Below are 56,746 nucleotides of genomic sequence, written 5' to 3'. Positions count from 1 at the left end.
TCGCGGGCCTGTTCTACCTGCCGCGCATCTTTGTCAACCTGGCCATGGTGGCCCCCGGCTCCGGCGCCGAGCGCGCACGCCTGTTGCTGATGGCGCGCAAGTTGTATCGTTTCATGACCGTGCTGGCGGTGCCCGCGCTGGCCTTTGGCCTGGTGCTGTGGCTGGGCTACGGCATCGGCCGCGGGCCGGGCAACGGCTGGCTGCACGCCAAGCTGGCGGTGGTGCTGGCGCTGCTGGCCTACCACGCGGCCTGCGGGTGCCTGCTGGCGCGCTTTGAACGCGGCGAGCCGGCGCGCGGCCACGTGTGGTTTCGCTGGTTCAACGAGCTGCCGGTGCTGGGCTTGCTGGCGGCGGTGATCCTGGTGACCGTCAAGCCTTTTTGAAAGCCGACGCTTTCCGAGCAGCGCCCATGGAGCGCCCCACCCATTCCGCGGCCGGTCCGCTGGCCCTGCTGTACGTCGCGCTGATCGTCTACGCCAGCCTGTTTCCGTTCACCGGCTGGCGCGACCAGGGCATCGTGCCCTGGGCCTATCTGCGCGCGCCCTGGCCCAGGTACTGGACGGGGTTCGACCTGGCCGTCAACGTGGTCGGCTATGCGCCCATGGGTTTGCTGCTGACCCTGGCGCTGCTGCGCACGCGGCGCGCCGGCGTGGCCGTCCTGCTGGCCGGTGCGGCCGCCACGGCGCTGTCGTTTTCCATGGAGTGCCTGCAGTCGTACCTGCCCATGCGCGTGGCCTCCAACGTGGACTTCGCGCTCAATTCCGCCGGCGGCTGGCTGGGCGCGCTGCTGGCCTGGGCGCTGGCGCGGCTGGGCGCCGTCGGGCGCTGGGAGCAGCTGCGTGCCGACTGGTTCGGCGGCGAATCGCGCGGCGCGCTGGTTCTGCTGGCGCTGTGGCCGGTGGGCCTGCTGTTTCCCATGCCGCTGGCCTATGGCATGGGCCAGGTCTATGAGCGCGCCGAGGAGGCCCTGGCCGAATGGCTGATGGACACGCCCTTTCTGGACTGGCTGCCGGTGCGCGACATCGAGCTGCAACCCATGCTGCCCTGGGCGGCGGCGGCCAGCGTGGCGCTGGGCGCGCTGGCGCCGTGCGTGCTGGGCTACACCGTGGTGGCGCCGCGCGCGCGCCGCGCGGTGTTTGCGCTGGCGGCACTGGCCGTGGGGCTGGCCGTGTCGGCGCTGTCGGCGGCGCTGTCCTACGGGCCGGCCAACGCCTGGGCCTGGGTCACGCCGGCGGTGCGGCAAGGCCTGCCGCTGGCGGCCCTGGGCGCGGCCGTCCTGCTGCCGCTGCCGCCGCGCGCCTGCGCCGTCGCGCTGGTGCTGCTGCTGGGGGCGCAACTGACGCTGCTCAACAGTGCCACGCCGAACGTGTACTTTGCCAGCACGCTGCAAAAATGGGAGCAAGGACAGTTCATTCACTTTTATGGCCTGTCGCAGTGGGTGGGCTGGCTGTGGCCCTTTGCGGTGCTGGCCTGGTTGCTGGTGCAACTGCTCAAGCCCGCCCCGAAGCCTAAAATCGCGCCATGAGCACCGCACCCGCCGCGCCCTATTACGCGCGCCACATCTTTTTCTGCCTCAACCAGCGCACCAACGGCGAGGACTGCTGCGCCAACCACGGCGCGCAGGCCGCGTTCGACCACTGCAAGGCCCGCGTCAAGGCCGAGGGCCTGGCCGGCGTGGGCCAGGTGCGCGTGAACAAGGCCGGCTGCCTGGACCGCTGCGCCGGCGCGCCGGTGGCGGTGGTGTACCCCGAAGGCACCTGGTATTCGTACGTGGACACGAGCGACATCGACGAGATCATCGACTCGCACCTCAAACAAGGCCGCGTGGTCGAGCGCCTGCTGCTGGCGCCGGACGTGGGCCGCTGAGCGCCTCGCATTTACAAGCCATTTCAACTTGCAGCGCTGATCTCGCCGGCGCAGCCAGCTACAATTTGAATAGCTGATGAACGCGCTCTCCAAACCCTTGAGCCTGCACGGCCCGGCCGGCGCCCTGCAGGCGCTGCTCGACACGCCGCTGCTCGATCCCGGTGTTGCGCCGCGCGGCACGGCCGTCATCGCCCACCCCCACCCGCTGTTCGGCGGCACCATGACCAACAAGGTGGTGCAGACCCTGGCGCGCGCCTGCGTGCTGTGCGGCTGGCGCGCGCTGCGCTTCAACTTCCGTGGCGTGGGCGAGAGCCAGGGCGCGTACGACGAAGGCCGCGGCGAGCTGCAGGACATGCTGGCCGCCATCGAGCAGCAGGCGCCGGCCGATGCGCCCTTGCTGATCGCCGGCTTTTCGTTTGGCGCCTTCGTCGCCAGCCAAGCCATCGCCGCGCTGCACGGCGCACGCGCCATCGAGCGCGCGGTGCTGGTGGGCACGGCCTGCTCGCGCTTTGAGGTGGCCCCCATACCCACGGAACTTCAGGACGCCACCCTGGTCATTCACGGCGAGTTGGACGACACCGTGCCGCTGGCCGCGGTGCTCGACTGGGCCCGCCCGCAGTCGCTGCCGGTCACCGTGGTGCCCGGCGGCGAACATTTTTTTCACGGCCAGCTGCCGCTGCTGCGCTCCCTGGTGGTGCGTCACGTGCGCGCCTGACCGATCTTCTGACCCCTTGTTTTTGCCCACTGCCCCCATGACCCGCCTGCCCCACGCCCTTGCCGCCATCGCCCTGTGCGCCGCCGCCCTCACCGCCCACGCGCAAAGCCCGCAACCGCCCGAGGTGGCGGCCAAGGCCTATCTGGTGATGGACGTGAGCTCGGGCCAGATCCTGGCGGGCAAGGACATGGACGCGCCGGTCGAGCCCGCGTCACTGACCAAGCTGATGACCGCCTACGTGGTGTTCGACGCCCTGCGCGCCAAGAAGATCACGCTGACGCAGACCCTGCCCGTGAGCGAGCGCGCCTGGAAGACGCCCGGCTCGCGCATGTACATCGACCCCAAGATGCAGGTGCCCGTGGAGGACCTGATCAAGGGCATGATCGTGCAGTCGGGCAACGACGCCACGGTGGCCCTGGCCGAGGGCGTGGCCGGCACGGTGGAGCGCTTCGTCGAGCTGATGAACGACCAGGCCAAGGCGCTGGGGCTGAAGAACACCCATTACACCAACGTCGATGGCCTGCCCGATCCGGCCCACGTCACCACCGCGCGCGAGCTGGCCCTGCTCTCGGCACGGCTGATGCAGGAATTTCCCGAAGACGCCAAGTACTACGCCATCAAGAAATACCGCTACCCCGGCACCCCGGCCAGCAACGACACCAACCGCAACACGCTGCTGTTTCGCGACCCCACGGTGGACGGCCTGAAGACCGGCCACACCAAGGCCGCGGGCTACTGCCTGGTGGCCACCGCGGCGCGCGACTTCCCCAACCTGAAGGGCCGTCGCGTAGTGTCGGTGCTGCTGGGCGCCACCAGCGACAGCGCGCGCATCAACGAATCGCAAAAGCTGCTGAACTGGGGCTACACCGCCTGGGACGACGTCAAGCTGTTCGACGCCGGCCAGCCCGTGGCCACGCCGCGCGTGTGGAAGGGCAAGGCCAGCGAGCTCAAGCTGGGCAGCGCCACGCCCATCGTGGTGTCGGTGCCGGCCGGAACGGCCGCCCAGGTCAAGACCGAGATCGCGCGCCCCGACCCGCTGATCGCCCCCTTCAAGAAGGGCCAGACGGTGGCCACGCTCAAGATCAAGCAAGGCGATCAAACCCTGGGCGAAGTGCCCCTGGTGGCGCTGGACGGCGTGGAGGAATCGGGCTTCTTCGGCCGCGCCTGGGACGCCATGCGGCTGTGGATTCAGTGACGGCGCGCCGGCGCCGACGCACCCCCCTTGCCACGGCAAGGGGCGACACGCGCTGCATCGATTGTGCGCGTCTGGATGAATCGAAACTCACTGATTCATAGCTGCTTGCGCTTTCTTGGCAAGCGCTTGCGCCATTTTTTGTTTTCATCTTTGTCGCTGGGCGCACCTTGAGTCGAGCGCTGGGCGCGCACGCACCGAAGCGGTCAGCTGTCGGCGCCCTTGCCTGCGGCAGGTGTTTCAACCTGCGGGTTCAAGCGGCCAGCGCGGGTGCCCACACTGCTGGTCGCCAGCAAACCCAGCGAAATCAGTACAACGCCCACCATCTCGGCCGCATCGGGCCGCTCGTGCAGCCACGCCCAGGCCAGCAAGATCGCGCCGATCGGCACGCCCAGGCTCGACAGGCTGGCCACCCCCGCGCTCAAGTGCATGATCACGAACGACCACAGGAGAAACGCCAGGCTGGAGGCAAGCACCGCAACGTACAGCACGTCCAGCACCAGCGCAGGCGTCCAGTCAACGGGGCGGCTGGGCACCAGCAGCGCCAGCGCCACCAGCACCAGCGAGCCCAAGAACATCGACCAGAAGGTGAGCGCCAGCGGGTCGGGGTGGTGCAACTGGAACAACTGCTTGGTCAGCACGGTCCCCAGCGCCCAGAAGGCGCCACCGGCAATGGCCAGGCTGGTGCTTTGCCAGCCGCCCAGGTCGTGCCAGGGCTCGATGACCAAAACCAGCCCGACCACGGCCACCGCAATGCCCAACCATTGGCGCGGGCTCGGGCGCTCACGCAGCAGCCCCCATGCGAACAGCACCGCCCAGAACGGCATCGTGTAGACCAGCATCGAGACGCGCCCCGCGCCACCGCTGACCAGCGCCCATTGCGCCAGCGCCTGGAATGCCGCCGTCTGCGTCATGCCGATGGCGAAGGTAAGCTTGAACGGAGTGGGCTTGAGGGGCGCGCGCCGTATCAGCAGCACCACGAACAGCGTGAGCGTTCCCAGTCCGAAGCGCCACGCGGCGAAATCGAACGGCCCCATGTATTGCATGGCGTGCTTGGACACCACCCAGGTGATGGTCCACACCAGCGTGGTCACGATGATGGCGATGATGGGCGCGTTGGACGTCAGCTTGTTGGACATGTTTTGCTAGGCGAAGATCGGGTGGCCCAAGGCGCTGCAACTATAGAACACGACCGCTGCGCAACGACCACGAGCGAGGCCTGCAAGGAACAGCGCGCCGATACAAGTCTGCGCCGAGATCGCGCACGAGGTCAATCAAACAAAAGCGATGCCTGATTGGCTGAAGCACAAGCCCATGCCAGTCCGGCGGAGCCAGCCGTCCGTTCGATGCCCATTCAACCTGGAAACGGATGTTTGTTGCGCCCTGCCCGTCCGGCCGTTTCAACGCCGCGCGTGCGCGACGCCTTCGCGTCACGCTCGCACAAAAAACACCGCGCTCATCACCAGCCCCACCGCGATCACGATCGCGCGCATCCATGCCGCCGGCAGCCACCGGGCCAGGCGCGCGCCGGCAAAGCCGCCCAGGGTGGCAAAAACGGCCATCAGCAGCGCCGGCGCCCAGGCGATCAGGCCACCCAGGGCAAAGGCGGCCACCGACAGCACCGACAGCACGGCCGAGTTGAGGTTCTTCAGCGCGTTGGCGGTGTTCAGGCGCGACTCGCCCGCCACCAGGTACAGCGCCAGCAGCAGGATGCCGACGCCGCCGTTGAAGTAGCCGCCGTAGGTGGTCACCAGCAGCAGGCCCGGCAGGCGCCAGCGCGCCAGGCTGCCGCCCGCACCGGCGCTGCGGCGCGCCAGCCGCGGGCCCAGCGCGAACAGCACCGTGGCCAGCAGCAACAGCCAGGGCACGATGCCGGCAAACACGCGCGCAGGCGTCACCAGCAGCAGCAGCGCGCCGATCACGCCGCCGGCAGCGCTCACCAGCATCTCCCGCTGCAAGACCGCGCCCGGCGTGGCCGCCAGTTCCCGGCGAAATCCGGCCACGCTGCCGAAGTAGCCGGGGCACACCGCCAGCGCGCTGGTGGCGTTGGCGGCAATGGGCGGCACGCCCGCCCACACCAGCGCCGGAAAGGTCAGGAAGGTGCCGCCGCCGGCCATGGCGTTGAGCACGCCGGCGCCAAAGCCCGCCACGGCCAGCACGGCCCAGGTCAGCAAGTCATCCATGAATACTATTGTTTTTGTAGCTGCCAACGCTTTCCTGGAAAGCGCTCAAGCCGGATTTTGCTTGAAACCAAGCGCCGACGCATGCGCCTGCACCGCGTCCAGCCCGAAGCGCTGGCCACGCTGGTGGTCTTGCACGCAGCGCCAGACCAGCGGGCTGCGGTGGCGCTCCTGGCTGGCGCAAATCTCCTCGGGGGTCAGCCACAGCGTGCGCACGATGCCCGCGTCCAGCGCGCGGCCGGGTTGGGGCGCGCCCGCCGTGCCGCTGTAGGCAATGCGCAGCCAGGTGGTGGCCTCGCCCTCGGCGTCGTGCGAGGCGGCCAGGTACACGCCCAGCAGAGCGGCCGGCACGAAGACGCACGCGGTTTCCTCCAGCGCCTCGCGCACGGCGGCGTCCTGCGGCGACTCGCCGGGCTCCAGGTGGCCGGCGGGGGTGTTCAGGCGCAGGCCCTCGGCGGTGTGCTCTTCCACCAGCAGGTAGCGACCGTCCTGCTCGATCACCGCGGCCACGGTCACGCGCGGCGCCCATCGTGCTTTGCTCATCGCGGCGATTATGCAGATCATGCTTTCGGTAACATGCCGGTGACCGAGTGAGGGCGCGGAAATCTAGGACAATGCCCTTCGAACATGGCGGCCCGCCCCGGCGCGCCGGGGCGTCAAGCCCTCGCCTTGCGGTCCGAAACGAGGAGAATTTTTCATGCTGATTGGCGTCCCCGCCGAAACCGCGGCCGGTGAAAGCCGCGTTGCCGCCACGCCCGAAACGGTGAAGAAACTGGTGGCGCAAGGCCACGCGGTGCGCGTGCAGTCGGGTGCCGGCCTGCGCGCCAGCGTGACCGACGAAGCGCTGGCCGCCGCGGGCGCCGAGATCGTCGACGCCGCGGGCGCCTTCGGCACCGAGATGGTGCTGAAGGTGCGCAACCCATCGGCCGCCGAAATCGCGCTGATGAAGCCCGGCACGGTGCTGGTGGGCATGCTCGAACCCTTCAACGCCGAGGGGTTGCAACGGCTGGCGGCCGCGCGCATCACGGGCTTTGCGCTGGAGGCCGCGCCGCGCACCACGCGCGCGCAGAGCATGGACGTGCTCTCATCGCAGGCCAACATCGCCGGCTACAAGGCCGTGATCATGGCCGCCGACCGCTATCAAAAATTCTTTCCCATGCTGATGACGGCGGCCGGCACCGTGAAGGCCGCGCGCGCGGTCATCCTGGGCGTGGGCGTGGCCGGCCTGCAGGCCATCGCCACCGCCAAGCGCCTGGGCGCCGTCATCGAGGCCAGCGACGTGCGCCCCAGCGTGAAGGAGCAGATCGAGTCGCTGGGCGGCAAATTCATCGACGTGCCGTATGAGACGGCCGAGGAGAAGGAAGCCGCCGAGGGTGTGGGCGGCTACGCCCGGCCCATGCCCCAAAGCTGGCTCGACCGGCAAAAGGTGGAGGTGGCCAAACGCGTGGCATTGGCCGACGTGGTGATCTCCACCGCGCTGATCCCCGGCCGCGCCGCGCCGGTGCTGATCACCGAGGACATGGTCAAAAGCATGAAGCCCGGCTCGGTCATCATCGACATGGCCGCCGGCAAGGGCGCGCCCAATGCGGACGGCAGCGTGGGCGGCAACTGCCCGCTGACCGAGGCCGACAAGACCGTGACCAAGCACGGCGTGGTGATCGTCGGCGAGACCAACCTGGCCGCGCTGGTGGCCGCCGACGCCAGCAGCCTGTACGCGCGCAACGTGCTGGACTTTCTCAAGCTGGTGCTGCCGCCGGCGCCCAAGGGCGAGCCGGCCAGCGCCTTTCGCATCGACCCGGAGGACGACATCGTCGTCGCCTGCCTGATGGCGCACGAAGGTGCGGTCACTAGAAAGTCCTGAAGTCTTCCAAGGACGAAGCCCATGTTTTCAAATTCAATTTCCCCGCGCGGCCCGCGCTTGGCGCTGGCCGCCGCCACCCTGGCGCTGCTGGCCGCCTGCGCCGCGCCCGCGCCCACGACGGCCCCCGCAGCCGCGAGTCCTGTCGCCACAGCACCCGATGCGGCCAGCGCACCCGTGATCGAGGTGCCGCCCAGCAGCATCGGCACCTGGATCGACCTGGGCGCGCACCTGGCGCCCTGGCTGGCTGGCGAAGGCGCGCCGCCCGCCAGCGGCGCCAGCGTGCCCACGCGCGTGGCCGGCCTGCAGCGCGAGGACGGCCGCTGGCTGGCCCTGGTGGTGGTGCAGCGCGTGCCGGGTGCCGGCAGCGCCTGCCCGCCCATGGGCCGCCACAGCGTGGCCGGCGCCGATGGCTGCCTGCGCATGCGCCGCGATGCCGACTTCGACCGCTGGCTGCAACAGCAAAACCCGGTGCTGCAGCGCTGGGTCGAGCAGCACGACTGGAGCTCGCGCCCACGCACCTGGATCAGCGACCGCGCCAGCGGCAGCGCCGACGCGCTGGAGGCCGTGGCCCTGGTCGAGCCGGCGCTGCTGGAGCCGACCACGCGCAACAACAACGACTTTTTGACCGCCGGCCAGAACGGCCTGCGCTGGGCCCGGCAGTTCGCCAGCGCCACCCAGGCCACGGCAGGCGGGCAGCCGCTGCGCGTGCCGCCCTTCCCGTATTCGGCCCCGCTGGCCGCCCCGCCCGCCGCCGCGCCCGCCACCATCCCGACCGGCGTGGTCACGGCGCCGCCTGCGGCCACCGCCGAGCAGGTGATGCCCCCGCCCGCCGCGCGCCGCGTGCCGCGCGCCGACCGCCAATAGCCCCGCCGCAAGCCCTGAACCATCGAGGAGCCCCCATGGACGTCGTATCCCACACGATCACCAACCTGACCATCTTCGTGCTGGCCATCTACGTGGGCTACCACGTGGTGTGGACGGTGACGCCGGCGCTGCACACGCCGCTGATGGCCGTCACCAACGCCATCTCGGCCATCGTCGTCGTGGGCGCCATGCTGGCGGCCGCGCTGACTGGCGACTGGTTTCCCAAGCTGCTGGGCGTGGCGGCGGTGGCGCTGGCCTCGGTCAACATCTTCGGCGGATTTCTGGTGACGCGGCGCATGCTGGAGATGTTCAAAAAGAAAGAACGCCCAGCCAAGACGGAGCAAGCGCAAGGCGCTGCAAAATAAGGAGCAGATGGCATGAGCATGAACCTTGTCACCCTGCTGTACCTGATCGCCAGCGTCTGCTTCATCCAGGCCTTGAAGGGCCTCTCGCATCCCACCAGCTCGATCCGGGGCAACCTGTTCGGCATGGTCGGCATGGCCATCGCCGTGCTGACCACGGCCGCGCTGATCGTGCAGATTGCCGGCTCGGCCCTGGGCCTGGCCTGGGTGCTGCTGGGCCTGGTGATCGGCGGCGCCTACGGCGCCTGGCGCGCCAAGACGGTCGAGATGACCCAGATGCCCGAGTTGATCGCGTTCTTCCACAGCATGATCGGCCTGGCGGCGGTGTGCATCGCCGCGGCCACCGTGCTGGAGCCGCACGCGCTGGGCATCGTGGCGCAGGCGGGCGAGGCCATTCCGGGCGGCAACCGCATCGAGCTGGCGCTGGGCGCCTTCATCGGCGCCGTCACCTTCAGCGGCTCGGTCATCGCCTGGGGCAAGCTGTCGGGCAAGAGCAAGTTCCGGCTGTTCCAGGGCGCGCCGGTGCAGTTTGCCGGCCAGCACTGGCTGAACCTGCTGCTGGGCCTGGCGGCGATCTTCTTCATCTTCGGCTTCTGGCACTCGCAAAGCAACTGGGATTTCGCGCTGGTGTGCCTGCTGGGCTTCGTCATCGGCGTGACGCTGATCATCCCGATCGGCGGCGCCGACATGCCCGTGGTCATCTCCATGCTCAACAGCTACTCGGGCTGGGCGGCGGCGGGCATCGGCTTTTCGCTCAACAACAGCATGCTGATCATTGCCGGCTCGCTGGTGGGCAGCTCGGGCGCCATCCTGTCCTTCATCATGTGCAAGGCGATGAACCGGGCGTTTTTGAGCGTGATCCTGGGCGGCTTCGGCGGCGAGGCGGCCACCGCCGGCGGCAAGCAGGAGCAACGCCCGGTCAAGAGCGGCAGCCCCGACGACGTGGCCTTCATGCTGAGCAACGCCGACAGCATCATCATCGTGCCCGGCTACGGCCTGGCGGTGGCGCGCGCGCAGCACGCGGTCAAGGAGATGGTCGCCAAGCTGACGGCCAAGGGCATCGACGTCAAGTACGCCATCCACCCCGTGGCCGGCCGCATGCCCGGCCACATGAACGTGCTGCTGGCCGAGGCCGAGGTGCCCTACGACCAGGTGTTCGAGATGGACGACGTCAACGGCGAGTTCGGCCAAGCCGACGTGGCGATGATCCTGGGCGCCAACGACGTGGTCAACCCCGCCGCGCTGCAAAAGGGCAGCCCCATCTACGGCATGCCGATCCTGGAGGCCTACAAGGCCAAGACGGTGATCGTCAACAAGCGCTCCATGGCGGCGGGTTACGCGGGCCTGGACAACGAGCTGTTCTACATGGACAAAACCATGATGGTGTTCGGCGACGCCAAGAAGGTGGTCGAGGAAATCACCAAGGCCATCGAGTAGGCGGAGCGGGCACCCGCATCGGGCGAGGCGCGCTGGGCCTCGCTTTTTTTTGTGCGCCGGCCGGCCGGCAGCGCCGAGACCGCCACCGGTCACAATACGTTGCAGACCCATTCTTTCAATCGCATCGACGGAGGATTTCAGGCATGACGGATCGCATCTGGCTGAGCGGCTACCCGCAGGGCGTCCCGGCGGACATCGACGCCACGCAATACCCATCGCTGGTGGCGCTGATCGAGGAGAGCTTCAAGAAATACGCCGACCGCACGGCCTATCGCTTCATGGGGCACAGTGTCAGCTACGCCGAGACCGACCAGCAAAGCCGCGCGCTGGCCGCCTACCTGCAGGGCCTGGGCCTGGCCAAGGGCGACCGCGTGGCGCTGATGATGCCCAACGTGCCGCAATACCCCGCCGCCGTGGCCGCGGTGCTGCGCGCCGGCTTCGTGGTGGTCAACGTCAATCCGCTGTACACCGCGCGCGAGCTGGAGCACCAGCTCAAGGACTCGGGCGCCAAGGCCATCGTCATCATCGAGAACTTCGCCGCCACGCTGGCGCAGTGCATCGCCAGCACGCCGGTCAAGCACGTGGTGCTGGCCTCGATGGGCGACCGACTGGGCTGGCTCAAGGGCACGCTGGTCAACTACGTGGTGCGCAAGGTCAAGAAGCTGGTGCCCGCCTTCGACATGCCCGGCGCCGTGCGTTTCAACGACGCGGTGGCCAAGGGCCGCGCCAGCGCGTTCCAGCCTGTGCCCGTGGGCCCCGACGACGTGGCCGTGCTGCAATACACCGGCGGCACCACCGGCGTCAGCAAGGGCGCCACGCTGCTGCACCGCAACCTGATCGCCAACGTGCTGCAGTCCGAGGCCTGGAACGACCCGGTGATGAAGAGCATCCCGACCGGCCAGCAGCCCGCCAGCGTGTGCGCGCTGCCGCTCTATCACATCTTCGCGTTCACCGTGGGCATGATGCTGTCGCTGCGCACCGGCGGCCTGCTGATCCTGATTCCCAACCCGCGCGATCTGCCCTCGGTGTTCAAGGACCTGGCCAAGGAGACGTTTCACAGCTTTCCGGCCGTCAACACGCTGTTCAACGGCCTGGCCAACCACCCTGACTTCGGCACCGTCAACTGGAAGAACCTGAAGGTGTCGGTGGGCGGCGGCATGGCGGTGCAGGGCGCCGTGGCCAAGCTGTGGCTGGACAAGACCGGCTGTCCGATCTGCGAGGGCTACGGCCTGTCGGAGACCAGCCCCTCGGCCACCTGCAACCCGGTCACGTCCAAAGCCTTTACTGGCACCATCGGCCTGCCGCTGCCCAGCACCTTCATCAAGATCCTGGACGACAACGGCGCCGAAGTGCCGCTGGGCCAGCCCGGCGAGATCGCCATCAAGGGCCCGCAGGTGATGGCCGGCTACTGGCAGCGCCCCGACGAGACGGCCAAGGTCATGACCGAGGACGGCTTCTTCAAGAGCGGCGACATCGGCGTGATGGACGAGCACGGCTACACCAAGATCGTGGACCGCAAGAAGGACATGATTCTGGTGAGCGGCTTCAACGTCTACCCCAACGAGCTGGAAGACGTGGTGGCCGCCATGCCCGGCGTGCTGGAGGTGGCCGCGGTGGGCGTGCCCGACGCGAAGACCGGCGAGGCCATCAAGCTGGTGCTGGTCAAGAAGGACCCCAGCCTGACCGAGGACGCCGTGCGCGCCTATTGCCGCGAAAACCTGACGGGTTACAAGCAGCCGCGCATCGTCGAGTTCCGCACCGACCTGCCCAAGACGCCCGTGGGCAAGGTGCTGCGGCGCGAGTTGCGCGACAAATGATGACCCACCCCCGTTGCTCCACTCGCTGCGCGATGTTGCGCCCGGTGCTCGCCGCCAGAGGCGGCGGCCCTTCGGCCTGTCCAGACCTGCGCAGGCAGGTCTGGAGCCGCAGACCTCAGCCCCCTCCAGGGGGCCGAGCCTGCGCACAAAAGGTCCGGTGGACCTTTTTTTGGCTGGCGAGGGGCCGGGACACTGGCCCGGCGCGGCCTGCAAGGCTCGCCAGTGACCGGGGAGACCCCGGCCACGGCGATCGCTGGCGTGGCCGGCTCCGCGGCCGCCCGGCTCTTTGGGCTTCATGCCACGCCAACGACGTCTGGCACCAAGAGTGACCCAATTGCCCCGCATCGGCATCATCAGCGCACTGCACGAGGAACTGGCGGCCGTGCTGCAGCGCCTGCCCGACGAGCAGCGTGAATCGGTCGCCGGGCGCGACTTCTGGTGCGGTCACTGGCACGGGCACGCGCTGGTGGCCGTGCTGGCGCGGGTGGGCAAGGTGGCGGCCGCGACCACCGCCACGGTGTTGATCGAGCGCTTTGGCGTCGACCGCATCGTGTTCACCGGCGTCGCCGGCGGGCTGGCCGCGGGCGTGCGGGTGGGCGACATCGTGCTGGCGCGCGAGCTGTTGCAGCACGACATGGACGCCTCGCCCCTGTTCCCGCGCCACGAGGTGCCGCTGTATGGCCGGGCCCGCTTTGCCGCCGACGCGGCGCTGTCGGACGCGCTGGCCCACGCCGCACAAACCGTGCTGGCGCAGCCCGAAGCCGCATGGGGCACCGCGGTGGCACGCGAACTTGCGCTGCTGCACACGGCCCGCCTGCACCAGGGCCTGGTCGTCACCGGCGACCGCTTCGTCGCCACCGCCCTTGAGAGCGCCGCCCTGCGCCGCGAGTTGCCCGACGCGCTGGCCGTGGAGATGGAAGGCGCCGCCGTGGCCCAGGTCTGCCACGACTACGGCATCCCGTTTGCCGCCGTGCGCACCATTTCCGACCGCGCCGACGACAGCGCGCACCTCGACTTCAGCCGGTTCGTGCGGCAGGTGGCCAGCCCGGTCAGCGCGGCGGTGCTGGAAGCCTATTTCCAGAAACTATAATTTTTATAGCTGCTCACGCTTGCTGCATCTGCGCAAGCGGTCGATTTGGCCCAATCCCGCCAGCCCTCACCCTCTCCCGGAGGGCGAGGGTGCCAAACTCGAATGGCCGCGGAGCAGGCCAACCCAGTGCACGCCGGGCCGGGGTCCCCCCGGCCAGTGCGTGCGTCCCCCTCAGGGGGATGGCGCGTCAGCGCCGCAGGGGGAGCTACTTCAACCAGCCGCGCCGCCGGAAGTACCACATCGGCACCAGCGCACTGGCCATCATCAGCACGATTGCGAACGGGTAGCCCCAGGGGTGCTCCAGCTCGGGCATGTTGCGAAAGTTCATGCCGTAGATGCTGGCGATCAGGGTGGGCGGCAACAGCGCCACGCTGGCCACCGAGAAGATCTTGATGATCTTGTTCTGGTTGATGTTGATGAAACCCACCGTGGCGTCCATCAGGAAGTTGATCTTGTCGAACAAAAAGGTGGTGTGGCTGTCCAGCGAATCGAGGTCGCGCTGGATCTGGCGCGCCTCCTCGAACTGCTCGGCGTCCAGCATCTTGCTGCGCATCAGAAAGCTGACGGCGCGGCGCGTGTCCATCACGTTGCGGCGGATGCGCCCGTTCATGTCCTCCTGGCGCGCGATGGCGGCCAGCACCTCGCTGGCCAGCTCGTCGCTCACGTTGTCCGACAGCACCTTCTTGCCGGCCGTCTCCAGGTCGTCGTAGATGCCCTCCAGCGTGTCGGCGCAGTACTCGGCGTCGGCGTCCAGCAGCTTGAGCAGCACCTCCTTGGCGTCGGTCAGCAGGCCCGGCATGCGCCGCGCACGCATGCGCAGCAGGCGAAACGCCGGCACCGTCTCGTCGTGGATGGAAAACAGCACGCCCTGGCTGCGCAGCTGCTCGTTGACGGTGTTGAGGATGAAGGCCACGCGCACCTGGTGCGGGTCGTCCGGGTCGGCCACCAGAAAGTCGCTGCGGATGTGCAACTCGCCGTTGTCCTCGGCATAAAAGCGCGCCGACTCCTCGATGTCCTCGGCCATCGCGTCGTCGGGAATCGACAGGCCGAAATACTGCTTGACCCAGCGCTTCTCGTCCGGCGTGGGCTCTTCCAGGTCAACCCAGATCGGGCGAAAGCGCGAGAGCTCCTCCAGCGACTCGATTTCTTCCTGAAACAAGCGGCCGTTGGACAGCGTGAAAACGTTCAACATGAAGCACTCCCTGCGGCATGGGCAAGCGTCTGGCGGATGAAGGGGGGGCGGGCTTTCGGCCCCCCTGCGCCAGCGCGTTCACGGGAGGCGAAAGCTACCGCGGGGCGGAAGGTTCCACGGCGCGCATTCAAAAACAAGTTGGCGATCCGGCGATTATGTCACTGCCCGCCCCCATGGCGACCGATTGCGGCCGGCCCGGAACGAGGGCATCATGTGCCTGCACGATGACGGTTTTTTGACTTGCCCTCGTGCCTGTGACCACGGCGGCCGGCCGGTCGTGCAGACCCCCGGCGCCCCCGCAAGCAAGGAGATTGGATATGAACTTGACGATCAGCGGACATCATCTGGAAGTGACCCCGGCGTTGCGCGGCTACGTGTCGGACAAGCTGGATCGGATCACGCGGCATTTCGAGCAGGTGATGGACGTCCGGGTTTTGCTGTCGGTGGACAACCTCAAGGAAAAGGACCGGCGCCAACGCGCGGAATGCAACATCAAGGTCAAGGGCGGCGAGCTTCACGCCGAGAGCGCGCACGAGGATCTGTATGCCGCCGTCGATGAGCTGGTGGACAAGCTCGATCGTCAGTTGGTGCGCGACAAGGACAAGCGCCAAACCGTCGATCGGGTGGCGGGCAAGCATCTGATGTAATATTCGCAAAAAAACACATCTGCGATCGACTCCACTTTTCAGCCGCCCCGCCGTACGGGCGGCTTTCTTTTCGGTCCTCTGCTTTCATGGAGCCGCCGACGTCGCCCGGGAGGTGCACGTTCGGGCGCCGCCAGTTCAGCCCATAATCGCGCTTTGACCCATGAACCGTCTCGCATCCATACTTCCCGCGTCGCAGGTGCTGGTGGGCGTCGATGTCACCAGCAAGAAACGCGCGTTTGAAGAAGCCGGCCTGCTGTTCGAGAACCTGCACGGCCTGTCGCGCGCGCTGATCGCCGACAGCCTGTTCGCGCGCGAGCGCCTGGGCTCCACCGGCCTGGGCCATGGCGTGGCCATTCCGCACGGGCGCATCAAGGGCCTGAAGGCGCCCATGGCTGCCGTGCTGCAACTGCGCCAGGCGATCGGCTTCGACGCTCCCGACGAGCAGCCCGTGGGCCTGCTGATCTTTTTGCTGGTGCCCGAGGCGGCCACGCAAAAGCATCTGGAGATCCTCTCCGAGATCGCCGAGCTGCTGTCCGACGCCAGCCTGCGCGAGCGCATCAAGAGCGCGCCCACGGCCGAGCAGCTGCACGCCCTGATCGCCGACTGGCAATCCGCCCAGGGCGGCTGATCGCCGCTCCACCCCGGCGACACACCCTCATCCTGGCGGCATGAAACCCACCGTCATCAGCGCGGACGTGCTGTTCGAGGACCACCGCTCGACGCTGCGCTGGCAGTGGGTGGCCGGCCAGGGCGCGTCGGAGCGGCGCTTCGACGAAGTGGCGGTGCGCCAGGCGCGCTCGGGCGCCGACCTGGTGGGCTACCTGAACTACATCCACCCCTACCGCCTGCAAATCCTGGGCGAACGCGAGGTGCGCTACCTCAGCGAATGCTCGTCCGCGGACGCGGCGCGGCGCGTCTCGCGCATCGTCACGCTGGAGCCGCCGGTGCTGGTGCTGTGCGAGGGCCAGCAGGCGCCCGACGCGCTGGTCACCCTGTGCGAGCGCGCGCAGATCCCGCTGTTTGCCACCGCCGAATCCCCCGCCTTCGTCATCGACGTGCTGCGCACCTACCTGTCCAAGCACTTTGCCGACCGCACCACCATGCACGGCGTGTTCATGGACATCCTGGGCCTGGGTGTGCTGATCACCGGCGAGTCGGGCCTGGGCAAGAGCGAGCTGGGGCTGGAGCTGATCTCGCGCGGGGGCGGCCTGGTGGCCGACGACGCGGTGGACCTGTTTCGCATCAACCAGACCACCATCGAGGGGCGCTGCCCCGAGCTGCTGCAAAACCTGCTGGAGGTGCGCGGCATCGGCCTGCTGGACATCCGCGCCATCTTCGGCGAGACCGCCGTGCGCCGGCGCATGCGGCTGCGCCTGATCGTGCACCTGGTGCGGCGCGAGACCATGGAGCGCGACTACGAGCGCCTGCCCTACGAGCCGCTCACGCAGGACGTGATCGGCGTGCCGATCCAGAAGGCCGTCATCCCGGTGGTCGCCGGGCGCAACATCGCCGTGCTGGTGGAGGCGGCGGTGCGCAACCACATCCTGCAGCTGCGCGGCATCGACACCTACCAGGAATTCGTCAACCGCCACCGCCAGGCCATGGAAAAAAACCAGGGCAATTGAGACACCCCCAGTCTCCACTCGCTGCGCGATGTTTCGCCCACCCCCTTGCAGGGGGCCGAGCCTGCGCACAAAAGGTCCGGTGGACCTTTTGTTGGCTGGCGAGGGGCCGGGCCACTGGCCCGGCGCGGCCTGCAAGGCTCGCCAGCCGCCGGGGAGACCCCGGCCGCGGCGATCACGGACATGGCCTGCTGCGCGGCCTTCTGGCTCATTGATTTTGATGCGCCGCTGGTGATGCGCGGCAAACGACGTCACCAGAATGGCGTTGACTCGCCCCTCACCCTGGCATACGGCGCGCCGGCGCGCTGCCCCGGTGCGGGCACACCGCCTTGTCGCAGTGCGCGTACAGGCTCAGCGCGTGGTCGGCCAGGGTAAAGCCCCGGGACTTGGCAATGGCGCTCTGGCGCTTTTCGATCTCGGCGTCGTAGAACTCCTCCACGTGGCCGCAGTCCAGGCACACCAGGTGGTCGTGGTGCTGCTCGTCGTGCAGCTCGTACACGGCCTTGCCGGCCTCGAAATGCTGGCGGCTCAGCAGCCCCGCCTGCTCGAACTGCGTCAGCACCCGATATACCGTGGCCAGGCCGATGTCGGAGTGTTCGGCCACCAGCAGGCGGTAGATGTCCTCGGCGGACAGGTGGCGCTGATCCGACTTCTGGAAGATCTCCAGAATCTTCAGGCGCGGCAGCGTCGCCTTCAGGCCCGTGTTCTTGAGTTCGTTGAGCGTGTCGTCCATGGCGCCAGCATACCCGCGTGCGGCCAGGCGCGCCGCTACAATGCCCGATCGAATTGCGCATGAATCCCGATCGATGCCCCTGACGTCCTCCATCCACGCCCGCGCCGCCGGCCGGGCGGTGCTTGTCGCCGCGCTGCTGGCCGGCCTGGGCGGCTGCGGCGCCTTCAATGACGCCACGCGGGGCATGGCCGATACGCTGACCCTGTACAAGCCCGAGGTGGTGCAAGGCAACTTCGTGTCCAAGGAGCAGGTGGCCGAGCTGCAACCGGGCATGACCCGCGTGCAGGTGCGCGACCTGCTGGGCACGCCGCTGATGACCAGCCTGTTCCACAACGACCGCTGGGACTACGTGTTCACCATCGCGCGCCAGGGCGTCAAGCCGCAGCAGTACCGCCTGACCCTGTTCTTCAACGGCGACGCGCTGGACCACTTCGAGGGCGACGAGATGCCCAGCGAAAACGAGTTCGTGCAGCGCATCGGCCGCGACAAGACCTACAAGGTGCCGCCGCTGGAGGCCACCGAAGAGCAGCTGGCCAAGTTCCCCGCCGCCGGCGCCTCGGCCGCCGCGCCCGCCCAGACCGACACGCCGGCGACGCCCGCGGGCAGTTACCCGCCCCTCGAGCCGGCGCGCTGACTGTTTCCGGCCGCGCCCTTGCGGCCCCGAATCCGCAATCCTCATGACGACCGCTGCCTCCACCCCTCACCGCATTGCCGTGGCCGGCGCCACCGGTCGCATGGGTCACATGCTGATCGAGGCCGTGCGCGCCGCCGACGACTGCCAACTGGCCGGCGCGCTCGACCGGGCGGACAGCCCTACGCTGGGCCAGGACGCCGGTGCCTTTGCCGGCTGGGCCAGCGGCGTGGTCGTCACGGCCGATCTGGCCGCCGGGCTGGCCAGCGCGCAGTGCCTGATCGACTTCACCCGGCCCGAGGCCACGCTGGCGCACCTGGCCGCCTGCCGCACGGCCAAGGTGGGCATGGTGATCGGCACCACCGGCTTTTCCGACGCCCAGAAGGCCCAGATTGCCGCCGCCGCCCAGGACATTCCCATCGTGCTGGCACCCAACATGAGCGTGGGCGTCAACGTCACGATGAAGCTGCTGGAGCTGGCCGCCAAGGCGCTGGCCAGCGGCTATGACATCGAGATCATCGAGGCGCACCACCGCCACAAGGTCGATGCGCCCTCGGGTACGGCGCTGCAGATGGGCGAGGTGATCGCCCAGGCGCAGGGCACGCGCCTGGCCGATCGCGCCGTATACGAGCGCTACGGCCACACCGGCGAGCGCAAGGAGGGCAGCATCGGCTTTGCCACCGTGCGCGGCGGCGACATCGTGGGCGAGCACACCGTGCTGTTCGCCGGCACCGGCGAGCGCATCGAGATCGCCCACAAGTCCACCAGCCGCGCCGGCTACGCGCAGGGCAGCCTGCGCGCGGTGCGCTTTCTGGCAAGCAAAAACAGCGGCCTGTACGACATGTTTGACGTGCTGAATCTGCGCTGATCCCCCATGAACCTGCAACAAATTTTTTCGCAAAGCGACGCCATCGGCAAGGCCGTGGCGCTGCTGCTGCTGCTGATGTCGATCGCCAGCTGGGTCGTCATCCTCTGGAAAGCCTGGGTCCTGCGGCGTGCCGGCGGCGACGTGGCGCGCGGCGTGGCCGCGTTCTGGCAGGCGCCTTCGGTGGACGCCGCCGCCGAACAGATCCGACAGCTCGACCGCGGCGCCCTGGTGCTGCCGCTGGTGCAGGCCACCCGGCAAACGGACGACGGCACGCTGGCCGGCGCGGGCGACCGCGCGCAGCAACTCACCCGCACGCTGCGCGGCGCGTTGCACACCGTCATGGGCCGCCTGCAGTTCGGCCAGGTGCTGCTGGCCACCACCGGCTCCATTGCGCCCTTCATTGGCCTCTTGGGCACCGTGTGGGGCATCTACCACGCGCTGATCGGCATCGCCGGCTCGGGGCAGATCTCGATCGAGCGCGTGGCCGGCCCGGTGGGCGAGTCGCTGATCATGACGGCCGCCGGCCTGGCCGTGGCCATTCCGGCCGTGCTGGCCTACAACGGGTTTGGCCGCGCCATCGGCGCCATCGAGGCGGAGCTGGAAGGCTTTGCGCGCGACTTGCGAGAGCTGTTCTCGCACGCGACCTGAAGGATTCGGAAATGGCATTCGGAAGGCTGGAGCGCACCAAGGGCAGCGAGCCCATGTACGACATCAACGTCACGCCCATGGTGGACGTGATGCTGGTGCTGGTGGTCATCTTCATCCTCACCGCGCCGCTGCTGGCCAGCTCGATCCGGCTGGACTTGCCCAAGACCGAGGGCGCCAAGCCGGGCGATCCGCCCACCTTCGTCACCGTGGCGGTGGACAAGTCCGGCCAGGCCTTCTTCAACGACAAGCCGGTCAGCCAGCCCGAGCTGTCCGTCGCCCTGCAGCAGGCCAAGCTGGACAACCCCGACACCGAGGTGCAGCTGCGCGCCGACCAGGGCGTGCCCTACGGCCGCGTGGTCGAGGTGATGGGCGAGGCGCAAAAGGCAGGCCTGAACCGCATCGGCTTCGTGGCCGAGGCGCCCGCCGCCGCCCAACCGCCCGGCACCGCCCCTGCGCCAGCGGCCGGCACCACGCGCTGAGGGCGCTGCCGATTACAAGAGTTTCAAGGCTAAAGCGCCCACCCATCAAGCGCTGAAAGCTATTATTTTGATAGTTCCTGGGCGGCCGAGAGCCGCCTACAATTTGCCCATGCAAGACTCTTACCAGCATTCGGCGGTCGAAGCCGCCGCGCAGGCCCAGTGGCGCGCGGCCGACGCCTACCGCGTCAGCGAGGACGCGGACAAGCCCAAGTACTACGCCTGCTCCATGCTGCCCTACCCCAGCGGCAAGCTGCACATGGGCCACGTGCGCAACTACACCATCAACGACATGCTGGCGCGCCAGCTGCGCATGAAGGGCTTCAACGTGCTCATGCCCATGGGCTGGGACGCCTTCGGCCTGCCGGCCGAGAACGCGGCGCTGAAAAACAAGGTGCCGCCCGCCAAGTGGACCTACGACAACATCGCCTACATGAAGGCGCAGATGCAGGCCATGGGCCTGGCCATCGACTGGAGCCGCGAGGTGGCCACCTGCGACGCCAGCTACTACAAGTGGAACCAGTGGCTGTTCCTGAAAATGCTGGAAAAGGGCATCGCCTACCGCAAGACCCAGGTCGTCAACTGGGACCCGGTGGACCAGACCGTGCTGGCCAACGAGCAGGTGATCGACGGCAAGGGCTGGCGCACCGGCGCGGTGGTTGAAAAGCGCGAGATCCCGGGCTACTACCTCAAGATCACCGACTACGCGCAGGAGCTGCTGGACCACGTGCAGATCGGCAACCCCAAGGCCACGCTGACCGGCTGGCCCGAGCGCGTGCGCCTGATGCAGGAAAACTGGATCGGCAAGAGCGCGGGCGTGCGCTTTGCCTTCACGCACGACATCCGGGGCGCGGACGGCCAGCCGATCCAGGGGGGCAAGATGTACGTCTTCACCACCCGCGCCGACACCATCATGGGCGTCACGTTTTGCGCCGTGGCGCCCGAGCACCCGCTGGCCGCGCACGCCGCGCAAGGCAACCCCACGTTGGCTGCCTTCATTGAGAAATGCAAGCAGGGCGGCACCACCGAGGCCGAACTGGCGGCCAAGGAGAAGGAAGGCATGCCCACGGGATTGAGCGTGACGCACCCGCTCACCGACGAGCCCGTGCCCCTGTGGGTGGGCAACTACGTGCTGATGAGCTACGGCGACGGCGCCGTCATGGGCGTGCCCGCGCACGACGAGCGCGACTTTGCCTTTGCCCTGAAGTACTACCTGCCGATCCAGCAGGTGGTGCACGTGGACGGACAGGAATACGACGACACGCGCTGGCAGGACTGGTATGCCGACAAGAAGCAGGGCGTGACCATCAACTCCGACGTCTTCAGCGGCCTGGAGTACGCGGACGCGGTCGACGCCGTGGCCGAGGCGCTGGAACAAAGGGGCCTGGGCGAAAAGAAAGTGACCTGGCGCCTGCGCGACTGGGGCATCTCGCGCCAGCGCTACTGGGGCACGCCGATCCCCATCATCCACTGCGCGGACTGCGGCGCGGTGCCGGTGCCCGAAAAGGACCTGCCCGTGGTGCTGCCGCAGGACCTGGTGCCCGACGGCAGCGGCAACCCCCTGAACAAGTGCGAAGCCTTTCTGCAGGTGGCCTGCCCCTGCTGCGGCAAGCCGGCGCGGCGCGAGACCGACACCATGGACACCTTCGTGGATTCGTCCTGGTACTTCATGCGCTATTGCGACCCGAGCAACAGCGAGGCCATGGTGGCCGGTGGCACCCGCCACTGGATGCCGATGGACCAGTACATCGGTGGCATCGAGCACGCCATCCTGCATCTGCTGTACGCGCGCTTCTGGACCAAGGTGATGCGCGACCTGGACCTGGTGACGGTGGACGAGCCCTTCACGCGCCTGTTGACGCAGGGCATGGTGCTCAACCACATCTACAGCCGGCGCACGGCCAAGGGCGGCAAGGACTACTTCTGGCCCGCCGACGTGGAAAACGTCACCGACGAGGCCGGCAAGATCGTCGGCGCCAGGCTGAAGAACCCGGCCGAGAGCGGCGACGGCCGGCTGCCGGTGGGCACGCCGATCGACTACGAAGGCGTGGGCACCATGTCCAAGTCCAAGAACAACGGCGTCGATCCGCAGCACCTGATCGAAAAATACGGCGCCGACACCGCTCGCCTGTACACCATGTTCACCGCGCCGCCCGAGCTGACGCTGGAGTGGAACGACGCCGCCGTCGAGGGCAGCTACCGCTTTCTGCGCCGGGTGTGGAACTTCGGCGCTAAGGTCAATGCTATTGAAGGCATAGCTGCCAGCGCACAAGGGGTGGGCGCCAATGGCCAAAAAGGCTTGGAACTGGGCAAGGCCGCCAAGGCCCTGCGCCACGAGATCCACACCGTGCTGGGCCAGGTCGAGCACGACTACCAGCGCCTGCAGTACAACACCGTGGTCTCGGGCGGCATGAAGATGCTCAATGCGCTGGAGGCCTTCAAGAGCGAGGGCACGCCCGGCGACCAGGCGGCGCTGGCCGAGGGCTTTTCCATCCTGCTGCGCGTGCTCTACCCCGTCACGCCGCACATCGCCCATCAGCTGTGGCAACAGCTCGGCTTTGCCGCGCTGCACGGCGACCTGCTGGACGCACCCTGGCCCCAGGTCGACGCCAGGGCGCTGGAGCAGGACGAGATCGAGCTGGTGCTGCAAGTCAATGGCAAGCTGCGTGGCGCCATCCGCGTGCCCGCCGGCGCCTCGCAAAAATCCATCGAGCAGGCCGCGCTGGCCAGCGAAGCCTTTGCCAAGTTCGGCGAAGGCGCCACGGTGCGCAAGGTGGTGGTGGTGCCCGGGCGCCTGGTCAACATCGTGGTCGGTTGACATGGCTCGCCCCCCGTCTCCACTCGCTGCGCGTTGTTCCGCCCAACCCCTTGAGGGGGCATCGCCTGTGAGCGGGCCCAGCCCTTCCACGGCGATTGCTGGCCTGGCCTGCTCCGCGGCCACACGATTCTGCGGGATTCGTCTGCAGCGGGTGACAAGCGACGTCGTGATTCCATGAACAACCAACGCCGCACCCTGCTGCTGGCCGCCGCGCCGCTGGTCCTGGCCGGCTGCGGCTTTGCGCTGCGCAAGGCTCCCACGTTCGGCTTTCACAGCATCGACCTGGCCTTGCCCATCGGCTCCGGCCTGGGCCTGGAGCTGCGCCGCCAGCTCGAAGGCACCGGCCAGATCGAAGTCATCACCGACGCCGCCCGCAAAAGCAAGGCCGACGTGGTGCTGGAGAGCGCCGGCGAGCAGCGCGAGCGCATCGTGGTCAGCCGCACCTCCGCCGGCCAGGTGACCGAGTACCAGCTGCGCATGCGTTTCACCTTCAAGGTGCGCACGCCCGCCGGGCGCGAGTTGCTGCCGTCCACCGAGATCATGCGGCAGATCGACCAGAGCTACAGCGAGACGGCCGCCCTGTCCAAGGAGCAGGAGGCGCTGATGCTCTATCAGAACATGCAAAGCGACATCGTGCAGCAGGTGATGCGGCGGCTGGCCACCGTCAAGCTCTGATACCGCAACCCTGCACGCCCTGCTCCTTCCGCCGCTGGGGGAAGGCTGGGATGGGGGCCCGCACGACCAAGTCGGATTGGCTGCGTCCGCGCCCTGTGCGCAACTTGCGCTGGCATTGCCCCGCCGCCCGCACGACCGCATCGCACGAGCGAAGGTGTGACCCCTTGTGTCAAATTTGCCGCATGGGTGCAGCAAATTGAGGCGGAATAACCGAAACAACTAAAACAATACGTTACAGTGGCTTTGGGCGTGCACTACGACATCACCTGTCGCGCCGCCTTCTTACAGTCTCTCCGTCGCCACTGCACACCGCTATCCATGACCGCCACCGTCGCCCCCCGCCACACCGGCAGCAAGGGAGAGAAACTGGCCCAGCGCCTGTCTCACATCCTGGCCCTGCTGCACCAGGGCGATGCCATCGACAAGCATCGGCTGGCGGACGATTTTGGCGTGGACGTGCGGACCATCGAGCGTGACCTGGGCGAGCGCCTGCGCGGCATCGCCGAGCGCAGCCCCAAAGGGCAATGGCAACTTGCCCACCGCCACCGCAGCACCATCCCGGCCCAGCGTCTGCACGACTATGCACGGCTGACCGGAACCGAACACCTTTTCCCCAACCCCAGCCTACCCTACCTGCTGGAGCAACTGGAAACCCCAGAGCCCCGCCGCGCCACCCAAGTTCAGCCCACGCCGCACGAAGACCTGCGCGCTCAAAACCTGCTCTTCGCCCAACTACAAGCCGCCGTCGAGCAACACCACGAATGCCGTTTTGTCTACAAAGACAAGCCCCGCCACGCTCAGCCCTACCGGCTGATTCACAAGAACGGCACGTGGTACCTGGCGGCGGAAGAAGCAGGCCGCCTGAAGAACTTCAGCGTCAAGCTGATCGAAGCGCTGCAAGTGGATGAAGCCACCCGCTTCGCCCCCAAGCAAGCGCACCAGGACTACATCAACGGCAAGGACGACGTGTGGTTCACCGAAAGCACCACCGAAGTGCTGCTGCGCGTGGCGCCCGCAGTGGCCCACTACTTCGAACGCCGCCCGCTATTGCCCCGACAGCAGCATCGGGCGGACAGCGACGGCTCGCTGCTCGTCACCGCCCACATCAACCACATCAACCAACTGCTTCCCGTGGTGCGGTACTGGCTGCCGAATGTGCGCATCATCCAGCCGCAAGCGTGGCAAGAGGCGCTGGTGGATGGGCTGAAGCAGGCGCTGGAGCGGTGGGGCAAGCACTGAGCCGCCGTTTCGGCATTCATTGAGTCAAGGATTACGAACCATGCAACTCATTTTCATTCTGCTGGTGCTGTTTGCCATTGGCTGTGTGCTGTATGGGATTTCGGCTGGGGTGCAAGTCTTCGTGCGCGGGTTTGCACACCTGACCAGAAGCGCGCGCGACCACTCGACCGACGAAAGGCCTTTGGCCTCTCCGCTCGCGCCTGCCACGGCAAAAACCGCCGATGAACCAACTTTGAGGCGAGGAGCACCCCAATCAGAAACGGGCGCATCCAAAACCACCGAGGCATCGCCCGTTCAACGCAGCATTGATGAACTGCGGGAAATATTTTCGCTGTACCAGCAAGGCGCGTTGACCCAGACAGAGTTTGAAAACATCAAACAAGCATTGCTAACCACTATCAATTGAGGTCGCACCCAGATTCGCCCAGTAATGTGGCAGCATAGATTCTTATAGATCAATATTCGCCTTCCAAAAACTCCCTGGCTAAAAATCGGCGGACTTATCGCTATCCTTGTTCGCGACTACCGAAAAAAATACACACTATGGCAAAAAAAAGCACTGGCAGCGAAGCAGATCTGCGGCGAAAGCAGTACCTGGCACTGGGCTGCCTGGCAGTGGCAACGCTGATCTTCATCGGTACCTCCATCCTGCCCCCCACATTTTCCGTGCGTTTTTTTAAGGCCGGCGCTGAGGCTGCGATGGTCGGAAGTCTAGCCGATTGGTTCGCAGTAGTCGCTTTGTTCCGACATCCACTGGGGTTACGGATACCGCATACCGCCATCATTCCGAATAGCAAAGATCGAATCTCGGACAATTTAGCGAATTTTGTACGTGAAAAATTCCTCAATCCTCAAATTCTCACCCAGTTAATAAGGCGTAGCGATCCCGCTCAACGCTTTGCCGGCTGGTTAGCTCACCCTGACAACGCTCGACGGATCGGCCGACATACCGCTGATTTGATGAGCGGTTGGCTTGATCTGGTAGATGATCGGCGTATTCAACTGTTCATAAGCGATGTGACGCGAACCCTACTGGGCAAACTGGATTTCTCGAAAGCTCTAGGCGCCGTGCTGGAGATGCTGACTCAAGATGGGCGCCATCAACAATTGCTTGATGCAGCATTGACCTATGTGAAAAATATGCTACGCGAGCCCGCATTTCGCCATAAGGTTGCCGAACGGGTGGTCGCCTGGTTAAAGGATGAGCACAAGTGGAAGCAGATGGTGTTACCCACCGATTGGATTGGAGATCAAGCGGCCGAGGCTGCAAGCAGTGGGCTGAATCGCTTCCTCGAAGAAGTGGCGAATAGTCCGACGCACGATCTGCGTAAGCTCTTCGATGGCGCATTGCGGACACTCGTGGCAAACCTCAAGACGGATGAGAAGTTCCAAAGCAAAGGCGATGAAATTAAAGCTTATATTCAAAATAACCCAGAGCTAACAGACTATGCACGCAGCCTGTGGGCCACCCTGCGCGACTGGATTTCCAACGACTTAGAGACAAGTTCTTCACAACTGCAACAGCAGGTCGAAAAAATGGGCCGCTGGCTTGGGGGGAAGCTAATGCAGGACGATAAGTTACGAGCATCCATCAATGACCACATCGAGTCATTCTCAAGCGCTGCCGCACCTCAATTTGCAAATTTTCTGACACATCATATTAGTGACACCGTGCGGAAGTGGGATGCAGAAGATCTGTCACATCAGATCGAGTTGAGCATCGGCCCGGATCTACAATACATCCGTATCAGTGGTACTGTCGTTGGGGGTTGCATCGGATTGCTGCTATTTCTAATCTCTCATGGCATTGAAGCCATGCAATTTATCGCAGGTGTTAGAACTTATTAACTTTACTTCAGGAGATACTTTTATGGTACTGCCATTAATTCCCGTAGTGCTTGGCGCCGGCGCACTGGCCTCGGCGGCGACGGGACTCAAGAAGGCTTGGGATGCCAAGCAGAATTTTTCAACTGCTGAGCAATGGATAAATAATTCAGGGCGCGAATGGCGTGATGCTGCGCAGGCGCTTGAATCTCGCCGCGAAGAGGTCAGTTGCGAGCTTGAAGCGTTGGGTATGCAGCGCTTGCAGGTCGGTAGCAAAAGTCTCTCAAAGTTCGCGCGCCTAGTAGATCAGATCGCCGCAAGTGAATTTGACGTGATCGAAGTAGATGGTTATGAGGTTCCCATCGAAGTTGTCCCCAGCAAAGATATTGAAGTGGCAACGTACGAGGCTACGGAATTCTTGAAACATGGGATTCAAAGCGCTGTAACCGGAGCCTTGGTGGGAGCCGGCCTCGGGCAGACGGTTGGCACGTTCGGCGTTGCGTCTACGGGTGCTGCCATCTCCGGTCTCTCTGGCGCGGCTGCCACCAACGCGACGCTGGCGTGGCTAGGTGGTGGTTCACTTGCATCAGGCGGGCTGGGCATGGCAGGCGGGACGGCCATTCTTGGTGGTGCAGTGGCGGGCCCCGTCTTGCTGGTGATGGGCTACCTTGCTGCAGGTAAGTCCGAAGAGGCGCTAACCCAAGCTCGCGCCCATTCAGCCCAACTGGATGAGGCGGCGGAACAGCTCAGGAATGCGAGTGTCGCGCTGGACGCCATCGACCAGCGTGCAAGGGAAGTTGCGTGGATTCTACAAACGCTCGATGAGCGTTTTCAGGCTGCGGCCAGCCGTGTCTCGCGAATGTTGGGCCGCGTGCGGCGCGAGCGCGAGGCACGCTATGTAAACGCTGGAAAACCAATTCCTGCCAACCTCGTTGCACGCAAGATCGAATATGCGAAGCTCTCCGACAAAGATCAGAACAGCTTCAATATGATGGTTGCCTTAGGGTCTGCTCTGTATCGTGTGACCAAAATTGAGATTCTCAACAAGCGAGGAGAGCTGACCAAGAAAAGTGGAACACTCATCGACGAAATGCAACAACTAATGGAGGCTGTATGACGAAAAAATACGAAATTGTGGATGTGGTAGCACGCAACGTTGTCAGCAATGGAGTAAAACAGACTATGAAGCAGATCCCAGGCCCATCGCTGGTGGATGGTCTTGGGCGCATGTACCAGGCACGTTCGGACTATCAGAAGTTGCGTGAACAGGAGAAAACTAAACGAGTGGCTATCTTAGCGGATCGTGATGCGACCCTTGAACAAATTCGCGCGCACCGCGATGTCATCCAGCAGGCGCTTTCGGAGGCTTTTGAGCTGCGCAAGACAGGATTGCAGGCACAAATTCGAGCCATGGACAAGGCGCTTGAGAGTGGCAATGTGGAGGCATTGCATATCGTGATGGAAGGAATGGTCAAAACCATACAAAGCTCGCCATTCAAGGATGTAGCCGATATGCGCGAACAACTCTCCAAGAAAGACTTTGTTCTACGATTGAAATGATAGGGAACATCTACGCGAATTTTCATGGCTTGATCTATGTCATAGCAAAACTGGCGGCTGCGTCAGATTGACGGCTCAAGAATGGCACCGTATTCACCCGCTTTTCCTTGAGGTAAATTTTGCCCATCCGTCCCACACCGCGCCGCCACCAATGCCCCGCCTGCAACTGGAGCAAAACAGTCGCCCCATTGAGCGATGCACTGGTGCCGGGCCGCGACCATTTCGATGCGTGCCCCCAATGCGGTCATGCGCCTCTACTCACCACAACGCCGGCAGCCGTTCCGGCAGCTATGGTCCAAGTCGCCAACGCCTTGAAAAAGTGGCTCAAGCGCTGACCGAAAACGCACCATGCTCTCCAACACAACGTCCGTGGCCGCACTCGCCAAACGCTACCAGTCTCAAATCTCCCAGCAACGCAACCCTTTCACCCTGCGCATGCACCGCGCCCTGAGCTGGCTGCAGCGCGCCGAGACGGCGGGCGACGATGACGACGTGGCATTTATCTGCCTGTGGATCGCGTTCAACGCGGCCTACGCGCAGGATTTGGGCGATGGCGCAAGCGGCACGTCGGAGCGGCAGGCGTTTCGCAATTTCATGGCGGAAATCTGCGCGCTGGACAAAACCAAAGCCCTTTCCGCGCTGGTGTGGCAGGTGTTTCCGGGTCCGGTTCGCCTGCTGCTGGACAACCAGTACGTCTTCCAGCCGTTCTGGGACGCGCTGAACAACCCGCGAAGCGACGGCAGCATTCCCGGCCATTGGCGCGAGGCATTCGACGATGCGCGCCAGCGCGTGCACCGCGCACTGGCGCAGCAGGACACGGAGCGCGTGCTGTACGAGGTGTTCGTGCGCCTTTACACGCTGCGCAATCAGTTGATGCACGGCGGCGCGACGTGGAACAGTTCGGTCAACCGGGCCCAGGTGCGTGATGGCCGGGCGCTGCTGGCGCGGGTGCTGCCGGTGATGCTGGGGGTAATGATGGACTGTCCGGCACGGTTCGAGGGGCGGCCGTTCTATCCCGTAGTGAAGAGTTGAATGCCGTGGCGGGGTGCACTGACGGTGGAGTTCGATGGGTCGCTTGGGCTACCGCTGGCCCTCATGCCCGGCGTCTGAGGCTCCTCGCTACTCGGCTCGCCACGCTAATCGGAATAGGGAAACGAGCTGCCCCATGCTCCTGAAGCTGGGGCATCAGTGATAGTCGTCCTCGCGCTGATGGCGGATGGCCGACACGATCACTTCCGTGTCGCTGACGATGTGGAACAGCGCCACATAGCCCGAGGCGCCGAACGGGATCACCAGTTCGCGCTCCAGCCGGTCGTCGAAGGCGATGCGGCAGGTGAAGGGGTTGCGCGCCAGGATGCGAAATTCGCGCTGGATGGCGGCCGTCGCGCGAGCAGGCAGGTCGAAATCTCCATGGGCCAGGGCGGACTCGATGAGAAAGTCTTCCAGCCGTTGCAGGTCGTCCAGCGCCTCGGGCGTCAGACGCACGACATAGCTCACGGTGCGGTCTCGGTGCGGAGGCTCATCGCCGCCGCAGCGCGGCCACGCGGTCACTCATCCGCGCCTGCATGGCGGCCAAGGCATCGTCGGCATCGTGCAGCACACCCGTTTCCTTTGCCCGCGCCAGCGCCGCGCGGCCACGCGCCACAAACGCCTGCTGAGCTTGGCGGCGCTGCGCGGCCTGCACGGCGGCCTGCTCGACGAACTGCGACAGCGTTTCGCCTGCTTGCAGCACGGCTTCGATTTGTGCCCGCACGGCGGGGGCGACGCGCACCGGGGGCAGTTGGGCGGTTTTCATGGCTTCAGTGTAGTGCAATTGCTATGCAACCGATTTTGACCACCCCTCACAATCCAAGTCGCTTCGCGCATCGCCAAGGCCGTGTTCGCCATGCCGACTTCGCAGAGGAAGCCGCCCGCGCAGCGGGACATTGACATGCAACTGAGCCCTACCCAACTGCCCGCCCACCTACAGAAAACCCTGCGCCCGCTGTACGTCCTGCACGGCGACGAGGCGCTGCTGGCGCAGGAGGCGGCGGACGCCATCCGCGCCGCCGCGCGCGCCCAGGGCTACACCGAGCGCAGCAGCTTCACCGTGGCGGGTGCCAACTACGACTGGAGCGCCGTGCTGGCCGCTGGCGGCAGCCTGAGCCTGTTTGCCGACAAGCAGATCGTCGAGATCCGCGTGCCCTCGGGCAAGCCGGGCAAGGACGGCAGCGCGGCGCTGCAGCAGATCGCCCAGCAGGCGGCGGGCAACGACGCGGTGCTGAGCCTGGTGCTGCTGCCGCGGCTGGACAAGGCCACGCGCAGCTCGGCCTGGTTTGCCGCGCTGGAAGGCGCCGGCGTGGCGATTCAGATCGACACCATCGAGCGCGCGCAGCTGCCGGCCTGGATCGCCCAGCGCCTGGCCGCGCAGGGCCAGCGCGTGCAGGCGGGCGAGGCGGGGCAGCTCACGCTGCAGTTTTTTGCCGACCAGGTGGAAGGCAACCTGCTGGCCGCGCACCAGGAAATCAGCAAGCTGGGCCTGCTGCACCCGGCCGGCGAGCTGACGCTGGAGCAGGTGGCGGCCGCCGTCACCAACGTGGCGCGCTACGACGTGTTCAAGCTGTCCGAGGCCGTGCTGGCCGGCCGGCGCGAGCGCGTGCAGCGCATGATCGACGGCCTGCAGGCCGAGGGCGAGGCGCCGGTGCTGGTGCACTACGCGCTGGCCGAGGACATTCGCGCGCTCAAGCGCATCCAGGACGCCATGGCGGCCGGCAAACCGCTGCCGCTGGCGCTGCGCAGCGAGCGCGTGTGGGGCCTGCGCGAACGCCTGTTCGAGCGCGTGCTGCCGCTGCTGCGCGAACGCCAGCTCGACGCCCTGCTGGAGGCCGCCTGGCGCGTGGACGGCATCGTCAAGGGCCTGCAGCACCCCGGCTGGCCGCAAGACCCCTGGCAGGCGCTGCAGCGACTGGCGCAAAGCCTGACCGGCGCCTGCGCGCCGGCGCGCTGAACCGGCGTTCGGCGCCATCTTTTGGGACAATCGGGGCATGAACGCGCCCGATGTCTCCCTCACCATGCAAGCCCTGGGCCGCCAGGCCCGCGACGCCTCGCGCGCCATGGCGCGCGCGCCGGCCGCCGTGCGCAACCAGGCGCTGCGCGAGCTGGCGCGCCTGCTGCGCGCCCACGTCGAGCCGCTGCAGGCCGCCAACGCGCGCGACCTGGCGCGCGCCGGGGAGCTGAGCGCGCCGATGCGCGACCGCCTCAAGCTCACGCCGCCCATCATCGAGACCTGCGCCCAGGGCTGCGAGCAGCTGGCCGCCATGCCCGACCTGATCGGCGACGTCGTGGGCCTGCGGCAGCAGCCCAGCGGCATCCGCGTGGGGCAGATGCGCGTGCCCATCGGCGTGTTCGGCATGATTTACGAAAGCCGCCCCAACGTCACCATCGAAGCCGCCAGCCTGTCGATCAAGAGCGCCAACGCCGCCATCCTGCGCGGCGGCAGCGAGGCCATCGAGTCCAACCGCGCGCTGGCCGCCCTGGTGCAGCAGGCGCTCGAAGCGGCCGGCCTGCCGCCCGCGGCGGTGCAGTTGGTGCCCACCACCGACCGCGCCGCCGTCGGCCTGCTGATCACCATGCCCGAGTTCGTCGACGTCGTCATCCCGCGCGGCGGGCGGGGCCTGATCGAGCGCATCAGCCGCGAGGCCAAGGTGCCCGTCATCAAGCACCTGGACGGCAACTGCCACAGCTACGTCGACGAGCCCTGCGACCTGGACTTGGCCGTCACCGTGGTGGACAACGCCAAGACGCAAAAATACAGCCCCTGCAACGCCACCGAAAGCCTGCTGGTGGCGCGCGGCGTGGCCCAAGCCTTTCTGCCGCGCATCGGCGCCGTGTTCGCCGCCAAGGGGGTGGAGATGCGCTGCGACCCCGAGGCGCTGGCGATTCTCAAACAAAATCGGTTTGCAGCGCCTGTCAATCAAGCGCCAGCAGCTATTGATTTCGAAGCATTGCTGAAGCCCGCGCAAGAGTCGGACTGGTACGAGGAATACCTGGCGCCCATCATCAGCATCAAGGTGGTGGCGGGCCTGGACGAGGCGATCGCCCACATCAACCACTACGGCAGCCACCACACCGACGCCATCCTGACCACCGACCACCGCCACGCCCAGCGCTTCTTGCGCGAGGTCGATTCGGCCAGCGTGATGGTCAACGCCAGCACGCGCTTTGCCGACGGCTTCGAGTTCGGCCTGGGGGCCGAGATCGGCATCAGCACCGACAAGTTTCACGCGCGCGGGCCGGTGGGCATCGAGGGGCTGACCTCGCTGAAGTGGGTGGTGCTGGGCGAGGGCGAGGTGCGGGGCTGACGTCGTCGCGATGGCCCGGCAAAGACAAAAAAAGCCGGCCCCTTGCGGCGCCGGCGAAAACTCCCTTGAAGACGTGGTTGTTGTGGCTGAAGCCCGTCAGCGAGGCACCAGTTGCACGACCTGGCCGTTGCTGCGCTTGAGGTACACGTCGTTGCCCGCCACGCGCAGGTCGTTGCACGCCGAGGGAATGGTCTTGAACTGGTAGCACACGCGCCCGTCCTCGGCGCGCCAGGTGCCGCTGTCGGAGCGGCCGCCGAAGTAGGCCACCAGGGAGCCGCTGGCATCGTCGGCATGATCGACCCGCGTGGTGCTGCCATTGGGGTTGACCAGGGTGAACGACTTGCCGCGCAGCAGCGACGTGATCTCGCCGGTCGCCGGGGCGCGGGCGCCGGGCGGAAAGTCTGTGGCGGGCGGCGGCCCGGAGGCGCAAGCGGCCAAGACGGCCGCGGCGGCCAGCAGGGGCAGGGCAATGGCTTTCATGGGAACGCTCCTTCAGGTTGAAAGGCGGCGCCGCGGGCATGCCCGCGGCGCCTGGGGTTTACAGGCCCAGCTGGGTCTTGAACGCCGACCAGGCCGCACCGTTGAGCCGCAGCGACTGGGCAAAGCGGTACTGGTAATCGGGCTTGGTCGCGTGGGCGCTCCCGGCGCCCACCGGCCATCAGCCTGCCTACTGAAAACGCACGATGGTCGCCACGGCGCCGCGATTGCGGTCGGTGTAGCTCGTGGCGTACTCGCCATACACGGTTGAAGCGGCGCCGGCGAGAACGCCTGGCAAGGCCACGGTGGCGCTGGTGGCGCTGGCGCCGGGGTAGTAGGACACGGTCTGGCGCACGCGCGGGTAGTTGGCTGCGCCCTGCTTGGGGCCCTGATCGTGCGCCCAGACCGAGCCCAACGCCAAGGGCAGACCACCCGCCGGGGGCTTGGCCGCCGTCCAGCTGAGGGTGGTGCTGCCGCCCGCGCCCTTGAAGGCGCTGGCCACGTCGGCCAACGCCAGCGAGCTGGTGACCACGCTGAAGGCTGCCGGCGCCGCCGTCATGTCGGCAAAGCTGTAGGGCAGGCGCGGCAGCGTGACCTGGTAGCTGGCCAGGGGCGTTTTGCCCACGCTGCCGCCCTTGGTGGCCCAGCCGTCGTCGCCATACACCTCGAAGGTGTAGGTGCCACCGGCCTGGAAGCCCCAGGCGGCAAACGATGCATCGGCACCGGCAACCTCAGGGGCGCTTGCACCGGCCGCCACGCTCCAGCCCCAGGAGTCTCCCCCCGTGCCCTTGCTGGCGCAGGCCGCGTAGGCTTGATCGGGGACCTTGCTCGTGTCGTCGCCAAGGCACATACGGAAGTTGTCGTTGTCCTTGTAATTGCCTGAGCCCAGCAAGCCTTGCATGGCCGGCGCATCGCGCATCAACCGGGGCGAGAGCATCAGCAGTGAAAAATCGGCCCCCGAGCCGCCCTTGGGCCCAGGCCCGCGCACCACCACGTAGGTGGCGACTTTGCCCGGGTCGCTCACGACAAAGCGCACCTCGCGCCGCAGGGTGGCGCCGTTGGCGGCGCCGTCGGTGATGCGCTTGGTGGCGTAGTAGATGTTGCGCGCCTGCACGCTGGCATCGACGATGCGCCGGTTGCCAAAAAAGCGCAGATCGGGCTTGTTGGTGGGCGTGCTGCAGCCGGGCGTGCCGCTGGAGCTGCCGGCAATCATCGTCATCGGCGCGCGGCTGGACGCCAGCGAGCGCGTGCCGTCGGCATAGACGATGTCGTAATTGACGTCCACCTCCTGGCGCGCCGTGCCGTCGGCGTTGGCGCTGTTGCGCTCGGCCAGCACGGTGATGTTTTCATAGTGCAGGCCGACCCGGTAGGCCTGGCTGGCGATCGCCCCGGCGGCGTCCTCGGCGTAGTCATTGGCCACGGTGGCCTTGGAGCCGCCGTCCGCCAGAAAACAACCGTCCCAGTTCGCAGCGCGGGCGTCGGCGGTGGCGGGCGTTTGGGTCGCCCACAGCTGCTGCTCGGCCAGAAGCAGCGCCTGAACTTTTTGCAAGGTTGTTTGGGGTGCGGGTGCGGGTGCGGGTGCCGGGGCGGGCGCGGGCGCCGGGGCGGGCGCGGGCGCCGGGGCGGGCGCGGGCGCCGGCGCATCGTCGTCGCCGCCGCAGGCCGACAGCGTCAGCACGGCCGCCGCACACAAGGCGCTGAGCATCCACATGTTTCGTTCTCGGGTCATGGTTTTCTCCTCGATCGGGGGTTGGACTTCTGGGGCGGGCACTTCCGTATCGAGCCGGCTCGAGTGCACCCGCTGGCCTGCCGCCCGGCAGGTTCAGCCAGTGTCACGGCGCAGCGGCCATGGCGCCATTCGTCCTTGGTGGCAACCGCGGTCGCATGCGGCACTGAACTTTGGTTGAGGGCCCTGTGACGGAAAGCGCATTTCCAAACCCGGGCGATGGCAGGTATGCTGCGCAGCACGCCAACCACCCACGCTTGCGCCGGGAGCCGACATGCGGGTTCTGCTGATCGACGATCACGCGCTGTTTCGCCGCGGACTGCGGCTGATGCTGCGCGAGCTGATGCCCGAGGCCGACGTGAGCGAGGCGGACAGCTGCGCGGCGGCCATCGACATGGCCGACAGCGCCTTTGACCTGGTGCTGCTGGACCTGAACATGCCCGGCATGCAGGGCCTGAGCGCGCTGGACGCCATCAAGCCGGTGTTCAAGCAATGCCCGGTGGTGGTCGTGTCGGGCGAGGACAGCCCCACCCTGATCCGCACGGCCATCCAGGACGGCGCCGCCGGCTTCATCCCCAAGACATCGGAGCCCGAGGTGATGCAGGCGGCGCTGCGCGTGGTGTTGGCCCGCGGGGTCTACGTTCCGGCCGATGCGCTCGGTGCGCAAACGGGTTCGCTCGAAAACCTGACGCCGCGCCAGCTCGAGGTGCTGCGCCGCGCCCTCAAGGGCACGCCCAACAAGCTGATCGCACGCGAGCTGAACATCTCGGAAGGGACGGTCAAGTCGCACCTGTCGGCCACCTTCCGCGCCATCAACGCGCGCAACCGCACCGAGGCCCTGTACTTCGCGGCCCATTCCGGGTTCAAGCTGTGACGCCGCGCGACGCAGGCACGCGCACCGAGCCCGCACCAGCGGCGGCAGCAGCGGCGGGCGAGCCGAACACGCCGGCGCGGCTGCTGCATTTCACCGTGACGCAATTGGTGCGCAACGCCTGGACCATCTGGGTGATCTGCTTTTTTCTGGGGTTCACGTGGTGGCGCCACGCCTTGCCCGCCGTGGCGTTTGGCTGGCTGGCGGCGCTGGTGCTCAGCTTCATGCTGCGGGCGGTGTGGCTGCGTCCGGCATGCGAGCTCCAGACATTGGCAGCGGATTACCCGCGCTGGCGCCGCCGCTTTCTGGTGGGCACCGTCGTCACGGGTCTCGTGGTGGCGGCCGGGCCCGTGCTGACCTTCGGCGAACTGCCCGACACCGGGCGCATGTACATGACCATGGTGCTGTGCAGCTGGCTGGCCGGGGCGATGGCGGTGTTTGGCCCGGTTGCGCGCGACTACGCCGTGTATGCGACGTTGTTCATCGGCGGCATCGTCGTCGCCTGGCTGGGCACCGACAGCCTCTACGTGACCGACATCGTGGTGATGCTGATCGTCTATGTGCTGGTGCTGTCGGGTTTTGCCCGCAGGTTTGCCAGCCTGGTGGCCGAAGGCATGAGCATCCGCCACGCCAACGACCAGCTGGTGGCCGAGTTGCGCCAGGCCCGGGACAGCGCCGAGGACGCCAACCGCGCCAAGACGCGCTTTCTGGCGGTGGCCAGCCACGACCTGCGCCAGCCCTTGCATGCGCTGATGATGCTCAACGGCCTGTTGGGGCGCGCCGGCTCGGTCGAGCGTGCCAAGGAGGTGTCCAGCCAGATGGGGCGCTCGCTGCGCGTGCTTGACCATCTGTTCACGTCGCTGCTGGACTTCTCGCGCCTGGACAGCGTGCGGATCGAGCCCCACGCCGGTTGGCACGCCTGCGACGATCTGATGAACCAGGCGATCTCTCCGCTGCTGGCAGCGGCCCAGGCCAAGGGACTGGTGCTGGGCCAGGCGAGCGCGGCGGTGGAGCTGCACACCGACCCCGACCTGCTGGTGCGCATCGTGCGCAACCTGGTGGACAACGCGATCAAGTTCACCACCACGGGCGCAGTCCGCGTGACGGCGGAGCTGGCGGCGGACCAGTCCTGCACCATCACGGTGGCCGACACCGGCCGCGGCATCCCGCAGAACCTGCGCCAGGAGGTGTTCAAGGAGTATTTTCAGGTGGCCGGCGAACGCAACGCGACTGGCCTTGGGCTGGGCCTGGCCATTGTCCGTCGCCTGGCTGAAGTGCTGGGTTTGCGTGTCACCGTCGCCGACAACCCGGGTGGCGGCACGCGCTTTTGCGTGCATGTGCCCGCCAGCGCCGTGCGGCCCGCCAGGAAGGCCGGCCCCATCGAGCCATGGCGCGCCAGTTCACCCGCGCCCTTGGCGCCCCGCACGGTGCTGTGCGTGGACGACGACGAGGACTCGCTGCAGGCGACCAGCGCGCTGTTGCACGCCTGGGGTTTGCGCGTGATCAACGCAGGCTCCGCCGAGCAAGCGATCGCCCTGGCGCGCGAGCACCCGGCGGTTGACATCGTGCTCAGCGACCACCAGCTCGGCAACGGACTGCCGGGCAGCGAGTTGATCTATCAACTGCGCGAAGTCCTGGGCGAAATCCCGGCCGCCCTGATCACCGGCGACGCCGTCGCGATGCAGGCCCATCGCGCCGGGCAAATCGAGTTTCCGGTGCTGGCCAAGCCGGTCGATCCAGCCGAGCTTCGCAGGCTGCTGGAGGTGTTTCAGGAGCTCGAGTGAAGATCGACGACACCGCCCGCAGCGACGATGGCCGCCTGTCCAGCAGCATCGGCGCCCTGCGCGAATGGATGGCCAGCCGATCCGATCCCGTGCTGGAGACGGTGATCATTGGTTCGGGCTACGGCGGCGCCGTCGCCGCACAGCGGCTTGCACAAGCCAACATGGAGGTCGCGGTGCTCGAGCGTGGCCTCGAATGGCAAAGCGGCGAGTTTCCGGACGGGCTGGCCAGGGCATTTGGCCAGATCCGCATCGACAACAGCGCGGCCCCACAGCTGACCGGCAACGAGACGGCCCTGTTCGATTTGCGCCTGGGCCAGGGCATCGGTGCGCTGGTGGGCAACGCATTGGGCGGCGGCAGCCAGATCAACGCCGGCGTGGCGATCGAGCCCGATCCGCGGGTGTTCGACAAGGTCGCCGAGGGCCGACGCGCCTGGCCGGCGCGAATCGACGGCCCGGCCATGGCGCCGCATTTTGAAGCGGCGCGCCGATGCCTTGGGGCCGAAGTGTGCTCCGCCGCCCTGGTCGGCGCGAGTCCGGATGCCGCGCAACGACCGCGTCTCGACGTGCCGCTGAAGACCCAGCGCCTGCGCGAACTGGTTGCAACGATGCGCGGGAGCGCCCCCGAAGGCAGCCAGTGCAATGTGGACGAGCCACTGCACCTGACCATTCGTCAGGCCGATCCTAGCCGCGACACCCTGGATGCGCGGGGACGGCTTTCGCCGAACGCGTGCGTCGGTTGCGGCGAATGCGTCGCCGGGTGCAACTTCAATGCCAAGCAGACCCTGACGCACACCTATCTGCGGCGTGCCGAAGCGGCGGGCGCGCGCCTGTACACGGGGGTCACGGCGCTGCAACTGGAACGCGCGGGTGAGCATTGGTGCATCCGCTGCGTTGCCACCGCCGATCGCCAGCGCCAGCGCGAAGGCGCCGACGTGCCCGAGCTTCGCATCCGGGCGCGGCATGTGTTTGTCGCAGCCGGTGCGCTGGGCAGCACCGAGCTCTTGCTGCGCAGCCAGAACGCAGGCGCCGGACTGGGCTTTTCCAGCCGGCTCGGCAGTCGGCTGGCGACCAATGGCGACAACCTGGCCGTCGCTTACCTGGCCGACCGATCCGTCAACGGCATCGGCCAGGGCGCGGCCGGCTTCGCGTGGCAGATGCCGGGCGTCGGACCGACGATCAGCGGCAGCCTGCGCTGGCGCAATCCGGATCGACTGGAGCAGGAAGTCCTGATTCAGGATGCCGCGATTCCACGGGCGCTGGCCGGCATCTTTCACGAGCTGGTGACCACCAGCGGCATGCTCGCGCAACTCGCCTCGTGGTCCATGCGGCCGCAAAAGGGGAACGGAGCGCAGCACGTCGTGGACTGGGCCGCCCTGCAAACCAGCAGCCTCGCCCGGACTCAAACACTGCTGCTCATGGGTCACGATGCGGCGCTGGGGCGCATGGAGCGCAACCGGGACTCCGATCGACTGCGGCTGATCTATCCACCGCAAGAAAGCCGACGCGTTGCCGCCATTCAGGACCGGTACCTGGCTGCGGTTTTTGGCGCGCATGGTTTGCTGTTGCGCAGCCCCTGGTCGGAGCCCATGCCACGCACCATGGCGGCGTCGCTCGAGAGCCCACCGTGGGGCGGCGCCGGCTTTACCGTCCATCCGCTCGGCGGCTGCCCCATGGGCGACGACGCATCCACCGGCGTGGTCGATCATGCCGGGCGCGTTTTCAAGGCGGTCGCTGACGCCGACGGCGCCGTGCACCCGGGGCTGTACGTGCTGGACGGGTCGATTGTTCCAAGCTCGCTGGGCGTCAATCCCCTGCTCACCATCACCGCGCTGGCGGAGCGGGCCATGAGCGTGCTGCTGCGAGAGGACTTTTCCGTCAAAGACCCCGTCGCACCGACCGCGCCGCCGACCACGGCCCCACCGATGCACGACAAGAAAACGGTCGCCGCCGTTCCCCGGCACGTGCCCGTGCATTTCACCGAGGTGCTGCGCAACGCGCGGGCCGGCGCAGCCGTTGGCAAGAGGCCCGCGGCCTCGGGATCCGGATTCGAGTGGCGGCCAGGCCCGCGAGGCCGGCTTCAGGCCGCCGATGCCAAGCTGGTGCTGCATCTGCCGCTGCCGAGCCTGGAGCGGTTCGCCGCGGACCCGAACCACGTCATTGCGATCCCCGCGCAAGGCACCGAACCGCATGCCATCGCATCCGATCATGAGCCCGCGCATCTGCTCGTCGAGCAGGCCGTTGCGAGCGCAGATCAGGCCCCCGCCTTCCGTGCCCAGATGCACGTCACCGGTGGCGCCGTTCAACTGCTCGCGGCTTCATCGCGCGGGTCGTGGCGACGCCTTGACGCATTCGCAAGAACCCTCATCACCTGGCTGGTCTCGCGGGGCGCAGAAGACGCCTGGAACTGGCTGCGCGGCAACACGCCCCGACCGCCGTCCACGCCGACATCCGACGAAGCACCGCAGCCCTGGCTGCACCGGCTGCTGCAAAGCGGCCAACGCCTGCTTCAACTGGCCTGGCATTGCAGCGAGGTGCGAACCATGCGCTACACGCTGCAGTTGCGCGACTCGGCCGCACCCGTGGACTCGGGCTTCAGCCATGAACTGGTCGGTCAGAAATCGCTTGGATACCCGGCCACGTGGGGGCAGATCCTGGGTTTGCTCACGCCACCGTCCGTGCTGCGCTTGTGTCAACGGCTCCTGAGCGCTCATGGTCAGCCAGGGTCACCGGGAGAGTGGCTGCCGCGACTTGGCCGCACCAACGTCTGGATGTCGCTGTCCGAGATGGACGTCCGGGTGTTTGATCGACAGCGGCGCCTGGTAGGACGCGGCTGCCTGGGCCTGGACTTGATCGACATGTCACGTCTGCATGCGCCGCAGTTGGGGCTTCGCGGCAACACGCCCGATGCCCTGATCGCGCTGGCGGGTTACCCGCTGTGGATGCTCCGATTCTTGCTCAAGACCAGGCTGTGGGATTTTCGTTTGCCGGACTATCCGACACACCGGCCGCCGGAGTTGAACCCCAACTCGAGCGCCGCGGCGGCGCCGGTTCCCGGCACCGACGAGGTCGAATGCGTCACCGCGTGGCCCGGACGATTTCCGCCCTTGCGCGTGCCCGATCCGCAGCGGCCCGGCGGCCGGTGCTGCGTGAATGCCCACGTGTTTGACGCGTTCGACGTCCCGCTTTCTCGCGAGCAGCCAGAAAAGAGGATTTGGCTGCGCCTGATTCGCTATCCACATTCGAGCGTGGCGATGACGCAAGACCAGCACGGCGTGCGTCGATTCAAATCCATTTTGCTGCTGAATGGATTTGCGCAGTCCACCCTGCCGTTCGTCGCCGAAGAGCTGAAGCCGGAGAACGGCGACTCCAATCTGGCCGCGTGGCTGCATCAGCAAGGTTTTGACGTATGGCTCTTCGAGTACCGCACCAGCGCCATCCTGGAGAGCTCCAAACTGCCTTGCTCGATGGATGACATCGCGGCCAACGACATTCCTGCCGCCGTTGACCGGGTGCTCGACCACCTGCGCAAGGAGAACGGACTGCGTTCGGACGAGCCGGCGCAGATTCATGCTTTCGCCCATTGCGTTGGCGGTGCGTCCCTGGCCATGTCGCTGCTTGGCGGACGCCTGCAGTACCGCCGTCCGGACGATGGCGCGGAGCTGAACTGCGGGAAGCTGGCCAGCGTGGTGTTCTCGCAAATGCACCTGTACCTGGTCGGCAGCGCCAGCGCCCAGGCGCGCCTGGGCCTCAGCGCGCTCGCTCGCGACGCTCTGGGCATCAAGTACTTTCGTCTGTCCGCGGCCGAGCGCCAGGCAACGCCTTTCGAGAGCGTGCTCGATCGCCTGTTTGCCAGCCTGCCCGTCGAGCCCGAACAGGAGTGCCCGCACGAGCGCTTTCGCTTCGCGCCGCACCCGGACACCTGCACCTGCAAGCGCATGACGGGAATCGTGAGCCGCCTGATCCATCACCCACGCATCCTTGCGCAAACGCATGAACGGCTGCCGATCTACTATGGTCGCGCCAACACCAGCCTGCTGGTGCACGGCTCGCGCTGTGTCGAGCACGAGCGCCTGGTGAACGCGGACGGCCAGAACACCTACGTGACGGAAGACAACATCCAGCGCTACCTTGATTTGCCCATTGCGTTGCTGCATGGCGACCAAAACGCGCTGTTCGACGTGGAATCGGCGCATCGAACGATGCAACAGCTTGAGCGGCTGCACTCGGCGCTGTGCCGGCAAGGCCTCATGCGAACGATCATCGCGAAGGACTTCGGGCACTTCGACTGCACCATCGGCCATGGCGCACCGATGCGTGAACAGATTCTTGATCCGATCGCCAGATTTCTGAAAGATGCATGGGCATACGATCGCCCCCTCGAACCGCCCCACGGCGACGACAACCCCAAAACCACGCGCGTGCGCGCGCCGGCCGCCGGACCCGTGATCGGTTGGACTCGACGCGCGCCGCCCGACTACGGCAAGAGCGGCTGGCTCGTTCGCCTGTGGATCGAAATCGACGAGAGCAGCTCCGACCGTGCCGATCGTGCGCTCACACGGATCGAACCGGCCGGCGAGGCGATGCTGTGGCCCGTGCTGCGCGTGCCCGTGGCAACCTGGCCCGCCCCGCCCGTCACCCTGGCCGAGTGGGCGCGCCCGATGGTCCCCCATGAGCCATACATCTGCATGGCCCTGGCGGATGTTTTCATCGCAGATGAAATGCTGAACGCCCGCGCGCCCATCGCCATCACGATGGTGAGCGTTCATGAATACGAACCCGGCGATGCCCGGCCGAGGACGGACCCGATAGGCAGGCCCGGTTCCGGCGTGTATTCATCGCCCGGCGTAGCCGTCACTGGCCTGTTGCGTGACGCCATTGCCGCATCGAATCTGGGCTCGCCAAAAGCATCGGCACCGCATGTTTCGGCGCTCGACTGGATACAGCGGTTTCGCGACAGGCATGCCGGCCGGCCGACTGATCTGCCGTGGTGGATCGGGATGCACATGGACGACGCGGAGCGCCAATCCTTGGCCAAATGCGTGGACGATCTTCGCGCGCAAGAGCAGATCAGGCGAGAGGCTGCCGCACGCGCCAACCCGTGGACGGCGTCGCGCATCCGGCGCGGCACCTCGCCTTCCAATGACCGACCGTCGGGTCAGGCACTCATCGATCCCGCGGTTTTCACCACGCCTCAAGAGCCATCGGCACGGTTCATCGTCGCCTGTTGCCGTCACCCGGGTTGGGCTGTCGAGCGCGCGCGCGCCAACCACAGCCTGCTTGATCTCGACCGCCGGATGACGCAAGGCGAGGTGGTGCCGCAGTTCATGCTGCTGATGGGAGACCAGATCTACGCGGACGCCACGGCCGGCGTGGCCGACAGCCCGTCTGCGGTGGAAAAGGTGGTGACCGCCAGCCGAACCGCGTTCAACACGGATGGCATGCGCCGTATCCTGTCCCGTGTTCCGTGCTACATGGCGATCGACGATCACGAGATCGCCGAAAACTGGTCCGGCGACATGCTTGAGGGCAGCGGGCCAAGCCAGACCGAGACCCGGCGCCTGCACGCGACCGGCATGGCGAGCTTCGCGGCGTTCCAGTGGGTCCATTCACCGCGCAACCACAACGCCGGCAGCTTCGACTACGGCTTCGAGGCGTCGTCGTGCGATGTTTTCGTTCTCGATGCACGCTCGCATCGTCATCGCGCAGCCGCGGCGGGGGCTGCCCGCATCTGTTCGGCCCGGCAGATGGCGGCCCTCAAAGCCTGGTTGAACGATGGATCGGGGCGCCTCAAGGTGCTCGCCTGCGGCTCGGTGGTCGTCCCCGGACTGCTCCAGCACCGGCGCGACGCCGAGCTGCGGTGCCCGGCCGAGGATGCCGACAACTGGCAGCGTGTGCCGGGGCAACGCGCCGAGATCCTGCGCCTGCTGGCCCTGAGCACGGCGCCGGCGGTCGCACTGGTCAGCGGCGACTACCACTGCGCCTGCGTTTCGACCATTCGCTTCATGCGGGGCCATGAACTCGTGCGCCAAGCCTGCGCCGTCGTGGCGCCGCCGCTGTACGCGCCCTATCCGGCCATCAATGTCCATCCAAAAGATGTTTGCGCGATCGAATCGATTGATCTCGACGACGGACTGCGGGCCGAAGTCCGCACCGAGAGTTGGGACGGCAATGGCTACGCCGAAATAACCGCCACCGCCCACCCCGATTGCGCCACGTACCACGTCAACGTGGCCATGCGCGTGATGCAATGGGATCGGCGCCGCGCACCCACGTGGCTCACGCCGAGCCGCGACGTGTCGCTGAGCCGGCCACCGAGCCGAAACAGCGGCTGACGAAGCCGCACCTTCCGCCGGATTCTCAGGTGCCGTCGCGCAACGCCGCGCGCAGCAGCGTCCACACCGAAGCCGCCAGCATCAGCAAGCCGCCGATCATGAACAGGTGCGCGGTGGGATGCGGCCCCGGCGCCGGATCCCAGCGGGACGCCATCCAGCCCACCACCGTCAGGGCCAGGCCCATGAAGGTGAACACGCCGAACAGCAGCCAGCGCAGCAGGGCGCGGCGCGCCGGCACCTGCAGCGCGCAGGCCCAGGCGGCCACCACCAGCACAACCAGCACAAAAGTCAAACGCGGCTCCTATTTGCAAACGAGGCAGCAGGCCCGTCCCTATACACTGCGGGCATTCTTGCACCGCCGCACCCATGGTCCCTCATCTCATCACCGCCCTCAACGGCCCCATCAACGAGCTGGAGCAGCGCCTGCTCGACGCCACGCCGGTGATCGAGCGCTGGTTCCGCCTGGAGTGGATGGAGCACACACCGCCCGTGTATTGTGCGGTGGACATCCGCAACGCCGGCTTCAAGCTGGCGCCGGTGGACACCAACCTGTACCCCGACGGCTGGCACAACCTCTCGCCCGACACGCTGCCGCTGGCGGTACAGGCGGCGCAGGCGGCCATCGAGAAGATCTGCCCGGAAGCGCACAACCTTCTGATCGTGCCCGAGAGCGGCAAGCTGCCCCCGTACTACCTGACGAGCCTGGCGCGGCTGGGCGAGATCTTCAGCATGGCGGGGCTGAACGTGCGCTTCGGCTCGGTCGATCCGGCGCTCAAGCGCGCCACGTCCATGACGTTGCCCGACGGCCGCAAGCTGACGCTGGAGCCGGCGCTGCGCCAGCGCTTTCGGCTGGGTCTGAAGCACTTCGACCCCTGCACCATCCTGCTCAACAACGACTTGCCGACGGGCGCGCCGGGCATCCTGGAAGACCTGCACGAGCAATACCTGCTGCCGCCCCTGCAGGCGGGCGGGGCGGTGCGCCGCAAGAGCCGGCACTTCCAGTGCTATGAAGACGTGAGCAAGCGCTTTGGCAAGCTGGTCGGCATCGACCCCTGGCTGATCAACCCGCTGTTCGCCACCTGCGGCGAGATCGACATCCACGACGCCTGCGGCGGCGAGTGCCTGCGCTCGCACGTGGACACGCTGCTGGGCAGGATTCGGCGCAAGTACAAGGAATACGGCATCAACGAGAAGCCCTTTGTCGTGGTCAAGGCCGACCACGGCCCGCGCGGCATGGGCATCATGACGGTGCGCGACGTGAAGGACCTGGCGCGCCTGGCGCCCAGGCCCACGCGCGCGGGCGAGCCCAGCCCGGTGCCCGCGGGCGAGGTGATCATCCAGGAGGGCGTGCTGGCCAGCGAGCGCATTCACGACGCGGTGGCCGAGCCGGTGGTCTACATGATCGACCGCTACGTGGTGGGCGGTTTTTATCGCATCCACGCCGAGCGGGACAGCGACGACAGCCTGTGCGCGCCCGGCACCCGCTTCGTGCCCCTGCCCTTTGCCGGCAACGCGCACCTGCCGCGCCCCGGCGCCAAGGGCGAAGCGGCGGCGCCCAACCGTTTTTACATGTACGGCGTGATCGCGCGCCTGGCCATGGCGGCGGCCAGCTACGAGCTGGAGGCCACCGACCCCGCACTGCAGGAAGTTGAGTAGAGCCCGCTGGCGCTGTTTTCGTCAGCAAAAAAGCCCCCACAAACCCTGGCCACCGCAGGCACAATGGCGCACCCCCGCCGTCGGCCGTCACCATGCAAGAATCCAGGACCTCCCTGCCCACGCTGACGGTCGGCGCCATCGGCGTGGTGTTCGGCGACATCGGCACCAGCGTGCTCTACACCGTCAAGGAGGTGTTCAGCACCGGCCACGTGCAGTTCACGCCCCACAACGTGCACGGCGTGCTTTCGCTGATCTTCTGGACGCTGACCATCGTCGTCTCGATCAAGTACGTGGCCCTGGTGCTGCGCGCGGACAACAATGGCGAGGGCGGGCTGGTGGCCATGCTGACCCTGGCCTCCAGCGCGGTGGCCGACCGCCCGCGCCTGCGCCACTGGATGCTGCTGGTGGGCATCTTCGGCACCTGCCTCTTCTACGGCGACGGCGTCATCACCCCGGCCATCACCACGCTGGGCGCGATGGAAGGGCTGGAGGTGGTCTCGCCCGAGTTCACGCAATATGTGATCCCGCTCACGCTGGTGGTGCTGTTCGTGCTGTTTCTGGTGCAGAAAAAGGGCACGGCGGGCATCGGGCGCTTCTTTGGTCCGGTGATGCTGCTGTGGTTTGCCGTCATCGCGCTGCTGGGCGTGTTGCACATCGCCAGCCAGCCGCGCATCCTGTGGGCCGTGCTGCCGCACTACGCCATCAGCTTTGCCGCCGCGCACCCGGGCATCACCTTCATCATCCTGGGCGCGGTGGTGCTGTGCGTGACCGGCTGCGAGGCGCTGTACGCCGACATGGGGCACTTCGGCAAGCAGCCGATCCGCCTGGGCTGGTTCGGCATCGCCATGCCGGCGCTGGTGCTCAACTACTTCGGCCAGGGCGCGCTGCTGCTGGCCGAGGGGCACGAGGCGGTGAAGAACCCCTTCTTTCACATGGCGCCCGACTGGGCCACGCTGCCGCTGGTGGGCCTGGCCACGGCCGCCGCCGTGATCGCCTCGCAAGCGCTGATCTCGGGCGCCTTCAGCGTCACCAAGCAGGTCATCCAGCTCGGTTTTTTGCCGCAGCTGACGATCCTGCACACCAGCGTGCGCGACACGGGGCAGATCTATATGCCGCTGGTCAACTGGGGCCTGTTCGTGCTGATCGCGCTGGCCGTGGGCATGTTTCGCTCGTCGGGCAACCTGGCCGCGGCCTACGGCATCGCCGTCACCACCGACATGCTGATCACCACCGTGCTGACCTTCTTCGTGGTGCGCTACGCGTGGAAGTTCTCGCTGGCGCTGACGATTGCGGCGACCGGGTTCTTCGTCGCCGTCGACCTGCTGTTCTGGAGCTCCAACCTGCTCAAGCTGGTGCACGGCGGCTGGTTTCCGCTGGCCATTGCCGGCGCCATCTTCATGCTGATGCTGACCTGGCGCGACGGGCGCGCGCTGCTCTACCACGTGCTGCAGGACACGGCGCTGAACCTGAAGGACTTCTTGCAGTCGCTGTTCGTCTCGCCGCCCACGCGGGTCGAGGGGACGGCGGTGTTCCTGAGCACCGACCCCGACATCGTCCCCAACGCCTTGCTGCACAACCTCAAGCACAACAAGGTGCTGCACGCGCAAAACCTGTTCGTCACGCGGTGCAGCCACGAAGTGCCCTGGATTGGCCTGGACAAGCGGCTGGAAGTCGAGCCACTCGGCCACGACTGCTGGCGCGTGCTGGTGCACTACGGCTTCAAGAACGACCCCGACCTGCCCAAGTCGCTCGCCCTGCTGGCCGGCCGCGGCATCGACCTGAACCCGATGACCACCAGCTACTTTCTGTCGCGCAACATCGTCATCCCCACGCCGGGCAGCGGATTGATGCCTTGGCGCGAAAAACTGTTTGCCTACATGCACCAGAACGCGACCGGCACGGCCGAGTACCTCAATTTGCCGAGCAACGCGGTGGTCGAGTTGGGCGGCAAAGTCGAGATATGACCCCCGCGATCCACGCGCTGGGCGCTGCCTTGCCCGGCGCTTGCCGCCGGAGGCCGTGAGCCCATGGCGTTGCACGCGAGCCGAATCGCGACGAGGATGATCGAACACCCGGAGGCCCGATGACTGCACAAAGCAAATCCAGTCTTGGCGCGCTGATGCTGGGCGCCGTGGGCGTGGTGTTCGGCGACATCGGCACCAGCCCGCTGTATGCGTTTCGCGAGGTGTTCGCCGACGGGCGCGTGTCCTTCTCGCACGAGCACGTGATGGCCGCCACCTCGATGTTCATCTGGGCGCTGATCGTGGTGGTGGCCTTCAAGTACGTGGGGCTGGTGATGCGCGCCGACAACGACGGCGAGGGCGGCATGATGGCCCTGTTGGCGCTGGCCTCGCGCTCGGTGGGCGACCGCCCGCGCCTGCGCGCGGGCATGCTGGCGGTGGGCGCGTTCGGCGTGGCGCTGTTCTTTGGCGACGGCGTGATCACGCCGGCCATCTCGGTGCTGTCGGCGGTCGAGGGCATGGAGGTGGCGACGCCCGGCGCCAAGCCCTACGTGCTGCCCATCACGCTGGTGGTTCTGGCCTTGCTGTTCGTGGTGCAGCGGCACGGCACCAGCCGCATCGGGCGCTTCTTCGGGCCGGTGATGGTGCTGTGGTTTCTGGTGCTGGGCGCCATCGGGGCCTTGCAGATCGCGCAGCATCCGCAGGTGCTGGCGGCGGTGTCCCCGCATCACGCGCTGCGCTTCGTGTGGGAGCAGCCGCACATCGCCTTCATCGCGCTGGGCGCGGTGTTTTTGTGTCTGACCGGCGCCGAGGCGCTGTATGCCGACATGGGGCACTTCGGCAAGCGCCCCATCCGGCTGGCCTGGTTCGTGCTGGTGATGCCGGCGCTGATGCTGAACTACCTGGGCCAGGGCGCGCTGGTGCTGGCGCAGCCCAAGGCGGTCGAGAACCCGTTCTACCTGCTGGCGCCGCCCTGGGCCCTGGTGGGCCTGGTGGTGCTGGCCACGGCGGCCACGGTGATCGCCTCGCAAGCGCTGATTTCGGGTGCGTATTCGGCGGCCAAGCAGTCGATGCAGCTCGATTTTTTGCCGCGCATGCGCATCGATCACACCTCCGAGGAAGAGATCGGACAAATCTACATTCGGGCCGTCAACGGGTTGCTGCTGGTGGGCGTGGTGCTCACGGTGGGCCTGTTTCGCAGCTCGTCGGCCATGGCCGCGGCCTACGGCGTGTCGGTCAGCCTGCTGATGGTCATCACCACGGGCCTGACCTTCTTCGTGGTGCGTCACGGCTGGCACTACCCGCTGCCCTTGGCGCTGGCGGCCACCGGGGTCTTCCTGGCCGTCGATCTGGTGTTCTTCGGCTCCAACGCGCTCAAGATCGCCGACGGCGGCTGGTATCCGCTCTTGATCGCGGCGCTGGTCTTCACCGTGATGGCCACCTGGCGGCGCGGGCGCGAGCTGATCCGCGAGCACAACCGCGCGCACGCGGTCGAGTTGCCGCTGTTCCTGGACGCCGTCTTCGTGCACCCGCCGCAGCGCGTGGGCGGCACCGCCGTGTTCCTGTGCGCGGTGGCCGGCATCACGCCCAACGCACTGCTGCACAGCCTCAAGCACTACAAGGTGCTGCACACGCGCAACCTGTTCGTGAGCGTGCGCAACCATGAAGTGCCGTGGGTGGCGCCCAATCAACGCCTGGAAATCGTCGATCTGGGCAACGACTGCTGGCGCGTCACGCTGCACTACGGCTTCAAGGACCACATCGACCTGCCGGGCGCACTGAACGGCGCCGTCAACCAGGTGGGCCCGATCGACCCGATGCTGACCAGCTACTTCCTGTCGGCCACCACCATCGTGCCGCACTCCGGCGGCGGCATGGCGCTGTGGCGCGAAAAGCTCTACACCCGGCTGCACCTCAACGCCAGCCCGATGGCCGAGTTCTTGCGCCTGCCGGTCAACGCCGTGGTCGAGCTGGGCACCCAAATCGAAATTTAAAACCAAACCGGCCGCCAGCGTCCGTCCAGCAAGCGCAAGCAGCTTTGATATTCATAGCAATCCTGCGCACCAACGACGCGGCGCCGGCATGTTGCGCTGGGAGCGCCGGCATCTTGCCGGCAAAGGAGCCACACGTAGGGCGATGCGCTTGAATGCCGGCAAGATGCCGGCGCTCCCACGCTCATTGAACGATGCCGCGCTGGCGCAGCACGGCAATCTGCTCGCCCGTCAACCCCATCTCGCGCAGCACCGCGTCGGTATCCTCGCCCAGGTGCGGCGCGCTGGATCGCACGCCGCCCGGCGTGGCCGACAGCTTGGGCACGATGCCGGGCACCGTCACGGTGTCGCCGTCGCGCGTGACTTGCGTCAGCAGCATGTCGCGCGCCTGGTAGTGCGCATCCTCGGCAATGTCGCGCGCGGTGTAGACCTTGCCGGCGGGCACGCGCGCGGCCGTCAGGGCATCGAGCACCGCCTGCACCGTGCGCGGCTGCGTCCACGCGCCAATGGCGGCGTCGATCTCGGCCACGCGCGCCACGCGCCCGGCGTTGCTGGCCAGGTCGGGCGCCTGGCCCAGGTCATCGCGCCCAATCGCCTGCATCAGCCGCTTGAAGATGCTGTCGCCATTGCCGGCCACCAGCACCCAGCCGTCCTGGCACGCATAGGCGTTGCTGGGGGCAATGCCCGGCAGCGCGCTGCCCGCGGGCTCGCGCACGGCACCAAAGGCGCTGTACTCGGGGATCAGGCTTTCCATGCAGTTGAACACCGCCTCGTGCAGCGCCACGTCGATCACCTGCCCCGCGCCGCCGCGCGCCGTGCGGTGGTGCAGCGCCAGCAGCACGCCGATCACGCCGTGCAGCGCCGCCAGCGTGTCGCCGATCGACACCCCCACACGCACCGGCACGCGCCCCGGCTCGGCCGTCAGGTGGCGCAGGCCGCCCATGGCCTCGCCCACCACGCCAAAGCCGGGCCGGTCGCGGTAGGGCCCGGTCTGGCCGTAGCCCGAGATGCGCAGGATGATCAGGCCCGGGTTGAGCGCGTGCAGCCGCTCGGGCGCCAGGCCCCAGCCCTCCAGCGTGCCGGGCTTGAAGTTCTCGATCAGCACATCGGCCTCGGCAATCAGCCGGCGCGCGATGTCCTGCCCCTCGGCCTGGCGCAAATCCAGCGCCAGCGAGCGCTTGTTGCGCGACTGCACCTGCCACCACACCGAGGTGCCGTGCTGCAGCAAACGCCAATTGCGCAGCGGGTCGCCCGCGCCCGGCGGCTCGATCTTGAGCACCTCGGCACCGAAATCGCCCAGCGTCTTGCCGGCAAACGGACCGGCGATCAGCTGGCCCATCTCGATCACGCGCAGGCCGGCCAAGGGGGTGGTTTGGTGGACACTCATGCAGTCATTGTGCATTCGGCCGCCGCCACCATCTCCTTCAGGCTTATGCGTCGTTGGGCAAGGCTGCGGCTCGCCACGCCGCACCATCTCCTGTAAGCTTTGGAGTGATTCCTCCAGCTCTCAACGCCGCCATGTCGCTGCCTCTGCCCCAACCCCGTTTTGACGCACCTGCGTACCTGGCCTGGGAGGCTGGGCAGGCCGACAAGCACGAATACGTCGATGGCGAAGTCTTCGCCATGGCCGGCGCGTCCGACGCGCACGTCACCATTGCCGGCAATCTCTACATGGCCCTGCGCCGCCACCTGCGCGGCGGGCCATGCAGCGTCTTCATCTCCGACATGAAGCTGCAGGTGGCCGAGGACAACGCCTTCTTCTACCCCGACGTGTTCGTCACCTGCGCCGAGGCCGACCGCGCGCAAAGCCACTACAAGAGCGCCCCCACGCTGGTGGCCGAAGTGCTCTCGCCCAGCACCAGCGCCTTCGACCGCGGGGCCAAGTTTGCCGCCTACCGCAAACTGCCCAGCCTGCGCGAATACGCCGTCATCGACCCCGAGCGCCTGAGCGTGGACCTGTTTCGCCGCGACAGCGACTCGGGCCACTGGGTGCTCTACCCCTTTGTCGCCGGCGACGAGGTGCAGTGCGCCAGCGTGGGCCTGAGTGTGCCGATGGCCGAGCTGTATGAGGACGTGCGATTCGAACCTTGAGATCAAGGTTTCGATGGGGGCTGTGCGAAATGTTCATCTGACCCCAGTTTTCCATGGCCTCGCCCACCACGCCAAAGCCGGGCCGGTCGCGGTAGGGCCCGGTCTGGCCATAGCCCGAGATGCGCAGGATGATGAGGCCCGGATTGAGCGCGTGCAGCCGCTCGGGCGCCAGGCCCCAGCCCTCCAGCGTGCCGGGCTTGAAGTTCTCGATCAGCACGTCGGCCTCGGCAATCAGCCGGCGCGCAATGTCCTGCCCCTCGGCCTGGCGCAAATCCAGCGCCAGCGAGCGCTTGTTGCGCGACTGCACCTGCCACCACACCGAGGTGCCGTGCTGCAGCAAACGCCAATTGCGCAGCGGGTCGCCCGCGCCCGGCGGCTCGATCTTGATCACGTCCGCGCCAAAATCGCCCAGCGTCTTGCCGGCAAAGGGGCCGGCGATGAGCTGGCCCATCTCGATCACGCGCAGGCCGGCGAGGGGGGTGCTTGGTGGGGGGTTCATGCCGTCATTGTGCAGGCGGCCCCCGCCGCGAATGCCGGCAAGACCGTCGGCCGAATGAGGCCATGTTCATCCGACCCCATTGATTTGCGGGGGGCCGAAGTGCTATGGCCCAGCACCAGCACGTTCGATCGCGACGCCAAGTTGGCCACCTGCCGCAAGCGGCCCAGCCTGCGCGAATACGCCGTCATCGACACCGGGCGCCTGAGCGTGGACGTGTTGCGCCGCGACAGCGCGTCCGGTCACTGGGCGCCCTACCCCTTCACCCCCTCGTGGTCGGCGAAGACGTGCAGTGCGCCAGCGTCGGCCTGCGCATGCCGATGGCCGATCCGCACGAGGATGTGCGGTGCGAGCCTTGAGATCCGGGTTTTGATGGGGGCTGTGCGAAATGTTCATCTGACCCCAGTTTTCCCCAGTTTTCCTTCATGTGACCCTGAAATGTCTGAATTTTCGCTCAAGGTGGCCAGACCACACTGGCCATGGCCGGATGCATTCGCGCTTGCGCTTGCCACTGCTGCCGCAGATCGTCGACAGCGCGCTGGGTCAGGTGGTTCATTCGGATCATGACGATGATCCAGTATTCAGCCTGATCGGGTTGTTCGTTCAATGCATACATGGTGGCAAGCTTGTACATGCCGGCCTGACTGGGCAGAAGCTCTGTGGTTCGCAGCGCCTTATCCAGATCTTCATTCGAATGCGTCTTGGTTGGCTCGACACGAGCCAGCCACAACATGTCCTGCAAATGGGTTAGCGCGAGCACCTTTGGCATGGCCTGCGAACCCGACGGCGCCAACCGCTCCTGTTCGAACCGCAACCCAAAAAACGCATTCTCGACACGCAGGTAGTCGCGCGTCGTGATGCCGAGCCCCAGCACCGTCAATGCCATGGCAACACCCGCCACCCATCGCGGCGAACGCAGAAGGGGTTTGAAATCTAGCGCCGCGTTCAGGGCGCCCGCCATCAGCCCAATGGGTAGCAGGAAATATGCATAGTGCAGCGGGAACTCAAGCATCGCATGCACACCCAACGTCACCACGAACAGCAGCATCAGCAGGTGTTTCATTTGCTGAACGCGAAACACTGCTCGCAGCATCCACAGTGTAAGGATCAACGACAGCGCCAGCCCCAGCGGGACGCCCAAGCCCACCCCCAGATCGAGGAACAGGTTGTGCGCGTGCCGCAGGGTGCCGCCGGTGGGCACATCAAACGGATCGCTCGTGAACTGGGCCAAGCTTGTTTGAGTCCAGCCGTAGCCGACCCAAGGGTGGTGCAGCAAAGCTTTCAACAGTTTGGCCCACAACTCAAACCTGATCTCGTTCGACGAAATGTGGCGCAATTCGCTCGTGCGGCCCAACCAGGCGTCAACATGCGGCAGTGAAACGACGCACAGCACGAACACTGCGGCCCAGCCGATCACACCGGCCAGCAGGGTCCGGGCCATGGAAAGTCGCCGACGCCACGACAGCAGTGCCACCAGGAAAAGGAAAACCACCACCCAACTAGTACGCGATTCGGTCAACGCGATGCCCAGCGCAAGCGGCAGCGACCATGCCCAGGCCAGCCAGCCCGACAGGTACCTGCGCTCATGCAGCCAGGCGCAGGCGAGTACCCCCAGGCACAGCAGGCTGGCCAGTTGGTTGGGTTGCCCCAGGTTGGCGTAAAACCTGGTGCGCGGCGCGGGGATGAACAGCCAGAAGGCGGCGCCCGGGTCCAGCGCCAGCCACTGCATGAGTTGGATCAGAAACGAACCCGTGGCACCGGCCAGCACAGCCATGAACAAGAAGTCGGCGCACTCTCCTGGCCGCCAGCGCTCCCAGGCGGCCCCGACTACCAGGGCCAAGGTCAGCCCCGCCAGATATAGCGCGCCGATCCAAGCCACGCCCAGCGTCTGGATAAGCCCGCTTGCATACTGGATCCAGACCACGCCAGCCCACGCCAGTGTCAGCACCGGCAGCATATGCCAAGCCAGCGGTGCGGTGCGCCGGCTGTGCCACAACACCGCAGTGCCGACAACGCACAGCACCAACGCGGCCCACGCGTCGGAATAAAAATCCGTCCACGGCGCGTGGTGGTTGGGCAGCAGCCAGCACACGGAAAGGATGAGGGCCATCAGCCCGATCAGCGGTGTCGCGGCAGGAGGTGGGGACTGGTTCACGTCGAATCAGCGTATCAGCAACGAAAAAAAGGGGGCCAGAGCCCCCTTTTTGCACAAATGGATATTCAGTTGCAGTGCCTCGATCAGCGGCAAGAACCAGGGGCGTACCGCGCCGCAGTGCCGTTGGAGGTGCACTTCCATTCAAATACTTGCGTTCCCTGCCCTCCGTTGGCCGAAGCCAAGTTGTATGCGGTTGAGCCACTAAGGTACGGCGTCAGCATGATGGTATCCGACGTCGTCAATGTCGTTCCGAGGTTGGATGCGTGCGGAGTGACGACGATTTGACCGGTCGTGCCGTTTGCCACAATCGAAGCCACCATCTTGGTCGGGTTGGTCGCATCGCAGCCGAAGGCGTTCGTGCCAGAAAGGGTGGCGGTCGGATTCATTGTCTGAATCGTCTCGCTGATGGTGGTGCGGCATTGCGACGCGGCCAGCACCACTTCGGACATGCGCGCCTTGATGGTGTAGTCCTTGTACGCCGGCAGCGCCACGGCCGCCAGAATGCCAATGATGGCCACCACGATCATCAATTCGATCAGGGTAAAGCCTTGCTGCAGTTTCTTCATCTGTTTCATTTTCATTTCCTTCAAAAGTAAGGTTGAACCTTGGAGACCCTCGGAGACACTCCCTGAGTGGGTAGGTGCGTCGTCGCACGCCTTGTTTGTTGCAGGGGGCGTGCCAAGCGGCTGGCGGGCGCCTTTTGTGTCAATTTGCACGGATTCGCGCGGCAAACGGGACGGCAAAGGCTGTCCCGCACACCGATGGGACGCCCATGGGCGTCTCAGGCTGGCCTTCGGGATGGGGGCCAACGTCCCGCCGCGCGGGGTGGTGCGGCTTTTAGGGCGCAGCTGAACAATTCCATCGTGGCGCGTGCATCCCGACATCGGGCGTCCACATCCACGGAGAACCATTCAGCGGCCCCCTAGAATCGGGCCGGCGATGAAAGGACCCAACGCATGAACTCGATCAGTCTGGATGCCGTGGCGGCCCTCACCGGCATGGGCCGCAGCACCCTGTGGCGCAAGGCGGCCGACGGCGTGCTGGCCAAGGGCGACAAGGACGCGCGCGGACGCGCCACGCTGGCCCTGAGCGATGTGCTGGGCTTGATTTGTGACAGCACCGGCGTGCCATTCAGCGACGACGATGTGGCCGTGCTGCTGCAGGCCGACGCCGGCGACGCCGAGGCACAGGCCGACATCGGCGCGCTGCTTTATGTCCACGCCCCCGGGGGGGGGTCGAGAGGCCGCGCTCTACTGGCTGCGGGCGGCCGCCGAGCAGGGCAGCGCCGAGGCCATGCAGTGGCTGGGCACGGCCCATGCGGCAGGTGGCACCGAGCGCGACGAGCAACTGGCGGTGATGTGGATCGCCAAGGCGGCGGCGCTGGGGCACCCGATTGCCAAGCGGCAGTTGGAGGGGCTGCTGCAGGGCGCGAAACCAATGAACTGAGCGCCTCTGGCGCGTTTGGGCGGGAATTGAATTTCAGCCCGCCGCATGGTTGACCGGCCGCGCCGGCCCGGTCACGCGGCCAGCTTGCCCCGGCGCACGGCCTCGCGCAGCACGCGGTTGACGCGGGTTTGCCAGCCGCTGCCACTGGCCTTGATGGCAGCCAGCACGTCGGCGTCCACGCGCATCGTCATGGGAACCTTGGGGTGTGCGACGGGTGGCCGGCCGGGCCGGCGCAGCGGCGCTAGGCGCGGCAGGTCAGCACGGGTGATCTCCATTGTGTCGGCGTCCTGCGCCAGGCCGGCGGCAATGGCGGCGTCCTCGTCGGCCGTGGGCAGCAGCAGGCCCAAATTTTTAGATCGCTTCGTCATACAGCTTCACCTCACGTTGGTTGGCCTTGCGCAGGCTGATGATGCGCATCATCTCGCCGCGCTGCACGAACACCACCACGTACAACCGCTCGTCGATCACGGCAAAGCCGATTTCTCGCAACTCGCCATAGTCGCACCGGCTGTCGGGCATGCACAGGACATCGGGCCAGCAAATGCGCTCGGCCAAGGCCATGGAAACGCCGTGTTTGGCGACGTTGGCTGCGTCCTTGACTGGATCGAACTCGATGTCCATTTCATTATTGTACGTACATAAATAAATTCGTCAAGCACGGCAAATCACGTTGGCCATGGACTCCCGCCGTGCCCACGCCTGCGCGCGCACAATCGCCCGATGCGATTTTTCAAGGACTTGAGCCTGTCGGCCGCCAGCGCCGGCTTTGTGGCGGTGCTGGTGGGCTTTACCAGCTCGGTGGCGCTGGTGTTTCAGGCGGCGCAGGCCTTTGGCGCGTCGCAGGAAGTGATCAGCTCCTGGATGTGGGCGCTGGGCCTGGGCATGGGCCTGACCAGCGCCATTCCCTCGCTGATCCTGCGCCAGCCGGTGATGATTGCCTGGAGCACCCCCGGCGCGGCGGTGCTGGCCAGCGCGGGGCTGGGGTTCGATCTGGGCCAGGCCACGGGCGCGTTCATCGTCTGCGCGGGGCTGATTGTGCTGTGCGGCGTGACGGGCTGGTTCGAGCGCGTGATGAACCGCATCCCGATGGCGATTGCCTCCGG

The 56,746-nt window shown here is 66.7% G+C and carries 52 protein-coding genes and 1 pseudogene (2 of these 53 cut by a window edge); 37 read left to right on the top strand and 16 right to left on the bottom strand.

The annotated features are described in order from the left end of the window. The 5 genes from U1F38_RS10070 to U1F38_RS10050 form a co-directional block, all read left to right on the top strand. Window positions 1–383, top strand: the 3' portion of a protein-coding gene (locus U1F38_RS10070; protein WP_409986928.1) for a CopD family protein. It extends 46 nt beyond the left edge of the window; 383 of the gene's 429 nt are visible here — the last part of the coding sequence; the start codon falls outside the window, past its left edge; its stop codon occupies window positions 381–383. 26 nt (window positions 384–409) lie between these two features. Further along, complete coding sequence (locus tag U1F38_RS10065) at window positions 410–1,525, top strand: VanZ family protein (protein WP_409986927.1); 1,116 nt, start codon at window positions 410–412, stop codon at window positions 1,523–1,525. Continuing rightward, window positions 1,522–1,866, top strand: coding sequence for a (2Fe-2S) ferredoxin domain-containing protein (locus U1F38_RS10060; protein WP_409986926.1), 345 nt, complete (start codon window positions 1,522–1,524; stop codon window positions 1,864–1,866). Before U1F38_RS10065 ends, U1F38_RS10060 begins: the two co-directional genes overlap by 4 nt. Window positions 1,867–1,942: 76 nt before the next feature. Then, on the top strand, window positions 1,943–2,581 hold the full coding sequence (locus U1F38_RS10055) for an alpha/beta hydrolase (RefSeq protein WP_409986925.1): 639 nt from the start codon (window positions 1,943–1,945) through the stop codon (window positions 2,579–2,581). A 37-nt stretch (window positions 2,582–2,618) separates the two neighbouring features. After that, window positions 2,619–3,776: a D-alanyl-D-alanine carboxypeptidase family protein gene (locus U1F38_RS10050; RefSeq protein ID WP_409986924.1), complete on the top strand. Its 1,158-nt coding sequence runs from the start codon at window positions 2,619–2,621 to the stop codon at window positions 3,774–3,776. Between the two features lie 203 nt (window positions 3,777–3,979). Here U1F38_RS10050 and U1F38_RS10045 read toward each other — a convergent pair whose 3' ends face one another. From U1F38_RS10045 to U1F38_RS10035, 3 genes are all read right to left on the bottom strand, one after another. Continuing rightward, window positions 3,980–4,912 carry a DMT family transporter gene (locus tag U1F38_RS10045; RefSeq protein ID WP_409986923.1) on the bottom strand — a complete coding sequence of 311 codons (933 nt, stop codon included), beginning with the start codon at window positions 4,910–4,912 and terminating at the stop codon, window positions 3,980–3,982. A gap of 291 nt (window positions 4,913–5,203) precedes the next feature. Continuing rightward, window positions 5,204–5,956, bottom strand: coding sequence for a sulfite exporter TauE/SafE family protein (locus tag U1F38_RS10040; protein WP_409986922.1), 753 nt, complete (start codon window positions 5,954–5,956; stop codon window positions 5,204–5,206). A gap of 45 nt (window positions 5,957–6,001) precedes the next feature. Then, window positions 6,002–6,496, bottom strand: coding sequence for an NUDIX hydrolase (locus tag U1F38_RS10035; protein WP_409986921.1), 495 nt, complete (start codon window positions 6,494–6,496; stop codon window positions 6,002–6,004). A 154-nt stretch (window positions 6,497–6,650) separates the two neighbouring features. Between U1F38_RS10035 and U1F38_RS10030 the strand changes: the two genes are divergently transcribed. The 6 genes from U1F38_RS10030 to U1F38_RS10005 all read left to right on the top strand — a co-directional run bounded on the left by U1F38_RS10030 (window position 6,651) and on the right by U1F38_RS10005 (window position 13,384). Continuing rightward, a complete protein-coding gene (locus tag U1F38_RS10030) occupies window positions 6,651–7,814 on the top strand; it encodes an NAD(P) transhydrogenase subunit alpha (protein WP_409986920.1) in 1,164 nt (387 codons plus the stop codon). Between the two features lie 21 nt (window positions 7,815–7,835). Further along, entirely contained in the window at window positions 7,836–8,678 is an 843-nt protein-coding gene (locus U1F38_RS10025) for a hypothetical protein (RefSeq protein ID WP_409986919.1), read from the top strand. Window positions 8,679–8,713: 35 nt separating this feature from the next. Then, on the top strand, window positions 8,714–9,043 hold the full coding sequence (locus U1F38_RS10020) for an NAD(P) transhydrogenase subunit alpha (protein WP_409986918.1): 330 nt from the start codon (window positions 8,714–8,716) through the stop codon (window positions 9,041–9,043). A gap of 12 nt (window positions 9,044–9,055) precedes the next feature. Next, window positions 9,056–10,477 carry an NAD(P)(+) transhydrogenase (Re/Si-specific) subunit beta gene (locus U1F38_RS10015; RefSeq protein ID WP_409986917.1) on the top strand — a complete coding sequence of 474 codons (1,422 nt, stop codon included), beginning with the start codon at window positions 9,056–9,058 and terminating at the stop codon, window positions 10,475–10,477. A gap of 143 nt (window positions 10,478–10,620) precedes the next feature. Then, window positions 10,621–12,294 carry a long-chain-fatty-acid--CoA ligase gene (locus U1F38_RS10010; RefSeq protein WP_409986916.1) on the top strand — a complete coding sequence of 558 codons (1,674 nt, stop codon included), beginning with the start codon at window positions 10,621–10,623 and terminating at the stop codon, window positions 12,292–12,294. Window positions 12,295–12,628: 334 nt separating this feature from the next. Continuing rightward, entirely contained in the window at window positions 12,629–13,384 is a 756-nt protein-coding gene (locus U1F38_RS10005; RefSeq protein ID WP_409987022.1) for a 5'-methylthioadenosine/adenosylhomocysteine nucleosidase, read from the top strand. 205 nt (window positions 13,385–13,589) lie between these two features. Here the strand turns inward: U1F38_RS10005 and corA are convergent, their stop codons facing one another. Then, the gene (corA, locus tag U1F38_RS10000; RefSeq protein ID WP_409986915.1) at window positions 13,590–14,576 is read right to left on the bottom strand and encodes a magnesium/cobalt transporter CorA; all 987 of its coding nucleotides are present in this window, start codon (window positions 14,574–14,576) and stop codon (window positions 13,590–13,592) included. Window positions 14,577–14,893: 317 nt separating this feature from the next. Here corA and hpf point away from each other — a divergent pair, with 317 nt between their 5' ends. From hpf to hprK, 3 genes are all read left to right on the top strand, one after another. Further along, window positions 14,894–15,223, top strand: coding sequence for a ribosome hibernation-promoting factor, HPF/YfiA family (gene hpf, locus U1F38_RS09995; protein WP_409986914.1), 330 nt, complete (start codon window positions 14,894–14,896; stop codon window positions 15,221–15,223). Window positions 15,224–15,383: 160 nt separating this feature from the next. After that, entirely contained in the window at window positions 15,384–15,851 is a 468-nt protein-coding gene (locus U1F38_RS09990) for a PTS sugar transporter subunit IIA (RefSeq protein WP_409986913.1), read from the top strand. A gap of 40 nt (window positions 15,852–15,891) precedes the next feature. Continuing rightward, window positions 15,892–16,848: an HPr(Ser) kinase/phosphatase gene (hprK, locus tag U1F38_RS09985; protein ID WP_409986912.1), complete on the top strand. Its 957-nt coding sequence runs from the start codon at window positions 15,892–15,894 to the stop codon at window positions 16,846–16,848. Window positions 16,849–17,122: 274 nt separating this feature from the next. Here hprK and fur read toward each other — a convergent pair whose 3' ends face one another. Next, entirely contained in the window at window positions 17,123–17,578 is a 456-nt protein-coding gene (gene fur, locus U1F38_RS09980) for a ferric iron uptake transcriptional regulator (RefSeq protein WP_409986911.1), read from the bottom strand. A gap of 73 nt (window positions 17,579–17,651) precedes the next feature. Between fur and U1F38_RS09975 the strand changes: the two genes are divergently transcribed. The 12 genes from U1F38_RS09975 (at window position 17,652) to U1F38_RS09920 (ending at window position 29,349) form a co-directional block, all read left to right on the top strand. After that, window positions 17,652–18,212, top strand: coding sequence for an outer membrane protein assembly factor BamE (locus U1F38_RS09975; RefSeq protein ID WP_409986910.1), 561 nt, complete (start codon window positions 17,652–17,654; stop codon window positions 18,210–18,212). Window positions 18,213–18,255: 43 nt separating this feature from the next. Beyond that, window positions 18,256–19,077, top strand: a complete 822-nt coding sequence (gene dapB / locus U1F38_RS09970) for a 4-hydroxy-tetrahydrodipicolinate reductase (RefSeq protein WP_409986909.1) — start codon at window positions 18,256–18,258, stop codon at window positions 19,075–19,077. Window positions 19,078–19,083: 6 nt separating this feature from the next. Then, window positions 19,084–19,725: a MotA/TolQ/ExbB proton channel family protein gene (locus tag U1F38_RS09965; protein WP_409986908.1), complete on the top strand. Its 642-nt coding sequence runs from the start codon at window positions 19,084–19,086 to the stop codon at window positions 19,723–19,725. 11 nt (window positions 19,726–19,736) lie between these two features. Further along, window positions 19,737–20,204, top strand: coding sequence for an ExbD/TolR family protein (locus tag U1F38_RS09960; RefSeq protein WP_409986907.1), 468 nt, complete (start codon window positions 19,737–19,739; stop codon window positions 20,202–20,204). Between the two features lie 109 nt (window positions 20,205–20,313). Next, complete coding sequence (leuS, locus tag U1F38_RS09955; protein WP_409986906.1) at window positions 20,314–23,019, top strand: leucine--tRNA ligase; 2,706 nt, start codon at window positions 20,314–20,316, stop codon at window positions 23,017–23,019. A 174-nt stretch (window positions 23,020–23,193) separates the two neighbouring features. After that, window positions 23,194–23,694, top strand: a complete 501-nt coding sequence (lptE, locus tag U1F38_RS09950) for an LPS assembly lipoprotein LptE (RefSeq protein WP_409986905.1) — start codon at window positions 23,194–23,196, stop codon at window positions 23,692–23,694. A 249-nt stretch (window positions 23,695–23,943) separates the two neighbouring features. Next, window positions 23,944–24,933, top strand: coding sequence for a helix-turn-helix transcriptional regulator (locus tag U1F38_RS09945; protein WP_409986904.1), 990 nt, complete (start codon window positions 23,944–23,946; stop codon window positions 24,931–24,933). Window positions 24,934–24,973: 40 nt separating this feature from the next. Further along, window positions 24,974–25,339 (top strand): SHOCT domain-containing protein, encoded by a 366-nt coding sequence (locus tag U1F38_RS09940; protein WP_409986903.1) that lies wholly within the window; start codon window positions 24,974–24,976, stop codon window positions 25,337–25,339. 137 nt (window positions 25,340–25,476) lie between these two features. Beyond that, complete coding sequence (locus U1F38_RS09935; protein ID WP_409986902.1) at window positions 25,477–26,781, top strand: DUF445 domain-containing protein; 1,305 nt, start codon at window positions 25,477–25,479, stop codon at window positions 26,779–26,781. Then, window positions 26,735–27,874, top strand: coding sequence for a hypothetical protein (locus U1F38_RS09930; protein WP_409986901.1), 1,140 nt, complete (start codon window positions 26,735–26,737; stop codon window positions 27,872–27,874). Before U1F38_RS09935 ends, U1F38_RS09930 begins: the two co-directional genes overlap by 47 nt. Beyond that, a complete protein-coding gene (locus tag U1F38_RS09925; RefSeq protein ID WP_409986900.1) occupies window positions 27,871–28,317 on the top strand; it encodes a hypothetical protein in 447 nt (148 codons plus the stop codon). The genes U1F38_RS09930 and U1F38_RS09925 overlap by 4 nt, the downstream gene beginning before the upstream one ends. Before the next feature lie 348 nt (window positions 28,318–28,665). Beyond that, complete coding sequence (locus U1F38_RS09920) at window positions 28,666–29,349, top strand: hypothetical protein (protein WP_409986899.1); 684 nt, start codon at window positions 28,666–28,668, stop codon at window positions 29,347–29,349. A 153-nt stretch (window positions 29,350–29,502) separates the two neighbouring features. On the opposite strand, the gene U1F38_RS09915 is transcribed toward U1F38_RS09920, so the two are convergent. Both U1F38_RS09915 and U1F38_RS09910 read right to left on the bottom strand, forming a co-directional pair. Then, a complete protein-coding gene (locus U1F38_RS09915; protein WP_409986898.1) occupies window positions 29,503–29,814 on the bottom strand; it encodes a type II toxin-antitoxin system RelE/ParE family toxin in 312 nt (103 codons plus the stop codon). A gap of 22 nt (window positions 29,815–29,836) precedes the next feature. Continuing rightward, window positions 29,837–30,112 carry a YlcI/YnfO family protein gene (locus tag U1F38_RS09910; protein WP_409986897.1) on the bottom strand — a complete coding sequence of 92 codons (276 nt, stop codon included), beginning with the start codon at window positions 30,110–30,112 and terminating at the stop codon, window positions 29,837–29,839. Between the two features lie 135 nt (window positions 30,113–30,247). Here U1F38_RS09910 and holA point away from each other — a divergent pair, with 135 nt between their 5' ends. After that, window positions 30,248–31,303 (top strand): DNA polymerase III subunit delta, encoded by a 1,056-nt coding sequence (gene holA / locus U1F38_RS09905; protein ID WP_409986896.1) that lies wholly within the window; start codon window positions 30,248–30,250, stop codon window positions 31,301–31,303. Between the two features lie 37 nt (window positions 31,304–31,340). After that, window positions 31,341–32,657, top strand: a complete 1,317-nt coding sequence (locus U1F38_RS09900; protein WP_409986895.1) for a glutamate-5-semialdehyde dehydrogenase — start codon at window positions 31,341–31,343, stop codon at window positions 32,655–32,657. A 96-nt stretch (window positions 32,658–32,753) separates the two neighbouring features. Here the strand turns inward: U1F38_RS09900 and U1F38_RS09895 are convergent, their stop codons facing one another. Both U1F38_RS09895 and U1F38_RS09890 read right to left on the bottom strand, forming a co-directional pair. Next, window positions 32,754–33,137: a hypothetical protein gene (locus tag U1F38_RS09895; RefSeq protein WP_409986894.1), complete on the bottom strand. Its 384-nt coding sequence runs from the start codon at window positions 33,135–33,137 to the stop codon at window positions 32,754–32,756. Between the two features lie 187 nt (window positions 33,138–33,324). Next, a complete protein-coding gene (locus tag U1F38_RS09890) occupies window positions 33,325–34,863 on the bottom strand; it encodes a hypothetical protein (RefSeq protein ID WP_409986893.1) in 1,539 nt (512 codons plus the stop codon). A 271-nt stretch (window positions 34,864–35,134) separates the two neighbouring features. Here U1F38_RS09890 and U1F38_RS09885 point away from each other — a divergent pair, with 271 nt between their 5' ends. The 3 genes from U1F38_RS09885 to U1F38_RS09875 are packed head-to-tail and all read left to right on the top strand — an operon-like array spanning window position 35,135 to window position 43,847. Next, window positions 35,135–35,734 carry a response regulator gene (locus U1F38_RS09885; protein WP_409986892.1) on the top strand — a complete coding sequence of 200 codons (600 nt, stop codon included), beginning with the start codon at window positions 35,135–35,137 and terminating at the stop codon, window positions 35,732–35,734. Then, window positions 35,731–37,515 (top strand): ATP-binding protein, encoded by a 1,785-nt coding sequence (locus U1F38_RS09880; protein ID WP_409986891.1) that lies wholly within the window; start codon window positions 35,731–35,733, stop codon window positions 37,513–37,515. Before U1F38_RS09885 ends, U1F38_RS09880 begins: the two co-directional genes overlap by 4 nt. Continuing rightward, window positions 37,512–43,847: an alkaline phosphatase D family protein gene (locus tag U1F38_RS09875; protein WP_409986890.1), complete on the top strand. Its 6,336-nt coding sequence runs from the start codon at window positions 37,512–37,514 to the stop codon at window positions 43,845–43,847. Before U1F38_RS09880 ends, U1F38_RS09875 begins: the two co-directional genes overlap by 4 nt. Window positions 43,848–43,872: 25 nt before the next feature. Here U1F38_RS09875 and U1F38_RS09870 read toward each other — a convergent pair whose 3' ends face one another. Next, window positions 43,873–44,139, bottom strand: coding sequence for a hypothetical protein (locus U1F38_RS09870; RefSeq protein ID WP_409986889.1), 267 nt, complete (start codon window positions 44,137–44,139; stop codon window positions 43,873–43,875). 74 nt (window positions 44,140–44,213) lie between these two features. On the opposite strand from U1F38_RS09870, the gene gshA reads away from it, so the two are divergent. The 3 genes from gshA to U1F38_RS09855 all read left to right on the top strand — a co-directional run bounded on the left by gshA (window position 44,214) and on the right by U1F38_RS09855 (window position 49,458). Beyond that, window positions 44,214–45,503, top strand: coding sequence for a glutamate--cysteine ligase (gshA, locus tag U1F38_RS09865; RefSeq protein WP_409986888.1), 1,290 nt, complete (start codon window positions 44,214–44,216; stop codon window positions 45,501–45,503). Between the two features lie 92 nt (window positions 45,504–45,595). Next, a complete protein-coding gene (locus tag U1F38_RS09860; RefSeq protein ID WP_409986887.1) occupies window positions 45,596–47,467 on the top strand; it encodes a potassium transporter Kup in 1,872 nt (623 codons plus the stop codon). 119 nt (window positions 47,468–47,586) lie between these two features. Then, window positions 47,587–49,458 carry a potassium transporter Kup gene (locus U1F38_RS09855; RefSeq protein ID WP_409986886.1) on the top strand — a complete coding sequence of 624 codons (1,872 nt, stop codon included), beginning with the start codon at window positions 47,587–47,589 and terminating at the stop codon, window positions 49,456–49,458. A gap of 181 nt (window positions 49,459–49,639) precedes the next feature. Here the strand turns inward: U1F38_RS09855 and U1F38_RS09850 are convergent, their stop codons facing one another. Further along, window positions 49,640–50,842: a CaiB/BaiF CoA transferase family protein gene (locus tag U1F38_RS09850; RefSeq protein WP_409986885.1), complete on the bottom strand. Its 1,203-nt coding sequence runs from the start codon at window positions 50,840–50,842 to the stop codon at window positions 49,640–49,642. Window positions 50,843–50,973: 131 nt separating this feature from the next. Here U1F38_RS09850 and U1F38_RS09845 point away from each other — a divergent pair, with 131 nt between their 5' ends. Next, on the top strand, window positions 50,974–51,546 hold the full coding sequence (locus U1F38_RS09845; RefSeq protein ID WP_409986884.1) for a Uma2 family endonuclease: 573 nt from the start codon (window positions 50,974–50,976) through the stop codon (window positions 51,544–51,546). A 52-nt stretch (window positions 51,547–51,598) separates the two neighbouring features. Here the strand turns inward: U1F38_RS09845 and U1F38_RS09840 are convergent. From U1F38_RS09840 to U1F38_RS09830, 3 genes and pseudogenes are all read right to left on the bottom strand, one after another. Continuing rightward, window positions 51,599–52,045, bottom strand: a pseudogene (locus U1F38_RS09840) (CaiB/BaiF CoA transferase family protein); the annotation flags it as partial. A 451-nt stretch (window positions 52,046–52,496) separates the two neighbouring features. Then, window positions 52,497–54,197, bottom strand: a complete 1,701-nt coding sequence (locus tag U1F38_RS09835; protein WP_409986883.1) for a Wzy polymerase domain-containing protein — start codon at window positions 54,195–54,197, stop codon at window positions 52,497–52,499. A gap of 83 nt (window positions 54,198–54,280) precedes the next feature. Further along, on the bottom strand, window positions 54,281–54,772 hold the full coding sequence (locus U1F38_RS09830) for a pilin (protein WP_409986882.1): 492 nt from the start codon (window positions 54,770–54,772) through the stop codon (window positions 54,281–54,283). Between the two features lie 637 nt (window positions 54,773–55,409). Here U1F38_RS09830 and U1F38_RS09825 point away from each other — a divergent pair. After that, window positions 55,410–55,643, top strand: a complete 234-nt coding sequence (locus tag U1F38_RS09825; RefSeq protein ID WP_409986881.1) for a hypothetical protein — start codon at window positions 55,410–55,412, stop codon at window positions 55,641–55,643. 71 nt (window positions 55,644–55,714) lie between these two features. Here the strand turns inward: U1F38_RS09825 and U1F38_RS09820 are convergent, their stop codons facing one another. Further along, the gene (locus U1F38_RS09820; RefSeq protein WP_409986880.1) at window positions 55,715–56,011 is read right to left on the bottom strand and encodes a BrnA antitoxin family protein; all 297 of its coding nucleotides are present in this window, start codon (window positions 56,009–56,011) and stop codon (window positions 55,715–55,717) included. Next, complete coding sequence (locus tag U1F38_RS09815; protein ID WP_409986879.1) at window positions 55,995–56,264, bottom strand: BrnT family toxin; 270 nt, start codon at window positions 56,262–56,264, stop codon at window positions 55,995–55,997. Before U1F38_RS09815 ends, U1F38_RS09820 begins: the two co-directional genes overlap by 17 nt. A gap of 99 nt (window positions 56,265–56,363) precedes the next feature. Between U1F38_RS09815 and U1F38_RS09810 the strand changes: the two genes are divergently transcribed. After that, window positions 56,364–56,746 carry the beginning of a benzoate/H(+) symporter BenE family transporter gene (locus tag U1F38_RS09810; protein ID WP_409986878.1) on the top strand. Its footprint extends 811 nt past the window's final position, so 383 of the gene's 1,194 nt are visible here — the first part of the coding sequence; it begins with the start codon at window positions 56,364–56,366; the stop codon falls past the right edge of the window.

It is taken from the genome of Ottowia sp. (assembly GCF_046348305.1).
Classification (GTDB): Bacteria; Pseudomonadota; Gammaproteobacteria; order Burkholderiales; family Burkholderiaceae_C; genus Ottowia.
The sequence above is the reverse complement of the archived record's forward strand: the minus strand, read 5'-3'. Positions and strand labels throughout refer to the sequence as shown.

Bases quoted from the DNA above. Each gene is read 5' to 3' on its own strand.
- U1F38_RS10020 (WP_409986918.1), top strand. From the start codon at position 8,714: ATGGACGTCGTATCCCACACGATCACCAACCTGACCATCTTCGTGCTG.
- fur (WP_409986911.1), bottom strand. From the start codon at position 17,578: ATGGACGACACGCTCAACGAACTCAAGAACACGGGCCTGAAGGCGACG.
- U1F38_RS09820 (WP_409986880.1), bottom strand. From the start codon at position 56,011: ATGACGAAGCGATCTAAAAATTTGGGCCTGCTGCTGCCCACGGCCGAC.
- U1F38_RS10055 (WP_409986925.1), top strand. From the start codon at position 1,943: ATGAACGCGCTCTCCAAACCCTTGAGCCTGCACGGCCCGGCCGGCGCC.
- lptE (WP_409986905.1), top strand. From the start codon at position 23,194: ATGAACAACCAACGCCGCACCCTGCTGCTGGCCGCCGCGCCGCTGGTC.
- U1F38_RS10015 (WP_409986917.1), top strand. From the start codon at position 9,056: ATGAGCATGAACCTTGTCACCCTGCTGTACCTGATCGCCAGCGTCTGC.
- U1F38_RS09920 (WP_409986899.1), top strand. From the start codon at position 28,666: ATGCTCTCCAACACAACGTCCGTGGCCGCACTCGCCAAACGCTACCAG.
- U1F38_RS10045 (WP_409986923.1), bottom strand. From the start codon at position 4,912: ATGTCCAACAAGCTGACGTCCAACGCGCCCATCATCGCCATCATCGTG.
- U1F38_RS09885 (WP_409986892.1), top strand. From the start codon at position 35,135: ATGCGGGTTCTGCTGATCGACGATCACGCGCTGTTTCGCCGCGGACTG.
- U1F38_RS09850 (WP_409986885.1), bottom strand. From the start codon at position 50,842: ATGAGTGTCCACCAAACCACCCCCTTGGCCGGCCTGCGCGTGATCGAG.
- U1F38_RS09925 (WP_409986900.1), top strand. From the start codon at position 27,871: ATGACGAAAAAATACGAAATTGTGGATGTGGTAGCACGCAACGTTGTC.
- holA (WP_409986896.1), top strand. From the start codon at position 30,248: ATGCAACTGAGCCCTACCCAACTGCCCGCCCACCTACAGAAAACCCTG.
- hprK (WP_409986912.1), top strand. From the start codon at position 15,892: ATGAAACCCACCGTCATCAGCGCGGACGTGCTGTTCGAGGACCACCGC.
- U1F38_RS09930 (WP_409986901.1), top strand. From the start codon at position 26,735: ATGGCATTGAAGCCATGCAATTTATCGCAGGTGTTAGAACTTATTAAC.
- U1F38_RS09845 (WP_409986884.1), top strand. From the start codon at position 50,974: ATGTCGCTGCCTCTGCCCCAACCCCGTTTTGACGCACCTGCGTACCTG.
- U1F38_RS09960 (WP_409986907.1), top strand. From the start codon at position 19,737: ATGGCATTCGGAAGGCTGGAGCGCACCAAGGGCAGCGAGCCCATGTAC.
- U1F38_RS09855 (WP_409986886.1), top strand. From the start codon at position 47,587: ATGACTGCACAAAGCAAATCCAGTCTTGGCGCGCTGATGCTGGGCGCC.
- U1F38_RS09815 (WP_409986879.1), bottom strand. From the start codon at position 56,264: ATGGACATCGAGTTCGATCCAGTCAAGGACGCAGCCAACGTCGCCAAA.
- dapB (WP_409986909.1), top strand. From the start codon at position 18,256: ATGACGACCGCTGCCTCCACCCCTCACCGCATTGCCGTGGCCGGCGCC.
- U1F38_RS09830 (WP_409986882.1), bottom strand. From the start codon at position 54,772: ATGAAACAGATGAAGAAACTGCAGCAAGGCTTTACCCTGATCGAATTG.
- U1F38_RS09895 (WP_409986894.1), bottom strand. From the start codon at position 33,137: ATGAAAGCCATTGCCCTGCCCCTGCTGGCCGCCGCGGCCGTCTTGGCC.
- U1F38_RS10050 (WP_409986924.1), top strand. From the start codon at position 2,619: ATGACCCGCCTGCCCCACGCCCTTGCCGCCATCGCCCTGTGCGCCGCC.
- U1F38_RS09890 (WP_409986893.1), bottom strand. From the start codon at position 34,863: ATGACCCGAGAACGAAACATGTGGATGCTCAGCGCCTTGTGTGCGGCG.
- U1F38_RS09860 (WP_409986887.1), top strand. From the start codon at position 45,596: ATGCAAGAATCCAGGACCTCCCTGCCCACGCTGACGGTCGGCGCCATC.
- U1F38_RS09910 (WP_409986897.1), bottom strand. From the start codon at position 30,112: ATGAAAACCGCCCAACTGCCCCCGGTGCGCGTCGCCCCCGCCGTGCGG.
- U1F38_RS09940 (WP_409986903.1), top strand. From the start codon at position 24,974: ATGCAACTCATTTTCATTCTGCTGGTGCTGTTTGCCATTGGCTGTGTG.
- U1F38_RS09965 (WP_409986908.1), top strand. From the start codon at position 19,084: ATGAACCTGCAACAAATTTTTTCGCAAAGCGACGCCATCGGCAAGGCC.
- U1F38_RS09825 (WP_409986881.1), top strand. From the start codon at position 55,410: ATGTCCACGCCCCCGGGGGGGGGTCGAGAGGCCGCGCTCTACTGGCTG.
- U1F38_RS10065 (WP_409986927.1), top strand. From the start codon at position 410: ATGGAGCGCCCCACCCATTCCGCGGCCGGTCCGCTGGCCCTGCTGTAC.
- U1F38_RS09900 (WP_409986895.1), top strand. From the start codon at position 31,341: ATGAACGCGCCCGATGTCTCCCTCACCATGCAAGCCCTGGGCCGCCAG.
- U1F38_RS10030 (WP_409986920.1), top strand. From the start codon at position 6,651: ATGCTGATTGGCGTCCCCGCCGAAACCGCGGCCGGTGAAAGCCGCGTT.
- U1F38_RS10025 (WP_409986919.1), top strand. From the start codon at position 7,836: ATGTTTTCAAATTCAATTTCCCCGCGCGGCCCGCGCTTGGCGCTGGCC.
- corA (WP_409986915.1), bottom strand. From the start codon at position 14,576: ATGTTGAACGTTTTCACGCTGTCCAACGGCCGCTTGTTTCAGGAAGAA.
- U1F38_RS10060 (WP_409986926.1), top strand. From the start codon at position 1,522: ATGAGCACCGCACCCGCCGCGCCCTATTACGCGCGCCACATCTTTTTC.
- U1F38_RS09975 (WP_409986910.1), top strand. From the start codon at position 17,652: ATGCCCCTGACGTCCTCCATCCACGCCCGCGCCGCCGGCCGGGCGGTG.
- U1F38_RS10010 (WP_409986916.1), top strand. From the start codon at position 10,621: ATGACGGATCGCATCTGGCTGAGCGGCTACCCGCAGGGCGTCCCGGCG.
- U1F38_RS09990 (WP_409986913.1), top strand. From the start codon at position 15,384: ATGAACCGTCTCGCATCCATACTTCCCGCGTCGCAGGTGCTGGTGGGC.
- hpf (WP_409986914.1), top strand. From the start codon at position 14,894: ATGAACTTGACGATCAGCGGACATCATCTGGAAGTGACCCCGGCGTTG.
- leuS (WP_409986906.1), top strand. From the start codon at position 20,314: ATGCAAGACTCTTACCAGCATTCGGCGGTCGAAGCCGCCGCGCAGGCC.
- gshA (WP_409986888.1), top strand. From the start codon at position 44,214: ATGGTCCCTCATCTCATCACCGCCCTCAACGGCCCCATCAACGAGCTG.
- U1F38_RS10035 (WP_409986921.1), bottom strand. From the start codon at position 6,496: ATGAGCAAAGCACGATGGGCGCCGCGCGTGACCGTGGCCGCGGTGATC.
- U1F38_RS10040 (WP_409986922.1), bottom strand. From the start codon at position 5,956: ATGGATGACTTGCTGACCTGGGCCGTGCTGGCCGTGGCGGGCTTTGGC.
- U1F38_RS09935 (WP_409986902.1), top strand. From the start codon at position 25,477: ATGGCAAAAAAAAGCACTGGCAGCGAAGCAGATCTGCGGCGAAAGCAG.